Origin of the sequence: Kitasatospora sp. NPDC005751, from assembly GCF_040630835.1 — a bacterium.
Taxonomy (GTDB): domain Bacteria; phylum Actinomycetota; class Actinomycetes; order Streptomycetales; family Streptomycetaceae; genus Kitasatospora.
In genome coordinates this window covers 1-49,971 of record NZ_JBEXYC010000052.1, presented here as the reverse complement: position 1 = coordinate 49,971, position 49,971 = coordinate 1, and the positions used below count along the sequence as shown (strand labels likewise).

Below are 49,971 nucleotides of genomic sequence, written 5' to 3'. Positions count from 1 at the left end.
AGCGCGCCCTGGACGTCACCGCCGCCGGCCTCGGCCTGCTCGCCCTCGCCCCCGTACTCGCCCTGTGCGCGCTCGCCGTCCGCTTCGGCCCCTTCTGCTCGTTCCGGGACCGCCGAGGGGGCGCAATGACCGACCAGGACTTCACGCCCGGGCTCACACCCGGCCACCTCGGTGCGCCGGTGCTCGAACCCGAGGGCCGTCCGCCGGGTGCGCCCCGTCCTCGCCACGATGCGCCGGATCCGCACCGCCGGCGCAACGGGCTCGCCTGCGGGCTGACCGCGCTCGCCCTGGTGGTCGTCTTCGGCGGGGCCGGTCTGACCGGGTACACCTGGCTGCAGGGACAGCAGAAGCCGCCGGCCGCCGCCGACTACCACGGGGCGGGCACCGGCGACGTCCAGGTCTCGGTGCCCGAGGGCGCCGGGCTCACCCAGATCGCCTCCGCGCTGGTGCGCAACGGCGTGGTGGCCAGCTCGCTGGCCTTCACCCGGGCGGCCAAGGGCAGCGCGGCCGCCGCCGGGCGGATCCAGCCCGGCACCTACACGCTGAAGCAGAAGATGTCGGCGGCCGCCGCGCTGGCCATCCTGGTCGACCCCGCCAACGCCAACGGCCTGACCATCCCCGAGGGCTGGCGCGGCAACCAGATCTACACGGCGATCGACAAGAAGCTGGACCTGCCCGAGGGCACCACGCAGCGGGCCGCCCAGGAGCAGGGCGCCGAGCTGGGGCTGCCGGAGTTCGCCAAGGGCAGCCCGGAGGGGTACCTCTTCCCCGCGACGTACAGCGTGACCGACGGGACCACCGCGGTGGACCTGCTGAAGCAGATGGTGGAGCGGGCCGGCAAGGAGTTCGCCCGGGACGACGCGGAGGTCGTCGCGCAGAACCTCGGGCAGAGCCTGTACGGGCTGGTGACCATCGCCAGCATGGTGCAGGGCGAGGCGGACAACACCGAGGACATGGCCAAGGTGGCCCGGGTGATCTACAACCGGCTGGCCAAGAACATGCCGCTGCAACTGGACTCCACGATCAACTACGCGCTCGGGCGCTCGACCCTGAACACCACCGTCACGGAGACCAAGCTGGACTCCCCGTACAACACGTATCTGCACACCGGACTGCCGCCGACGCCGATCGGCAACCCCGGGCGGCAGGCGATCATGGCGGCGGTGGACCCGGCGCAGGGGGACTGGCTCTACTTCGTCACCGTGAAGCCGGGGGACACCCGGTTCACCGACAGTTTCGACGTGCAGCAGCGCAACGTGGCCGAGTTCAACGCCGCCCGGGCCGCGCAGCCGAGCCCGTCGGCGAGCGGTTCGGGCGGTGCCTCCGCGGGGGCGAGCGGCAGTCAGCCGACGGGTGCGCCGACCGCTCCGGGCGGGCAGTGAGGGCACATCGCCCCTGCCGGAGGCCAGGCTGCGGTACGGTAACGTCTCCCTCCAGGCGCTGCAGTAGCACGCCGGTTCGAGAATCAGCCGGGACGCCGTCCCGGACGGCCGGTCCGATCCTCCGGCCGTCTCCGTCGGTGTAAGGGGATCAATGACCGATCTGGGTCGGGGCTACGGCCCCCAGGGCTCCGAGCCGTGGCACCCCGGTGACCCCGGGTACGGCGGCCAGCAGCCGGTCCCCGGGCCGACGGACGACCAGTGGCAGCAGCCCCAGCAGTACGGCGGTCAGGCTTTCGTCGACCAGCAGGGGTACCCGCAGCAGATGCAGCAGGCGGCGCAGCAGCAGGGTTACCCCCAGCAGGGCTACCCGCAGCAGGCGTACCCGGGCGGCCAGCCCCAGCAGCCCCAGCAGTACGGGGGACAGCAGTTCGCGCAGGGGCAGCAGCAGGCCCAGCAGTACGGCGGTCAGGCCTTCGGCGACCAGCAGGGGTACCCGCAGCAGGGGCACGGCGGGGGCCAGGGCTTCCCGGGTGGGCAGGGGTACCAGGACCAGCAGCAGGGCTACCCGCAGCAGGGGTTCCCCGGGCAGCAGCAGAGCGCCCCCGGGTACCAGGGGCAGCAGCAGGGGTACTCGCAGCAGGGCATGCCGCAGCAGGGGATGCCGCAGTCGGGTATGCCGCAGTCGGGTATGAACCAGCAGGGCGCGCCCCAGTCCGAGATGCCGCAGCAGGGCGCGTCCCAGCCCGGGATGCCGCAGCAGCCCGGTCAGCAGCGGGTGCCGGGCGAGCAGGCTCCGGGCGGGCAGGTGCCGGGCGGGCGGGCCTCGCGCCGCCGGCGGCCCGAGCCCGAGCGGCCCGCCGGTCCCGGCCCGGACGGCATCGACTGGGAGGCGGAGGCCGCCGCGCTGGAGGCCGGCGGCCGGCCGGCGGAGGCCGAGCCCGAGCAGGCCGAGGCCGAGTGGGACGAGCACCAGGACGACTACGCCGAGGACGGCGGGGACGACCAGAACGGTTTCCTCGGCGAGGAGGACAACTCCCGCGAGGGCAAGAAGAAGCGCAAGGAGAAGGGCAAGAAGTCCGGCCGCCGCAACGGTGGCGCCTGCCTGCTGGTCGCGCTGGTGATGGTCGGCGGCGTGGCCGGCGCGGGCTGGTGGGGGTACGGCTTCTACCAGGACCACTTCGGGCCGCCCCCGGACTTCACCGGCCAGGGCAGCGGCTCGGTCATGGTGGAGATCAAGAAGGGTGCCGTCGGGGCCGAGATGGGCAAGACGCTCAAGGAGGCCGGCGTGGTCAAGAGTATCGAGGCCTTCACCCAGGCGTGCGGGAAGAACCCGAAGTGCACCACCATCCAGTACGGCACCTACACCATGCCCAAGGAGATGTCGGCCGAGGCCGCCGTCACCAACCTGGTGGAGGCGAACGGCGGTGAGAAGCTGATCGTCCAGGAGGGGCTGACGGCCGCCGCCACCTACGCCAAGATCGACGACAAGCTGCAGCTGGCCAAGGGCACCACGGCCGAGGTGGCCAAGGCGCAGCTGGGCAGCCTCGGTCTGCCCGCGTACGCCAACGGCAACATCGAGGGCTTCCTCTGGCCGGCCCGCTACTCGATCGCCTCGGGGATGAAGCCCGAGGACCTGCTCAAGCAGATGGTGAAGAACGCCGTCGACCGCTACGCGGGGCTGGACGCGGAGGCCGCCAAGATCGGCCTCAAGACCGGCTACGAGGTGGTCATCGAGGCGAGCATCCTCCAGGCCGAGGGCAACAACCCCGACGACTTCGCCAAGATGGCCCGGACGATCCAGAACCGGCTGGCCGACACGGGCAAGATCGACGGCAAGCTCGGCATGGACACCACGCTGCAGTACTCGCTGGGCCGCAAGGTGCTGGACAAGAAGGACATCAACGACGCCTCCAACAAGTACAACACCTACATCAACGCGGGCCTGCCGCCCGGGCCGATCTCCAACCCGGGTGACGCGGCGCTCAAGGCGGTGCTGAACCCGGCGGACGGCAAGTGGCTGTACTTCATCGCGATGGACCCGAAGAACACCCGCTTCTCGGAGACGGACAAGCAGTTCGCGGCCGATGTCGAGGAGTACTGCAAGGCGGCCGGCCAGGGCTTCGACAAGGTGGCCGTCCACTGCACCACCAAGTAGCCCTGACGGGCCAGTAGTTCACGGAGTAACAGCGTTGACCAGCAAGCACCGGGCCGCCGTCCTCGGCTCGCCGATCGCCCACTCGCTCTCGCCGCACCTGCACCGCGCCGCCTTCGCGGCGCTCGGGCTGGACGGCTGGCGCTACGACGCCTTCGAGGTGGACGAGGCCGGGCTGCCCGGCTTCCTCGCCGGACTGGACGCGGAGCGGTGGGCGGGCCTGTCGCTCACCATGCCGCTGAAGCGGGCGGTCATCCCGCTGCTCGACGAGGTGAGCGCGACCGCGCGCTCGGTCGACGCGGTGAACACGGTGGTCTTCACCGCCGACGGGCGGCGCACCGGTGACAACACCGACATCCCGGGCCTCGTCAACGCCCTGCGCGAGCGCGGCATCACCGAGGTGGCGGGGGCGGCGGTGCTGGGTGCCGGGGCCACCGCCTCGTCGGCGCTGGCGGCGCTGGCCCAGATCTGCACCGGCGAGGTGACGGTCTACGTCCGCAGCGCCGAGCGGGCCCGGGAGATGGCCGAGCTGGGTGAGCGCCTGGGGGTGACCGTGCGGACCGCCGACTGGGAGCGGGGGGCGGAGGCGCTCGCGCAGCCGCTCACCGTGTCGACCACGCCCGCGGGGGCGACGGACGCGTTCGCCGCCGGGCTGCCCGCCGCGCCCGGTGCGCTGTTCGACGTGCTCTACCACCCGTGGCCGACGGCGCTGGCCGCCGCCTGCGCCGAGCGCGGCGCCGCCGTGCTGGGCGGCCTGGACCTGCTCGTCCACCAGGCGGTCCTGCAGAACGAGCGGTTCACCGGCCGCGCGCCCGGGCCGCTGGCGGCCATCCGGGCCGCGGGTGAGGCGGCGCTCGCCGGCCGCTGACGCGGTACGCGCGGGGCGGCGGGCGGTGCCGCCCGGGCGTGTCGTGCCACTCTGGCGCGTCGTGCCGGCTCGACCTGACATGCCCGTCCAGCGTGTCGTGCCACCCCGGCGTGCCGTGCCGCGGCGAGGGGTCCGGCCGTCCTCCCGGCGGGGCCCGGGTGCTCCGCCGGCCACCGCGTCCGAGGGTCGACCGGTTGCTGTCCGTCACCCGGACTCTGCTCCCGGGCATGCCGACGGCATGAAAGGATCCAGGGACAGAGGAAGCACGCCCGGGCAGGCCATGGCAAGTGCCGTGACCGGTCCGCTGATGAAGGAGCTCCGTTGGGTACGTTGCGCTGGCTGACGGCGGGGGAGTCGCACGGTCCGGCACTGGTCGCGACGCTGGAGGGCCTGCCCGCCGGTGTTCCGGTGACCACCGCGGTGGTGGCCGAGGCGCTGGCGCGCCGACGGCTGGGCTACGGCCGTGGCGCCCGGATGAAGTTCGAGCAGGACGAGGTGACCTTCCTCGGCGGCGTGCGGCACGGCGAGACCATGGGCAGCCCGGTGGCCGTGATGGTCGGCAACACCGAGTGGCCGAAGTGGGAGCAGGTCATGTCGGCCGATCCGGTCGACCCGGAGGTGCTGGCGGGGCTGGCCCGCAACGAGGCGCTGACCCGCCCCCGGCCGGGCCACGCGGACCTGGCGGGCATGCAGAAGTACTCGATCGAGGAGGCCCGGCCGATCCTGGAGCGCGCGAGCGCCCGGGAGACGGCGGCCCGGGTCGCGCTGGGCGCGGTCGCGCGCGCCTACCTCAAGGAGACCTGCGGGATCGAGATCGTCAGCCATGTGGTGGAGCTGGCGGGCGCCAAGGCCCCCGCCGGGGTGCTGCCGCTGCCCTCCGACGAGGCGCGCCTCGACGAGGACCCGGTGCGCTGCCTGGACGCCGACGCGTCGAAGGCGATGGTCGCGGAGATCGACCAGGCCCACAAGGACGGCGACACCCTGGGCGGGGTCGTCGAGGTGCTGGCCTACGGCGTGCCGGTCGGCCTCGGCTCGCACGTGCACTGGGACCGCCGGCTGGACGCGCGGCTGGCCGCCGCGCTGATGGGGATCCAGGCGATCAAGGGCGTCGAGGTCGGCGACGGCTTCGAGCTGGCCCGGGTGCCGGGTTCGCAGGCGCACGACGAGATCGTGCCGACCCCGGAGGGCGTCAAGCGGACGTCGGGCCGGTCGGGCGGTACCGAGGGCGGCCTGTCGACGGGTGAGCTGCTCCGGGTGCGGGCGGCGATGAAGCCGATCGCGACCGTGCCGCGCGCGCTGCAGACGCTGGACGTGCGGACGGGCGAGCCGGCCAAGGCCCACCACCAGCGCTCCGACGTGTGCGCGGTGCCCGCGGCGGGGATCGTCGCCGAGGCGATGGTCGCGCTGGTGCTGGCGGACGCGGTGAACGAGAAGTTCGGTGGCGACCACGTCAGCGAGACCCGCCGCAACGTCCAGGGGTACCTGGACAACCTGATCGTCCGATGAGCGCGCCCCTGGTGGTGCTGGTCGGCCCGCCCGGCAGTGGCAAGTCCACCGTCGGACGGGACCTCGCCGAGCGCCTGGGCGTCGCCTTCCGGGACACCGACGCCGATGTCGAACGGTCGGCCGGCAAGCCGATCCCGGAGATCTTCATCGACGAGGGCGAGCCGCACTTCCGCGAGCTGGAGGCGGCCGCGGTGCGCAGCGCCGCCCGGGACCACGACGGCGTGCTGGCGCTGGGGGGCGGTGCGGTGATGGCCGAGGCCACCAGGGCGCTGCTGCGCGAGCTGCCGGTGGTGTTCCTGGAGGTCCCGCCGGCGGACGCCGTCCGGAGGGTGGGGCTGGACGCGCCGCGGCCGCTGCTCGCGGTCAACCCGCGGGCGCGTTGGCGTGAGTTGATGGAGGCGCGTCGGCCCCTGTACCTGGAGGTGGCCACCGCCGTCGTCGACACCGCGGGCCGCACCCCCGGGCAGGTCGCGGACGCCGTAATGGAAGCACTGGAGCTGAAGACCCCCCATGAGTGACATCGTCAGGATTCACGTCGGCGGCAGCGCGGGCCACGACCCGTACGACGTGCTGATCGGACACCAGCTGCTCGGCGAGTTGGGGCAGCTGATCGGGACCCGCGCCAAGCGGGTCGCGCTGATCCACCCCGAAGGACTGGCCGCCACGGCCGACGCCATCCGCGAGGACCTGCTGGGCGAGGGCTACGAGGCGATCGTCCTCCAGGTGCCCAACGCCGAGGACGCCAAGAGCGCCGAGGTCGCCGCGTACTGCTGGTCGGTGCTCGGCCAGACCGGCTTCACCCGCAGCGACGTGATCGTCGGCCTCGGCGGCGGCACCACCACCGACCTGGCCGGCTTCGTCGCGGCCACCTGGCTGCGTGGGGTGCGCTGGGTCTCCATGCCCACCACGCTGCTCGGCATGGTGGACGCGGCGGTGGGCGGCAAGACCGGCATCAACATCGCCGAGGGCAAGAACATGGTCGGCGCCTTCCACCCGCCGGTGGGCGTGCTGGCGGACCTCGACACCCTGGAGACGGTGCCCCGGCACGACTACGTCTCCGGTCTCGCCGAGGTCATCAAGTGCGGTTTCATCGCCGACCCGGTCATCCTGGACCTCATCGAGGCGGACCCGGAGGGCGCCAGGAGCCCCGCCGGGCCGCACACCGTCGAGCTGATCCGGCGGGCCGTCCAGGTCAAGGCCGACGTGGTCTCCGGGGACCTCAAGGAGTCCGGCCAGCGCGAGATCCTCAACTACGGCCACACCCTCGGCCACGCCATCGAGCGCAACGAGCGCTACAAGTGGCGGCACGGCGCGGCGATCTCGATCGGCATGGTCTTCGCCGCCGAACTCGGCCGCCTGGCCGGCCGGCTGGACGACGAGACGGCCGACCGGCACCGCACCGTGCTGGCCTCGGTCGGCCTGCCGCTGAGCTACCGCGCGGACGCCTGGCCGAAGCTGCTGGACGCCATGAAGATCGACAAGAAGTCGCGCGGCGACCTGCTGCGCTTCATCGTCCTGGACGGCCTCGGCCGGACCTCCATGCTGGAGGGCCCCGACCCGTCCCTGCTGGTCGCCGCCTACGCGGAGGTCTCCTCGTGACCCGGGTGATGGTGCTCAACGGCCCCAACCTCGGCCGGCTGGGTAGCCGCGAGCCGGACGTCTACGGCGCCACCTCCTACGCCGGGCTGGTCGAGCGCTGCACCGTGCTCGGCGAGGAGCTCGGCTTCGAGGTCGAGGTGCACGAGACCAACTCCGAGCAGCAGATGGTGGAGTGGCTGCACGAGGCGGCCGACGGCGGGGTGCCCGTGGTGATCAACCCGGGGGCCTTCACCCACTACTCGTACGCGATGCGCGACGCCGCCGCCCAGCGGACCGCGCCGCTGATCGAGGTGCACATCTCCAACCCGTACGCCCGGGAGACCTTCCGGCACACCTCGGTGATCGCCGCGGTCGCCTCCGGCACCATCGCCGGATTCGGCCTGGGCTCGTACGAGCTGGCACTGCGGGCGCTCGCCGGGCAGCTCACCGCACGCTGACACCCGGGGCCGGGGTACCGGATCGGCGCGGCCCCGGCCGGCCCGATCCGGTACCCCGGCCCTCGTCAGCGGCCCGGCGGCGGACTGTGCCCGCTGCGGGACCGCCGTGTAGTGTCCCCGCTGAAAGAAGTCGGGAGGTGACCGTGACGCAGTACGCCGGGGGTGGACAAGTCCCCCCACGTCCCGTCGCTCCGCCGGCCCCGCCGTACTCCGGCAGTGCCACCGTCGCACCGCCCGCCGGTGGCGCGCCGGGCGCGTCCCGGGGAGTGCCGCGGGCGGCGGCCCACGCCGAATCCGTCCGCCACGGCGCGGACCGGTCCGCGCGCGAGCCCGCCGGTCGGCCCCCGTACGCCGGTCGCCCGGTCGTGCCGCCGGCCGGCACCCCGGCGGCCCCCGTCGCACCGCCCGCGCCGGCGCGGCCCGTGCCGCCGTCGGCTCCCACCGCCGCGGCGCCCGCGCCGGTTCCGGCCGGCGCCACCGGGCACTTCCTGCTGCCGTCCGGCGCGCCCGTCCAGCTCCCGGTCCACCCCGCGCAGCCGCACCTGCCGTCCGGGCCACTCGCCGTGCTGCTGATCGGACCGGCCGGCGCGGGCAAGACCACCGTCGCCCGGCACTGGGCCGAGCGGCGGCCCACGCCCACCGCCCACATCAGCCTCGACGACGTCCGCGAGTGGGTGCAGTCCGGCTTCGCCAACCCGCAGTCCGGCTGGAACAACGCCTCCGAGGCGCAGTACCGGCTGGCCCGCCGCACCTGCGGCTTCGCCTGCCGCAACTACCTGGCCAACGGCATCTCCTGCATCATCGACGACGCGGTCTTCCCGGACCGCCCGGCGATCGGCCTCGGCGGCTGGAAGCGGCACATCGGCCCGGGGATGATCCCGGTCGTGCTGCTGCCCAGTCTGGACTCCGTGCTGAGCCGCAACGCCCGGCGCAGTGGCAACCGGCGGCTGAGCGACGAGGAGGTGGCCCGGATCCACGGCCGGATGGCCGGCTGGTACAACTCCGGGCTGCCGATCATCGACAACTCCCAGCTGGACGTCGCGGCCACCGCCGCCGAGCTGGACCGGGTGATCCTGGCCCGGCTGATGGGCATCCCGGTCCGCTGAGGCCCGCGCCGCCCGGGGCTGTTCCGGGCGGCTCCGGCGCTGCCCCGGCGCGGATTCGGTACCGCCTTCCGGGAGCCCGCGACGGCCGGCGGGCCGGCCGGGCCTGTCGGTGCGGGCTGCGATGATGGGGGCATCCTGTCGCACACCCGGGGGAGCTGACGCCCGTGCCGGAAGGCCACATCATCCACCGCCTCGCCGCCGAGAACGCCAGGGCCTTCGGCGGCCGCCCGGTCCGTGCGAGCAGCCCGCAGGGCCGGTTCGCGGACGGCGCGAAGCTGGTCGACGGACAGGTGCTGACCGGGGCGGAGGCCATCGGCAAGCACCTCTTCCTCGGCTTCGAGGACGACGCCTGGGTGCACGTCCACCTCGGCCTCTACGGTGGGTTCGCCTTCGGCGAGGGCCCCGCGCCGGAGCCGGTCGGCCTGGTCCGGCTGCGCCTGGCGAACGACGACGCCTACGCCGATCTGCGCGGTCCCAACACCTGTGCGCTGATCACCGACGTCGAGAAGGCCGCCGTCGCGGCGCGCCTCGGCCCCGACCCGCTGCGGGCCGACGCCGACCCGGAGCCGGCCTGGCGGCGGATATCCGGCAGCCGGACGACGATCGCGGCACTGCTGATGGACCAGAAGGTGCTGGCCGGTGTGGGCAACGTCTACCGCGCCGAGGTGCTGTTCCGGCACGGCATCGACCCGCACCGGGCCGGGCGCGACCTCGGCCGGGCCGAGTGGGACGCCGTCTGGACCGACCTGGTCGCGCTGATGCGCGAGGGCGTCGGCGCGGGGCGGATCGACACCGTCCGACCCGAGCACACCCCCGAGGCGATGGGCCGTCCGCCGCGGGTGGACGACCACGGCGGCGAGGTCTACGTCTACCGCCGGGCCGGCATGCCCTGCCTGGTCTGCGGCACCGAGGTCCGGACCGAGGCGCACGCCGCGCGCAACCTCTTCTGGTGCCCCACCTGCCAGCGGGCCTGAGGCGGCGCCGGCTGCCCGGTGCCCCGCGGGCGGTCGCGGGGCTGCCGGGGGAGGGGCGCGGTCAGCCGTCCGCCCCGGTACGGGCGACCGCCAGGGCGGCGGCCGCGGCGGCCAGGCAGAGCGGGGTGTAGAAGGCCAGGTTGAGCCGGTAGAAGGCCGAGCCGGTGTCGACGCCGACCCCGGTGGCCCAGAGCAGCCCGGCCAGCCCGCGGGCGAGCAGTCCGGCGGCCACCGCGCGCGGCCCCCAGCGCAGCGCCACCGTCGGCAGCCGGCGGGCCGCGCCGTCCAACAGGCCGCCGCGGGCGAGCACCAGGGCCGAGCCGGAGAACAGCAGCGCCGCGAGCGGCAGGGCGACCGGCGGGGTGAACGGCACCTCGGCGTTGAGCACCGCCCGGGAGAGTGACGCCGGGTCGGCGGCCGGCCAGGTGCGGCCGGTGGCCCAGTAGACGTGCAGCAGGGCGTCGGCGGCGAGCAGGCCGGCGACGGCGAGGGCGGCGGTACGGTGACGGTTCACGGTGGTCCTCCGGGGGTTCCGACGGTGGGTCACCCCGCAGGAGCGGCGCGCCCGGCCGGAGGTTCCCGTGACGAGCGTCACAGCGGGAAGTCGGGGGAGGGAGGGAACGTCCGGCCGGTCCGGCGCCTCTGATGCGGGTGTGGATGGTCCCGACACCCGAACCGCCGACCGGCTCGCCGGCCTGGTCCGTGCCGCCCAGCGCGGCGACCAACTGGCCGTCAGCGAGCTGCTGGAGCTGGTCGCGCCCTACGTCCGCCGGCTCTGCGGTCCGATCGCGCTGGACGACGGCCCCGACGCGACGCAGGAGGCGCTGATCGCCGTCTTCCGCAAGCTGGGCCAGCTCCAGGACCCGGCCGCGCTGTTCGGCTGGGTCCGCTCGATCGCCGTGCGGGAGGCCGTCCGGCACGTCCGGCGGGTCGCCCGCTGCGTCCCGGCCGACCTCTCCGAGCTGCCCCGCCCCGGCGACCCGCAGCTGGCCACCGACATCCAGGACGTCCTCGCCCGGCTGACGCCGGAGCACCGCGCCGTGCTGGTGCTGCGCGACCTGGAGGGGCTCGACGAGCGGTCCACCGCAGAACTGCTGGGCGTGGCACCCGGCACCGTGAAGTCCCGGCTCTCCCGGGCCCGGCTCGGCTTTCGAAGGGCGTGGCAGCAGTGAGCGCACCGACCCCCTGGCCGACGGCGGCCTTCGACCCGGTCCGCCGGCTGCATGTGATCGCCGCCGTCACCCCCGGCGCCGCCGTCCGGGAGGCGCTGATCGACGCGCCGTTCGAGCGGGTCTGGGCGGCCGCGGCCGACCTGGAGGAGGGGCTCCCGCGCTGGCTGCCGGACATCCGGTCGGTCCGCGTGGCCGGGAGACCGGCGGACGGTCGCACCGAGGCGCTGGTGACCGGCCACACCCGGCTGCGGGCCCGTTTCGACGTCGAGCTGACGCCCGGGTGGTGCCTGATGCGCAGCCGCTTCCTGCTGGGCGGGATGGCGGCTCGCGCCGAGGCCGGAGGCACCCGCTTCGCCTTCCTCGGCGCGTTCCGGCTCCCCGGCGCGGGTCTGCTCGACCGGGCCCTGCGGCCCGCGACGGACCCGCTGGCCCGGCGCTCGCTGGAGCGCTTCGAACGGCTGGTGCGAGAGGGGTGAGGCGGGCCCCGGGCGCGACGGCCCGGGGCGCCGGGTCGGTGTTCCGCGGGCGCAGCCGGTCAGCCGGCCGCGGCGGCCCGGGGTGCGGAGGGCTCGCCGCCGGTGGCGTCGCTCCCGGTGGCGGGCTCGCCGTGCTCGTGGTGGTCCGCGGCGGCGCACTCGTCGAGGAGGGGGCGCAGGGCCTCGTCCACGAGCCGGTAGCGCACCACGCGGCCGTCCTTGTCGCCGGTGACCACACCCGCGGTGCGCAGCAGCCGCAGCGCCTGCGAGACGGCCGGGTCGCGCATGCCGGTGGCGACCGCCAGGTCGGTGACGGCGAGCGGCCCGGCCCGGTGCAGGGCGAGCAGCAGGGCGAGCCGCCCCGGGTCGGCGAGCAGCGAGAACCGCTCGGCCCAGGACCGGACGTGCCCGGGGTCGCCGATCGCGGCGATGGCCTCGCAGACCCGGTGCCCGTCGATGGTGCGGTGGCCCGCGCGGTCGGCCGGTACGAGATGCATGCGGACATTGTTGCAGCCCGTGGCTGTGATCCTGGACACCTGCGCAGGTGCGCAGCCTTGCAAGGGTGAGGTGCGGCCCCCTACGGTGTTGCCCGCCGTGGTGTTCGGGAAGACCGGTGACGGACCCTCAGGGTCCGGAGTCCGGAGCGGCCCTCGCCACTGTGATCGGGGGAGTCGTCCGTATCCACGACGCCACTGGGCGCCTCGCGCGCCTGGGAAGGCGGATCCGGAAGCCCCGTCAGCCAGGAGACCGGCCACGGCATCTCACGAACGTCTTTCCACGAGGTGCTGGAGCGTGATCCGAAGATGACCCTGCCCGAAACCGCCGCTGTTCCCGCGGCGTCCTCCGCCCTGCCGAGCTTCCGCTGGCGGCGCGAGGACACCCTCCGCACGGCCGGGTTGATGGGGGTGATCCTGGCCATGCACGTGGTGGCCTTCGGGACGCTGATCTTCCTGGTCGCCCCCGAGAAGTACGAGGTCGGTACCCAGGTCTTCGGGGTGGGCCTGGGCATCACCGCCTACACCCTCGGCATGCGGCACGCCTTCGACGCCGACCACATCGCGGTGATCGACAACACCACCCGCAAGCTCATGGCGGACGGCAAGCGGCCCGTCTCGGTGGGCTTCTGGTTCGCGCTCGGCCACTCCTCGATGGTGGTCCTGATGGCCGCCCTGGTGGCGGGCGGCGCCCAGCTGGCCAGCACGCTGATGGACGACGAGTCCACCACGCACCAGTGGCTCGGTGTGGTCGGCACTTCCGCGTCCGGTGTCTTCCTCTACCTGATCGGCGCGCTCAACCTGGCGGCGCTGTTCGGCATCCTCAAGGTGTTCCGGTCGATGAGGGCCGGTCGGTTCGACGAGGCGGAGCTGGAGGAGCACCTCAACTCGCGCGGTCTGATGGCCCGGGTGCTGAACCGGGCGACCCGCTCGATCACGCGGCCCGGCCAGATGTTCCCGGTCGGCATGGTGCTCGGCCTCGGCTTCGACACCGCGACCGAGGTGACCCTGATGGTGATGGCCGGCTCCGGCGCGGCCGCCGGGCTGCCCTGGTACGCGATCGTCTGCCTGCCGCTGCTGTTCGCGTCCGGGATGAGCCTGTTCGACACGCTGGACGGGACGTTCATGAACTTCGCGTACCAGTGGGCGTTCTCCAACCCGGTGCGCAAGGTGTACTACAACCTGACCATCACCGGGCTGTCGATCGCGGTGGCGTTCATCATCGGCACCATCGAGCTGGTCGCCGTGCTGCACGAGAAGCTGGACCTCACCGACCCGGTCAGCGGCTGGATCGCGGACATCTCGCTGGACAACGTCGGCTACGCGATCGTCGGGCTGTTCGTGGTGGTCTGGGGGGCGGCGATCGCCTACTGGCGCCTCGCCGGCGTGGAACAGCGCTGGAGCCCGAAGCCGGTGGTACCGGCCGGCGGGGTGCCCGCCCAGGGGGCGGCGGCCGACGAGGCCGCCGGGGTCACCAAGTAGTCGGCCCCGACGGCCCGCGGCACCGCGGTGTCACGAGGCGGCGCCCACCCGGTCCGTTCGGGTGGGCGCCGCCTCGCCGTGGTCCGCGGGCCCGGCCGGGCCCACGGGGGAGGTCAGCGCTCCTCGCGGAAGTCGACGTGCCGGCGCGCGACCGGGTCGTACTTGCGCAGCACCAGCCGGTCGGCGTCGGTGCGGCGGTTCTTGCGGGTCACATAGGTGAAGCCGGTCTCGGCCGTGGACCTGAGCTTGACGACGGGGCGCAGTTCGCTGCGGGCCATGGTTCTCCTCCTCCGAGGGGTGGGCGGTCGGGAAACGGCTTCCGCCGAAATGGAAGTCGTTTTCAAGGGGTCCAACACGGCCTCCGCCCCGCCCATTCCCCGGCGGGCGGTGGAGGCGCTGGTCGGCCGTGCGACCGCGTACGCGCCGGGGCTCGTCGGGCGGCGCGCGCTCCCGCCGGCGGCTCCGGTCGTCCGGTCCGCCGCCCGCGCCGTCCGTTCGGGTGCGCGGCCGGTCGACCGGCCTCGGGGCCCGGGCGCCGGTGCGGCGCCGGGGCCCGACGCCGCACCGGCGGACCGGCCGGGTGTCCGACCAGGGCCGTCCTGGTCCGGTCGGATCCGCTCGGCGGGCGGATCGGGGTGGGGCTCCGTAGGCTCGACGCATGTCTGATGCGTACGCGGTCCGGCGGGAGCGTCTGAGGGAGCACGGCAGTGCGGCCGGGGCCGATGCGGCGCTGATCACCCGGGCGGCGAACGTGCGGTACCTGACCGGTTGCCCGCCGTGCGGCGCGACGCTGCTGCTCACCCGGGAGCGGGCGCTGCTGGCGCTGCCGGACGACCTGCCGCCGGACGACACCGGTGAGCACCTGATCGTCGAGGACGTCACCCGGGTGCCGGTGGCGGCGGGCGCCGACACCGCGCTGGCGGCCGCCGCGGCCGCGGCCCGGCTGGGGGTGGCCGACCTGGCGGTGGAGGAGCACGACCTGACCGTCGCCCGGCACCGCGCCGTGGCGGTTCTGGCGGAGGGCGTCCGGCTGGCCGACCTCGGCCGGGCGGTCGAACAGCTGCGGGTGATCAAGGACGAGCACGAGATCGCGGACCTGCGGATCGCCGCCGAGATCGCCGACCAGGCGCTCGGCGAACTGCTGGAGTCGATCCTGGTCGGCCGGACCGAGCGGCACCTGGCGATGGAGCTGGAACGCCGGATGATCGACCACGGTGCGGACCGGGCGGCCTTCCCGGTCTCGGTCGGCACCGGCAGCCACTCCGGCCAGCAGTCCCACCAGCCCACCGACCGGCGGGTGGAGGAGGGTGACTTCCTCACCGTCGTCCTGGGTGCCCAGTACCGCGGGTACGGCGTCTCGACCGCCCGGACCTTCGTGATCGGCGCCGCCCCCGCGCCCTGGCAGGTCGAACTGCACCGCCTGGTGTTCCGGGCCCAGCGGGCCGGGCGGGAGGCGCTCGGTCCGGGCGTCGAACAGTACGTGCCCGACCAGGCCGCCCGGGAGATCCTCCACGCGGCCGGGCACACCGAGAGCTCGCCGCACCCCGTCGGTCACGGCATCGGGCTGGAGATCCGGGAGGCCCCGCGCCTCGGGCCGTCGGACATGGGTAAACTGGACAGCCGCGTGCCGGTCACCGTCGGTCCAGGGGTTCACCTCCCGGGCCGGGGCGGTGTCCGGATCGAGGACACGCTCGTGGTGCGCCCCCTCGAAGAGGGCGGGCCCGAGCTGCTCACCATCACCACCAAGGAGCTCCTCGCCCTGTGACCCGCGACCGCCCGAGGCGGCCGGGGGCGGCAGGACGCACCCCTTGGTTCCTTGACAGCTATATCCAGGAGTAAGTGCGCCCGTGGCTTCCACGAACGATCTCAAGAACGGCATGGTTCTCAAGCTGGAGGGCGGCAAGCTCTGGTCCGTCGTCGAGTTCCAGCACGTCAAGCCCGGTAAGGGCCCGGCCTTCGTGCGCACCAAGCTCAAGGAGGTCCTGACGGGCAAGGTCGTCGACAAGACCTTCAACGCCGGCACCAAGGTCGAGACCGCCAACGTCGACAAGCGTGGCATGCAGTTCTCGTACAAGGACGGCGAGAACTTCGTGTTCATGGACACGGACACCTACGACCAGACCACGATCGAGCCCGCCGTCGTCGGCGACGCCGCGAAGTACCTGCTGGAGGGCTTCGAGGCCCTGGTCGCCATGTACGAGGGTGCTCCCCTGTACATCGAGCTCCCGGCCTCGGTCGAGCTGACCATCTCCCACACCGAGCCGGGCGTCCAGGGCGACCGCTCCACCGGTGGCTCCAAGCCGGCCACCCTGGAGACCGGCGCGGAGATCGCCGTGCCGCTGTTCATCGTCACCGGTGAGAAGATCAAGGTCGACACCCGCGACGGCAGCTACCTCGGCCGGGTGAAGTAAGTCCGTGTCGGCCGCACGCAGCAAGGCCCGTACGCGAGCCTTCCAGATCCTCTTCGAGGCCGACCACCGCGGGGTCGACCCGCAGCGGGTCCTCGCCGACTGGGTGGCCCGTGCCCGGGAGCCCAAGCCGGACGAGGGCACCCCGCAGGTCGGTGAGTACACCATGGAGCTGATCGAGGGGTACGTCCAGCACGCCCGCCGGATCGACGACCTCATCTCCGAGTACGCGGTGGGCTGGACGCTCGACCGGATGCCGATCGTGGACCGCAACGTCCTGCGGCTCGGTGCGTACGAGCTGATCTGGGAGGACGGCGTCCCGGACGCGGTCGTCCTGGACGAGGCCGTCGAGATCGCCAAGGAGTTCTCCACGGACGACTCCCCGGCCTTCGTCAACGGCCTGCTCGCCCGCTTCCTGGAGCTCAAGCCGAGCATCCGCCGGTAGGCGGCACTCCGACGCACGGCCGCCGGACCCGACAGGGTCCGGCGGCCGTCGTGCGTTCGGGCCGGGTGGCGTATGTTGGGACCCTACTCGCCAGTAACCTGGTGCTCCGGTGACCCACGCGCACCGGTGACCCCGCAGCGAAGGGCAGGCCACCCCCCATGACCACGGCGATCCGCAGCGAGTTCGACCAGGGCATCGCCCTCACCAGGCACCCGGCCGAGCCGGGCCGCTACGACGGCGAACTGGGCGCCGGCTGGCAGATCGGCGGCGGCGTCAACGGCGGGCTGCTGCTCGCGATGGCGGGCCACGCCCTCTCGCTGGAGCACGGCGACCACGCCGACCCGGTCTCGATCAGCGGCTACTACCTCTCCGCCTCCCACCCCGGCCCGGCCACCGTCCGTACCGAGGTGCTCCGCACCGGCCGCTCGCTCTCCACCGGCACCGCCTCGCTCAGCCAGGACGGCGTGGAGCGGCTGCGCGTGGTGGCCACCCACGGCGACCTCGCCGACGCCGGCGGCGACGTGCGGACCACCGCCCAGCCGCCGCAGCTGCCGCCGCCGGACCAGTGCGTCGGCGTGGAGCACGCCCCCAAGCAGCTGATCGAGCAGGCCGCCCTCCTGGAGCGGTTCGACCTGCGGCTCGACCCGGCGACCATCGGCTGGGCGCTCGGGCAGCCCTCCGGCAACGGCCGGATCCAGGGCTGGTTCCGGCTCGCCGACGGCCGGGAGCCCGACCCGCTGCTGCTCCTGCTGGTCGCCGACGCGCTGCCGCCGGTCACCTTCGACCTCGGGATGCCCGGCTGGGCCCCCACCATCGAGCTGACCGTCCACCTGCGGGCGAAGCCGGCGCCCGGCTGGCTGCGCGTCACCCACGCCACCCGCAACGTGGCCGGCGGCTACTTCGAGGAGGACGCCGAGGTCTGGGACGAGTCCGGCCGCCTGGTCGCCCAGTCGCGTCAGCTCGCCCGGGTGCCGCGGCAGGCCTGACCGCCGCCGTCCCGCGACCCGCCGCGCCCGGCCGCCCGCCGGGTGCGGCGCGGTCCGGCGGGTTGCGCCGACCGGGTGACGTGCCCCGCCTCACGGTCGGTTACATTCCTGTGACACGCCGTACGTGTGCGACACCCGGGGCTGGGGAGGACAACGGTCGGCGGCACCCCTGCCGCCGCCGACCGCCACCGCCCCAGGAGCCTCCGATGAGCCGCAACGGCCGCGCCCGCCGCACCCCCGACTGCTCCGCCGCCGGCCCCCGCCCCCGCGCGCGGCTGCGGCACGAGCGGCGCCGGGCGGACGGCGCGGGGCAGGCCTTCGTCATCGGGGTGCTGACCAGCGCCGCCGACTTCGAGCGCGCCGCCGCCTGGCGCCTCTGCGACGCCCCGGACTACGAGACCTACCTGCGGGACACCGCCGACCTGCTCGCCGAGGCCCGGCGCGGCTTCGACACCGTCCGGGCCCGGATGTTCCACCCGCAGGACTTCGAGGAGTTCTGCCTCCTGCACGGCCTCGACCCGGCCGAGCCGGGCGCCCGCGACCGCTACCTGGTCAATCCGCCGCTGCAGACCCAGCTCCTCGCCTACCAGGGCGAGGACCTCGCCGGGGACTTCCTGCCCCGGCTGGTCCGGGCCCGCGAGAACGGGCTGACGCTGCGCCACGCGGACCTGCTGCTGGACGGCGGGCTCTACGAGGAGCACGGCCGGGCCGTCCGGGAGGCCTACCAGCGTGGCGCCGAGGTGTTCCGGCGGATGCTGGTCGGCGCGGGCAGCGGGGTCTACGAGCTGCGCCTCGCGGTGGACGCCCCCGGTGGCCGGCTGACGGCCGCGGCCCGGGTGCTCCAGTGGGAGGACGGCGTGGTGCGGATCAACGACGAGGACCTGGAGCTGGTCTGCGCGGTGCTCTGCGCGGGGCTGGCCCGGGAGCTGCCGGGGCTGGCGGTGCTGCACGGCACGCAGGGCTCGGCGGCGGCCTGCGGAGCCGGTGACGGAACCGCCGACCCCGCCGGCGACGGAACCGCCGACCGGGCCTTCCGCGGGGCGGCCTGGGCCTGGGCCAGCGCTGGGCAGGGCTGGGCGCCGACCGCGGCCTCGGTGCGGCTGGAGGGCGTGGCGGCCGAGCCCGGCTACAGCCTGGGCACGGTCCGCTGAGGCCGCCGGAGCGGCCCCGGGCCGGCTTCGGTCCGGGGCCGGACGCGCGACGGCGCGGCCCCCGTTCCGGGGCACCGCGCCGTGACGTTTCTGCTTGGCCCTGCCCGTTCCTGCTGGTGGGAGGCGGTGGGAGCCGGTGGGGGCGAGCCTCAGCTCGCCTCCTCCTCGCGCACCGCACGGCGCGCGTCGGGGTTCAGCACGCCCCAGGAGATCAGCTGCTCGGTCAGGATCGACGGCGACTGGTCGTAGATCACGGCCAGCGTGCGCAGGTCGTCCTGGCGGATCGAGAGCACCTTGCCGTTGTAGTCACCGCGCTGGCTCTGGATGGTCGCCGCGTAGCGCTGCAGCGGACCGGCCTTCTCGGACGGGACCTGGGTCAGTCTCTCCAGGTCCAGCACGAGGCGCGGCGGCGGCTCGGCCGCACCACCGGGCGTACCGCCGGGCAGCAGCTCCTGGACCGGAACGCCGTAGAACTCCGCCAGCTCGGCCAGCCGCTGCACGGTGACCGCACGGTCACCGCGCTCGTACGAGCCGACGACGACTGCCTTCCAGCGCCCCTGGGACTTCTCCTCGACACCGTGCAGGGAGAGCCCCTGCTGAGTGCGGATCGCTCGGAGTTTTCCTCCGAGTTGCTTCGCGTAGTCGCTGGACATTGGTCTCCCCGGACGAGATTGCTTCGCGTTCAGTGGTGGGTCACGGGCGATTGTCGACGTCGTTACCGGTGGGTTCGACGCCAGTCTCGTAACTCACTGTGAGGTTACGTAGAGTGAGGTAGCTGCGTCAAGCCGAATGGGGCAGTCGTGCGAATGGCCCGCGTCCACGGTGCGTCGCGGACGTTAACCCGGTGAAGCGGAATGATGGACGCCGGTTTGCCGTCGGGTGCGCTGGTACGATGGCGGGAGCCCGCGCCGCGTCGGCGGGGGCGTTCCAGACATCCTTTAAGGCCCGTCCAGTGAGGCGGGGAAGGAGGTCCGCTTCGGCATGACCACACATCACGAACCGACGCCGCGCCCGCCGCACCAGGTGCTGGACGGCACGGACATCGCCCGGGTGATCACCCGGATAGCGCACGAGATCGTCGAGCGCGCCAAGGGCGCGGAGGACGTCGTGCTGCTCGGCATCCACACCAGGGGCGTGCACCTCGCCCGCCGGCTGCGCGACCGGCTGACCCAGATCACCGGCCGGGAGATCCCGTTCGGGACGCTGGACATCACCATGTACCGGGACGACCTGCGGCTGAAGCCCGCCCGGGCCCTGGAGCACACCGAGATCCCGGCCGGCGGCATCGACGGCAGGCTCGTCGTCCTGGTCGACGACGTGCTCTTCTCGGGCCGCACCATCCGCGCCGCGCTCGACGCGCTCAGCGACATCGGCCGCCCGCGCGCCGTCCAGCTCGCCGTCCTGGTCGACCGCGGCCACCGCGAGCTGCCGATCCGCGCCGACTACGTGGGCAAGAACCTCCCCACCTCGCTGCGCGAAGCCGTGCAGGTCCGCCTCGCGGACAGCGACGGCGTGGACGCCGTGCTGGTCGGCGACCGCGACCACGCGGACGCGTCGCGTCCCCCGCGCAGTGAGCGCAGCTCGCAGGCCCTGGCCGCCCGGCCGTCCGAACCGCACCTCCCGGAGTAACCCGCGTGAAGCGCCACCTCGTCTCCGCCGCCGACCTCACCCGCGACGACGCGCTGCTGATCCTGGACACCGCCGAGGAGCTGGCCCAGCTCTCCGGACGGGCCGTCAAGAAGCTGCCTACGCTCCGTGGTCGAACGGTCGTCAACCTCTTCTTCGAAGACTCCACCCGCACCAAGACCTCCTTCGAGGTCGCCGAGAAGCGGCTCTCCGCCGACGTCATCAACTTCTCCGCCAAGGGCTCCTCGGTCTCCAAGGGCGAGAGCCTCAAGGACACCGCGCTGACCCTCCAGGCGATGGGCGCCGACGCGGTCGTCATCCGGCACCACGCCTCCGGCGCGCCGGCCCGGCTGGCCCAGTCCGACTGGCTGCACGGCAGCGTCATCAACGCCGGCGACGGCACCCACGAGCACCCCACCCAGGCGCTGCTCGACGCCTTCACCATGCGCCGCCACCTCAACGCCGGCCTCGGCCGCGACCTCGCCGGCCGGCGGGTGACCATCGTCGGTGACATCCTGCACAGCCGGGTGGCCCGCTCCAACGTCCACCTGCTCACCACCCTCGGCGCCCAGGTCACCTTCGTGGCCCCGCCGACGCTGCTGCCGATCGGCATCGAGAACTGGCCCTGCGAGGTCAGCTACGACCTGGAGAGCGTGCTCCCCAAGACGGACGCGCTGATGATGCTGCGGGTCCAGCGCGAGCGGATGAACGCCGCCTTCTTCCCGACCGAGCGCGAGTACAGCCGCCGCTACGGCCTGGACGGCAGCCGGATGGCGCAGCTGCCCGAGCACGCCATCGTGATGCACCCCGGCCCGATGGTCCGCGGCATGGAGATCACCGCCGAGGTCGCCGACTCGCCGCGCTGCACCGTGGTCGAGCAGGTCGCCAACGGCGTCTCCGTCCGGATGGCCGTCCTGTACCTGCTGCTCGGCGGCGCCACGCTCGCCGACGCCGCCCCCCGCACCGACTCCGTGGAGACCGCTCAGTGACCACCTACCTGATCCGCAACGCCCAGATCCTCGGCGGCGCCCCGCAGGACCTCCACCTCGCCGACGGCGTGGTCAAGGAGATCGGCACCGGCCTGGCGGTCGAGGCGGACATCGAGATCGACGCTTCCGGCCTGATCGTCCTGCCGGGCCTGGTCGACCTGCACACCCACCTGCGCGAGCCCGGCCGCGAGGACGCCGAGACGGTGCTCACCGGCACCCGGGCCGCCGCGATGGGCGGCTTCACCGCCGTGCACGCGATGGCCAACACCTTCCCGGTGGCCGACACCGCCGGCGTGGTCGAGCAGGTCTGGCGGCTCGGCCAGGAGTCCGGCTTCTGCGACGTGCGCCCGGTCGGCGCCGTCACCGTCGGCCTGGAGGGCAAGAAGCTCGCCGAGCTGGGCGCGATGCACGACTCGGCCGCCGAGGTGCGGGTCTTCTCCGACGACGGCAAGTGCGTCGACGACGCGGTGATCATGCGCCGGGCGCTGGAGTACGTGAAGGCCTTCGACGGGGTCGTCGCCCAGCACGCCCAGGAGCCCCGGCTCACCGAGGGCGCCCAGATGAACGAGGGCCAGGTCTCCGGCGAGCTCGGGCTGGGTGGCTGGCCGGCCGTCGCCGAGGAGGCGATCATCGCCCGCGACGTGCTGCTCGCCGCGCACGTCGGCTCGCGCCTGCACGTCTGCCACGTCTCGACGGCCGGCTCGGTGGAGATCATCCGCTGGGCCAAGGCCAAGGGCTGGAACGTCACCGCCGAGGTCACCCCGCACCACCTGCTGCTCACCGACGAGCTGGTCCGCTCCTACGACCCGGTGTACAAGGTGAACCCGCCGCTGCGCACCGCGGCCGACGTCCAGGCGCTGCGCAAGGCGCTCGCGGACGGCACCATCGACGCCGTCGCGACGGACCACGCGCCGCACCCGTCCGAGGACAAGGACTGCGAGTGGGCCGTGGCCGCGATGGGCATGGTCGGTCTGGAGACGGCGCTCTCGGTGGTGCAGCAGACCATGGTCGACACGGGCCTGCTGAACTGGGAGGGCGTCGCGGACCGGATGTCGCACCGACCGGCCCGGATCGGTCGCCTCACCGGCCACGGACGACCCGTCTCGGTCGGTGAGCCCGCCAACCTGGTGCTGTTCGATCCCGCGTACCGTGGTGCCGTGAACCCCGACAGCTTCGCCACCCGCAGTCGCAACACCCCCTACCGTGGCCTCGACCTGCCCGGCCGGGTGCACGCCACCTTCCTGCGCGGCACCGCCACGGTGCTCGCCGGCGAGCTGGTCGAGCAGGGCGGGCTCGCGTGAGCGCCTTCACCGGGCTCGCCCAGGAGCAGGCCAGGGTCACCGACTGGCCCGGGTACATCGGCTGGGCCATCGGCCTGCTGCTGGTGATCGGGCTGGTCTACTGGCTGATGCGCCAGGGCTGGAACTGGCGGCGCACCCTGCAGTCCGGCATCCCGCCGCTGCCCGCCGTGCCGGCCCGGGCCGGCCGGACCATCCTGGAGACCAGCGGCCGGTACCACGGCACCACCACCGCCGGGAACTGGCTGGACCGGGTCGTCGCGCACGGCCTGGGCACCCGCAGCCGGGCCGACCTGACCCTCGGCGCGGACGGCCTGCTGGTGCAGCGCCCCGGCGACGTCGACTTCTGGATCCCGGCCGAGCAGCTGACCGGCGCCCGGACGGACTCCGGGATCGCCGGCAAGGTCGTGCCGTCCGGACTGCTCGTCGTCACCTGGACGCACGAGGGCACCGCGCTGGACTCCGGGTTCCGGGCCGACCACCCCGGCGAGCACGCCGCCTGGGTCGAGGCGATCGCCCACCTCGCAACACGTACGCAGACGAAGACGGAAGAGGCCGCTCAATGACCGCACCTGCCCCCACCACGCAGCGCCAACGGCGGGACCGCGTCCCCGCCGTGCTCGTCCTGGAGGACGGCCGGATCTTCCGTGGCCAGGCCTACGGCGCGATCGGCGAGACCTTCGGCGAGGCCGTCTTCAACACCGGCATGTCCGGCTACCAGGAGACCCTGACCGACCCGTCGTACCACCGCCAGGTGGTCGCGATGACCGCCCCGCAGATCGGCAACACCGGCTGGAACGACGAGGACGACGAGTCCCGCCGGATCTGGGTCGCCGGCTACATCGTGCGCGACCCCGCCCGGGTGACGTCCAACTGGCGCTCGCGCCGCCCGCTCGACGAGGAGCTCGTCAACCAGGGCGTCGTCGGCATCAGCGGCATCGACACCCGCGCCCTCACCCGCCACCTGCGCGAGCGCGGCGCGATGCGCTGCGGCATCTTCTCCGGCCCGGCGCTGGCGGACGACGCCGCGCTGCTGGCCCGGGTGCAGCAGTCGCCCGAGATGAAGGGCGCCGACCTCTGCCCCGAGGTCGCCACCACCGAGCCGTACGTGGTGCCCGCCGTCGGCGAGAAGAAGTTCACCGTCGCCGCGCTGGACCTCGGCATCAAGGCGATGACCCCGCAGCGGATGGCCGAGCGCGGCATCGAGGTGCACGTGCTGCCGGCGAACTCCACGCTGGAGGACATCTACGCCGTCGACCCGGACGGCGTCTTCTTCTCCAACGGCCCGGGCGACCCGGCCACCGCCGACCACCAGGTCGCCGTGGCGCAGGGCGTGCTGGAGCGCCGGACCCCGTTCTTCGGGATCTGCTTCGGCAACCAGATCCTCGGCCGGGCGCTGGGCTTCGGCACCTACAAGCTCAAGTACGGCCACCGCGGCATCAACCAGCCGGTGCAGGACCGCACCACCGGCAAGGTCGAGGTGACCGCGCACAACCACGGCTTCGCCGTGAACGCGCCGCTGGACAAGGTGAGCGACACGCCGTTCGGCCGGGTCGAGGTCTCCCACGTCTGCCTCAACGACGATGTGGTCGAGGGCCTCCAGGCACTGGACGTGCCCGCCTTCAGCGTGCAGTACCACCCGGAAGCGGCGGCCGGCCCGCACGACGCGGCGTACCTCTTCGACCGGTTCGTCGAGCTCATGCGAGGCGACGACAACGACAGTGTTGAGCTCATGGAGGGCCAGCGTGCCTAAGCGCACCGACATCAAGTCCGTCCTGGTCATCGGCTCCGGCCCGATCGTCATCGGCCAGGCCGCGGAGTTCGACTACTCGGGCACGCAGGCCTGCCGGGTGCTCAAGGCCGAGGGCCTGCGGGTCATCCTGGTCAACTCCAACCCGGCCACGATCATGACCGACCCGGAGATCGCCGACGCCACCTACGTCGAGCCGATCACCCCGGAGTTCGTCGAGAAGATCATCGCCAAGGAGCGCCCGGACGCCCTGCTGCCGACCCTGGGCGGGCAGACCGCGCTCAACACGGCGATCGCGCTGGACGCCAACGGCGTGCTGGCCAAGTACAACGTGGAGCTGATCGGCGCCAAGGTCGACTCGATCCACAAGGGCGAGGACCGCGAGCTCTTCAAGGGCGTCGTCGAGGCCGTCAACGCCAAGATCGGCCACGGCGAGTCCGCCCGCTCGGTGATCTGCCACACCATGGACGACGTGCTGGCCGGCGTCGACACGCTCGGCGGCTACCCGGTCGTGGTCCGCCCCTCCTTCACCATGGGCGGCGCCGGCTCGGGCTTCGCGCACAACGAGGAGGACCTGCGCCGCATCGCCGGCCAGGGCCTGACCCTCTCGCCGACCACCGAGGTGCTCCTGGAGGAGTCCATCCTCGGCTGGAAGGAGTACGAGCTGGAGCTGATGCGCGACAAGAACGACAACGTCGTGGTCGTCTGCTCGATCGAGAACTTCGACCCGATGGGCGTGCACACGGGTGACTCGATCACCGTCGCCCCGGCGATGACGCTGACCGACCGCGAGTACCAGATCCTGCGCGACATCGGCATCGCGGTCATCCGCGAGGTCGGCGTCGACACCGGCGGCTGCAACATCCAGTTCGCGGTCGACCCCGCGGACGGCCGGGTCATCGTCATCGAGATGAACCCGCGCGTCTCGCGCTCCTCGGCGCTGGCCTCGAAGGCGACCGGCTTCCCGATCGCCAAGATCGCGGCGAAGCTCGCCGTCGGCTACACCCTGGACGAGATCCCCAACGACATCACCGAGCAGACGCCGGCGTCGTTCGAGCCGACCCTCGACTACGTCGTGGTGAAGGTCCCGCGGTTCGCGTTCGAGAAGTTCCCGAGCGCCGACGCCACGCTGACCACCACCATGAAGTCGGTCGGCGAGGCCATGGCCATGGGCCGCAACTTCCCCGAGGCGCTCAACAAGGCGCTCCGCTCGCTGGAGAAGAAGGGCTCCCAGTTCACCTGGGCCGGCCCGGTCGGCGACAAGACCGCGCTGCTGGAGAAGGCCGTGGTCCCCACCGACGGCCGGATCAACACCGTCATGGAGGCCATCCGGGCCGGCGCCACCGCGGAGGAGGTGTTCGAGTACACCAAGATCGACCCGTGGTTCGTCGACCAGCTCTTCCTGCTGGACGAGATCGCCGACGAGCTGGCCGAGGCCGCCGAGCTCACCCCCGAGCTGCTGCGCCACGCCAAGCGGCACGGCTTCTCCGACCTGCAGATCGGTGAGATCCGCGGCCTGCGGACCGACGTGGTCCGCGAGGTCCGGCACGCGCTCGGCATCCGCCCGGTGTTCAAGACCGTCGACACCTGCGCCGCCGAGTTCGCCGCCAAGACCCCGTACTTCTACTCGTCCTACGACGAGGAGAACGAGGTCGCCCCGCGCACCAAGCCCGCGGTGATCATCCTCGGCTCGGGCCCGAACCGCATCGGCCAGGGCATCGAGTTCGACTACTCGTGCGTCCACGCCTCCTTCGCGCTGGCCGACGCCGGGTACGAGACCGTGATGGTCAACTGCAACCCGGAGACCGTCTCCACCGACTACGACACCTCCGACCGGCTCTACTTCGAGCCGCTCACCCTGGAGGACGTGCTGGAGATCGTCCACGCCGAGCAGCAGGCCGGACCGCTCGCGGGCGTGATCGTCCAGCTCGGCGGCCAGACCCCGCTCGGCCTGGCCCAGGCGCTCAAGGACAACGGCGTGCCGATCGTCGGCACCCAGCCCGAGGCGATCGACCTCGCCGAGGAGCGCGGCGCCTTCGGCCGCGTGCTGCGCGACGCCGGCCTGCCCGCCCCCAAGCACGGCACCGCCTTCTCCTTCGAGGAGGCCAAGGCGATCGCCGACGAGATCGGCTACCCCGTGCTGGCCCGCCCGTCCTACGTGCTCGGCGGCCGCGGCATGGAGATCGTCTACGACGAGGCCTCGCTCGCCTCCTACCTGGAGCGGCACGCCGGTCTGATCTCCGAGCACCCGGTGCTGATCGACCGCTTCCTCGACGACGCGGTGGAGATCGACGTCGACGCGCTCTACGACGGCACCGAGCTCTACCTCGGCGGCGTCATGGAGCACATCGAGGAGGCCGGCATCCACTCCGGCGACTCGGCCTGCGCGCTGCCCCCGATCACCCTCGGCGGCTACGACATCAAGCGGCTGCGCACCTCCACCGAGGCGATCGCCCGCGGCGTCGGCGTCCGCGGCCTGATCAACATCCAGTTCGCCCTCTCCGGCGACATCCTGTACGTGCTGGAGGCCAACCCCCGCGCCTCCCGCACCGTGCCGTTCACCTCCAAGGCCACGGCGGTGCCGCTGGCCAAGGCCGCCGCCCGGATCTCGCTCGGCGCCACCGTCGCCGAGCTGCGCGCCGAGGGCCTGCTCCCGGCCGAGGGCGACGGCGGCACCCTGCCCGCCGACTGCCCGATCTCCGTCAAGGAGGCCGTGATGCCGTGGAGCCGCTTCCGCGACATCTACGGCCGCGGCGTGGACACCGTGCTCGGCCCGGAGATGCGCTCCACCGGCGAGGTCATGGGCATCGACAAGGTCTTCGGCACGGCGTACGCCAAGTCGCAGGCCGGTGCCTACGGCGCGCTGCCGACCAAGGGCAAGGTCTTCGTCTCCGTCGCCAACCGGGACAAGCGCAACCTGGTCTTCCCGGCCCGCGCGCTGGTCGGCCTCGGGTTCGAGCTGCTCGCCACCGCCGGCACCGCCGAGGTGCTGCAGCGCGGCGGCATCCCCGCCACCGTGGTGCGCAAGCACAGCGAGGGCGAGGGCCCGAACGGCGAGCGGACCATCGTCCAGCTGATCCACGACGGTGAGGTCGACCTCATCATCAACACGCCGTACGGCACCGGCGGCCGTCTCGACGGCTACGAGATCCGCACCGCCGCCGTCGCCCGTTCGGTGCCCTGCCTGACCACCGTCCAGGCGATGGGCGCCGCCGTCCAGGGCATCGACGCGCTGCTGCGCGACGAGGTCGGGGTGATGTCGCTCCAGGAGCACGCCCAGCTGATCAACGCCGGTCGCGCGAAGTAGTACCACCGCAGTGGGGGGCACCGACCGCCGGGTGCCCCCCACTGCCATGCCCACCCGTCGCCCGCCGCCGCCCCTCGACCGACGGGCCGCGCCCGATCCTCTGTTGGGACCCGCCGTGTACAAGCTCCTGTTCGACCTCGTCTTCAAGAAGATGGACCCCGAGAAGGCCCACCACCTGGCCTTCTTCTGGGTCCGGCTGGCCTCCTCGGTGCCCGGCCTGCGCACCCTCGTCCGGCTGGTGCTCGCCCCGCGCGACCGGGCGCTGCGCACCACCGCCCTCGGCCTCGACCTGCCCGGCCCGTTCGGCCTGGCGGCCGGCTTCGACAAGAACGGCGTCGGCATCGACGGCCTGTCGATGCTCGGCTTCGACTACGTCGAGATCGGCACCGTCACCGGTGAGCCGCAGCCGGGCAACCCGGCGCCCCGGCTGTTCCGCCTGGTCGAGGACCGCGCGCTGATCAACCGGATGGGCTTCAACAACCAGGGCTCGGCCCGGGTCGCCGCCCGGCTGGCCGCACGCCCGCACACCAGCTCCACACCGGTCGTCGGCGTCAACATCGGCAAGACCAAGGTGGTCGAGGAGGCCGACGCGATCGCCGACTACGTGAAGTCCACCGAGCGGCTCGCCCAGTACGCCGACTACCTGGTGGTCAACGTCAGCTCGCCGAACACCCCGGGCCTGCGCAACCTCCAGGCCGTCTCGCACCTCGGCCCGCTGCTGGCCGCCGTCCGCGAGGCCGCCGACCGCTCCACCGCGCACCACGTGCCGCTGCTGGTCAAGATCGCCCCCGACCTGGCCGACGAGGACGTCGACGCGGTCGCCGACCTCGCCCTGGAGCTGGGCCTGGACGGCATCATCGCCACCAACACCACGATCGGCCGCGAGGGCCTGCGCGCGAGCGCCGCCCGGATCGAGGAGATCGGCATGGGCGGCCTCTCCGGCGCCCCGCTCAAGGCCCGCGCGCTGGAGGTGCTGCAGCGCCTGCGCGCCCGGACCGAGGGCCGGCTGACCCTGGTCTCGGTCGGCGGCATCGAGACCGCCGAGGACGCCTGGCAGCGCATCGTGCACGGCGCCGACCTGGTCCAGGGCTACAGCGCCTTCATCTACCAGGGCCCGTTCTGGTGCCGGCGCATCCACAAGGGCCTCTCCGCCCGCGTCCGGGCCGGCGGCTTCCGCGACCTGGCGGCCGCCGTCGGCAGCGCCAAGGCCTCCTGACCCCCGCCGGACCCCCTCACCCCCGTGCTACGCCCTGGAAGGACGTCATGACCCTCGCCCCCTTCGGTGCCCGCCTGCGGCACGCCCTCGACACCCGCGGCCAGCTCTGCGTGGGCATCGACCCGCACGCCTCCCTGCTCGCCGCCTGGGGGCTGGAGGACTCCGTGGCGGGCCTGGAGACCTTCAGCCGCACCGTGGTCGAGGCCCTGGCCGACCGGGTGGCCGTGCTCAAGCCCCAGGCCGCCTTCTTCGAGCGGTTCGGCTCCCGGGGCGTCGCGGTGCTGGAGCGGTCCGTCGAGGAGGCCCGGGCGGCCGGCGCGCTCGTCCTGATGGACGCCAAGCGCGGCGACATCGGCTCCACCATGGCCGCGTACGCGGAGGCCTTCCTGGCGCCCGGCAGCCCGCTCTTCTCGGACGCCGTCACCGTCAGCCCGTACCTGGGCTTCGGCTCGCTGCGGCCGGCGCTCGACCTGGCGGCGGCAGGCGGCACCGGGGTGTTCGCGCTGGCCCTCACCTCCAACCCGGAGGGCGCCGAGGTGCAGCGCGCGACCGGCGCGGACGGCGAGCCGGTGGCGGCCGCGGTGCTGCGGCAGCTGGCCGCCGAGAACGCCGGCGCGGAGCCGCTCGGCTCGTTCGGCGCGGTGGTCGGCGCGACGCTGGCCGACGCGGGCGTCGACCTGGCGATCAACGGCCCGCTGCTGGCCCCGGGGATCGGCGCCCAGGGCGCCACGATGGCGGACCTGCCGCGGGTGTTCGGCGCCTCGGTGCGCAACGTGGTGCCGAGCGTCAGCCGCGACGTCCTGCGGCGCGGCCCGTCGCCGGCGGCCCTGCGGGAGGCGGCGGACCGCTTCGTCCAGGAGTACGCGGACGCGGTGAAGTAGCGGGCGCCGCAGCGCTTTCGGTGGCACCCGAAGCGTCGCCGCGGAGGTGGCGTGATGTGCCGCGATGGCGTGACGGGGTGGCGCGGGGCCTCACGACTTGACGTGAGCGCCGTCACATCGGTGGTGCCAAAGGTCCGCAATCGCGGTCATTTTGCCCGGGAAAGTCCTGGTCGGCCTTGGCTGACCAGGACTTTTCGTGTTCTTTTCCTGACGTGGCGCCGCAATCCGGGTAGTGTCCGGCGATAGGTCATCGAAGAGCGGCGATTCCCGTTGCTCTCGCAGGTCAGAGCCGTGAGGTTCCCCTGCGGCCGGTGTCCTGGGAACCAAACCAGTCATAGCTCAATCCCTTCCTTCCACACCCTGAGGTGAACGGCGTGGCTCTTCCGCCCCTTACCCCTGAACAGCGCACCGCCGCGCTCGCCAAGGCCGCCGAGGCTCGCCGGGAGCGCGCCGAGGTCAAGAATCGGCTCAAGCACTCCGGCGCCTCCCTGCACGAGGTGATCAAGGCCGGCAAGGCCGACAACGACGTGATCGGCAAGATGAAGGTCTCCGCGCTCCTGGAGTCCCTCCCCGGCGTGGGCAAGGTCCGCGCCAAGCAGATCATGGAGCGCCTCGGCATCAGCGAGAGCCGTCGTGTCCGTGGCCTCGGCACGAACCAGATCGCCTCCCTGGAGCGGGAGTTCGGCGGCGGTGCCGCCTGACCGTGCCCCCGTGGTCCCGGGAGCGTCCGCGATCCGGGATAATCGGTGCATGAGTGAGCGTCCGCGGCTGACCGTGCTCTCCGGCCCCTCGGGGGTCGGCAAGAGCACGGTCGTCGCTCATATGAGGAAGCAGCACCCCGAAGTCTGGCTCTCGGTGTCGGCGACGACCCGCCACCCGAGGCCCGGCGAGCAGCACGGGGTCCAGTACCACTTCGTCGACAACGACGAGTTCGACAAGCTGATCGCCAACGGTGAGCTGCTGGAGTGGGCCGTGTTCGCGGGCAACCGCTACGGCACCCCGCGCCAGGCCGTACTGGAGAAGCTGGAAGCCGGCGTGCCGGTCCTGCTGGAGATCGACCTGCAGGGCGCCCGCCAGGTGCGCGAGTCGATGCCCGAGGCGCAGCTGGTCTTCCTGGCTCCGCCGAGCTGGGAGGAGCTGGTCCGCCGGCTCACCGGCCGGGGCACCGAGCCGCAGGACGTCATCGAGAAGCGGCTGGAGGCGGCCAAGGTCGAGCTGGCCGCCGAGACGGAGTTCGACACGAGCCTTGTCAACACCTCGGTCGAGCAGGTAGCGGCCGAACTGCTAGCCTTGCTCGGTGTAGTCTGACCTGTCTGTCTTTTCCACCTTTCGGAAGGTTTTCGCGTGTCCTCTTCCATGACCGCGCCCGAGGGCATCATCAACCCGCCGATCGACGAGCTGCTTGAGGCCACCGACTCCAAGTACAGCCTCGTGATCTACGCCGCCAAGCGCGCGCGTCAGATCAACGCGTACTACTCGCAGCTCGGTGAGGGCCTGCTGGAGTACGTCGGCCCGCTGGTGGACACCCACGTGCACGAGAAGCCGCTGTCGATCGCGCTGCGCGAGATCAACGCCGGCATGCTCACCGCCGAGGCGGTCGAGGCGGCCTGAGCCGGTCTCCCTGTCTGTTCTGTCGAAGGGCCCGTCGGATCCGTTCCGGCGGGCCCTTCGGCGTGCCCGGGGGCGGTGCGGGGTGCACCGTGCCGCCGGCCGGCGGGGGGTCGTAGGGTGAGCACGTCCCGAGCGAGGAGAGAGTGGGAAGCATGAGCGCGAGCACGGACCGGTCGGACGCACCGCGCGTCGTCCTCGGCGTCAGCGGCGGCATCGCCGCCTACAAGGCGTGCGAGGTGCTGCGGCGGTTCACCGAATCCGGCCACCAGGTGACCGTGGTGCCCACCGAGGCCGCGCTGCACTTCGTCGGCGAGGCCACCTGGGCCGCGCTCTCCGGCCGTCCCGCCGCCACCGAGACCTGGGAGCGGGTCCACGAGGTGCCGCACGTGCGGATCGGGCAGAGCGCCGACCTCGTTGTGGTCGCCCCCGCGACCGCCGACCTGATGGCCAAGGCGGCCCACGGGCTCGCCGACGACCTGCTCACCAACACCCTGCTGACCGCGCGCTGCCCGGTCGTCCTGGCGCCGGCGATGCACACCGAGATGTGGGAGCACCCGGCGACCCGGGAGAACGTGGCCACGCTGCGCCGCCGGGGCGTCGTGGTGCTGGAGCCCGCCGTCGGGCGGCTGACCGGCAAGGACACCGGCAAGGGGCGGCTGCCCGAGCCGTCCGCGATCTTCGACGCCTGCCGGGCGCTGCTGCGCCGGGGCGCGGCCGCGGCCGACCTGGCCGGCCGGCACGTGGTGGTGTCGGCCGGCGGTACCCGCGAGCCGCTGGACCCGGTGCGCTACCTCGGCAACCGGTCCTCCGGCAAGCAGGGCTACGCGCTGGCCGCGACCGCCGCGGCGCGGGGCGCCCGGGTGACGTTGCTCTCGGCCAACGCGGAGCTGCCCGACCCGGCCGGGGTCGACGTGGTGCACGTCTCGACCGCGCTGGAGCTGCGGGAGGCCGCGACGAAGGCGGCGGCGGACGCCGACGTGGTGGTGATGGCCGCCGCGGTGGCCGACTTCCGCCCGGCCGAGTACGCCAGCGGCAAGATCAAGAAGATCGAGGGGGTCGAGCCGGCCCCGGTCGCGCTGGTCCGCAACCCGGACATCCTGGCCGAGCTCTCCGCCCACCGGCCCCGTTCGGGCCAACTGGTGGTGGGTTTCGCGGCGGAGACCGACGACGTGCTGGCGAACGGTCGCGCGAAACTCGCCCGCAAGGGCTGCGACCTGCTGGTGGTGAACGAGGTCGGCAACGGCAAGGCCTTCGGCACGGACGTCAACGAGGCCGTGATTCTGGGCTCGGACGGCACTGAGACGGGGGTGCCGGTGGGGCCGAAGGAGGCGCTCGCCGACGTGGTCTGGGACCTGGTCGCGAAGCGGTGGCAACCGGTCGCCGAGTGATCTCAAGAGGTGAGCAACCGGTCTCCTTTTCCGGAATCGAGTCCCGATAGCCGGTAGCTGACCGTTACACTCCAGGAATCAAGTCTTTCCGGATGTCCCCGGTCCGCCGGGGGCCTTCAGTCAGCAGCCGCTGCAACCCCAGGGAGCGCTGTGTCTCGCCGCCTGTTCACCTCGGAATCCGTGACCGAGGGACACCCCGACAAGATCGCTGACCAGATCAGCGACACCATCCTTGACGCTCTCCTGCGAGAGGACCCGACGTCCCGGGTCGCCGTGGAGACGCTCATCACCACCGGCCAGGTGCACGTGGCCGGCGAGGTGACCACCAAGGCTTACGCGCCGATCGCGCAGCTCGTCCGGGACAAGATCCTGGAGATCGGCTACGACAGCTCCAAGAAGGGCTTCGACGGCGCCTCCTGCGGCGTCTCGGTGTCCATCGGTGCCCAGTCGCCCGACATCGCACAGGGTGTCGACACGGCGTACGAGGCCCGGGTGGAGGGTGACGAGGACGACCTGGACAAGCAGGGCGCCGGTGACCAGGGCCTGATGTTCGGCTACGCGTCCGACGAGACGCCCGAGCTCATGCCGCTGCCGATCACCCTGGCGCACCGCCTCTCGCGTCGCCTCTCCGAGGTCCGCAAGAACGGGACGATCCCGTACCTGCGCCCCGACGGCAAGACCCAGGTCACCATCGAGTACGACGGCGACAAGGCCGTCCGCCTCGACACCGTGGTCGTCTCCTCGCAGCACGCGAGCGACATCGACCTCGACTCGCTGCTCACCCCGGACATCCGCGAGTTCGTCGTGGAGCCGGAGCTCAAGGCGCTCGCCGAGCAGGGCATCAAGCTCGTGACCGAGGGCTACCGCCTGCTGGTCAACCCGACCGGGCGCTTCGAGATCGGCGGCCCGATGGGCGACGCCGGCCTCACCGGCCGCAAGATCATCATCGACACCTACGGCGGCTTCGCCCGGCACGGCGGCGGCGCCTTCTCCGGCAAGGACCCGTCCAAGGTGGACCGCTCGGCCGCCTACGCGATGCGCTGGGTGGCGAAGAACATCGTCGCCGCCGGCCTCGCCAGCCGCGCCGAGGTGCAGGTCGCGTACGCGATCGGCAAGGCCGAGCCGGTCGGCCTCTTCGTGGAGACCTTCGGCACCGAGACCGTGCCGGTGCTCACCATCCAGAAGGCCGTCACCGACGTGTTCGACCTTCGCCCGGCCGCGATCATCCGCGACCTGGACCTGCTCCGCCCGATCTACTCGCAGACCGCCGCGTACGGCCACTTCGGCCGTGAGCTGCCGGACTTCACCTGGGAGCGGACCGACCGGGTCGAGCAGCTGAAGAAGGCCGTACAGGACTGACCCGCGGTCGGCCCGACCGATCGGACCGCAGGCGGCGGCCGCCCCGACACGGGGGCGGGCGCCGCCTGCGGCGTTCCCCGGTCGGGGGCCGGTGCGGGCGTGATGTCGGTGTGACCTGGTAGTACTGGGAGCGATGAGCAGCACGCAGGGGAGTGACGAGGCCGGGGCGGCGCCGGAGCAGCTTGCCTTCATCCGGGAGACGGTCCGCCGGGCCAAGCCCCGGACGTGGCACGGCGCCAAGCGGGCCGAGCACCTGCCGGTGGCCCGGGTGGTGGTCGACAAGGGCGTCCTGACCATCGACAAGTTCTTCGACTACGAGGTGCCCGCCGCGATGGCGGACGACGCCCGGCCCGGCGTCCGGGTGCGGGTGCGTTTCGGGGCGCGGGTGGTGAAGGGCCAGCGCGAGGGCGGGGAGCTGCACGACGGGTTCATCGTCGAACGGCTGGAGAAGAGCGACTTCCCCGGTCCGCTGGCGCCGCTCGCCCAGGTGCTCTCGCCCGAACCGGTCCTCACCCCGCAGCTGCTCCGGCTCTGCCGCACCGTCGCCGACCGGTACGCCGGCACCCTGGCGGACGTCCTCCAGCTGGCCGTACCGCCCCGGCACGCCAAGGCCGAGGCCGAGCCCTCGCCGCCGCCCGGCCCGCTGCCCGGGGCACCACAGCCCGGCGGCTGGTCCCGCTACCCCGCCGGGCCCGACTTCCTCGCCGCGCTGGCCGCCGGCGGCCAGCCGCGCGCGGTCTGGACGGCGCTGCCCGGCCCCGGCTGGCCCTACGAGATCGCCCGGGCGGTCGCCGCCACGCTGGCGAGCGGGCGGGGCGCACTGGTCGTGCTGCCGGAGGGCCGGTCGGTGGCGCGGGTCGACCAGGCGCTGACCGAGCTGCTGGGGGAGGGCATGCACGCGACCCTGGCGGCCGACCTCGGCCCCCGCGAGCGCTACCGGCGCTGGCTCACGGTGAGCCGCGGCTCGGTGCGCGCCGCCATCGGCACCCGCGCCGCCATGTTCGCGCCGGTGCACGACCTCGGGCTGGTGGTCGTCTGGTCGGACGGCGACAGCAGCCACAGCGATCCGCGCAGCCCGCACCCGCACGTGCGGGAGGTCGCGCTGCTGCGCGCGGCGGAGGAGGGCGCTGGCGTCCTGCTCGGCGGGCACGCCGTCACGGTCGAGGGCGCGCAGCTGGTCAGCACCGGCTGGGCCCGGCCGCTGGTGGCCGACCGGGAGACCGTCCGGCAGGTGGCGCCGAGGGTCCGTACCGTCACCGACCAGGACCAGCACCGGGACGCCGCCGCCCAGGCCGCCCGGCTGCCCTCGGTGGCCTGGGAGGTGGCCCGGGAGGCCCTGGCGAGCGGCGGCCCCGTGCTCATCCAGGTGCCGCGCCGCGGCTACGTGCCCCGGCTGTCCTGCGGGAACTGCCGCACGCCGGCGCGCTGCCGCCGCTGCGAGGGCCCGCTGGAGGCCTCGGCCGCCGACGCGCCGCTGCAGTGCGGGTGGTGCGGGGAGGGCGCGGCCGACTGGCACTGCCAGGAGTGCGGCTCGTTCCGGCTGCGGGCCCAGGTGATCGGCGCCCGGCGCACGGCGGAGGAGCTGGGCAAGGCGTTCCCGCGCATCCCGGTCCGGACCTCCGGGCGGGACGCGGTGCTGGCGACCGTCCCCGCCGAGCCCGCCCTGGTGATCTCCACCCCGGGCGCCGAGCCGGTGGTGGAGGGCGGCAGCGGCTACGCGGCCGCCCTGCTGCTGGACGGCTGGGCACTGCTCGGCCGCCCGGACCTGCGGGCCGGCGAGGAGACGCTGCGGCTCTGGCTGACCGCCGCCGCGCTGGTGAAGCCGTCGACGGAGGGCGGCGCGGTGGTCGTGGTGGCCGAGCCGACCGCCCGGCCGGTGCAGGCGCTGGTCCGCTGGGACCCGCTCGGCCACGCCGGGATGGAGCTGGAGGAGCGGGCGCAGCTGCACTTCCCCCCGGTGTCGCGGATGGCCTCGGTCAGCGGCAGCCCGGCGGCGGTGGCGGATCTGCTCGGGCTGATCCGGCTGCCCTCCGAGGCGGATGTGCTGGGGCCGGTGCCGGCGCCCGCGCTGCGGGGGGAGGAGCAGGAGCGGGCGCTGTTGCGGGTGCCGCCCGGGCAGGGCGCGGCGCTGGCGACGGCGCTGAAGGCGGCGCAGATCGCGCGGATCGCGCTGCGGACGCCGGAGGCGGTGAAGGTGCGGATCGATCCGACGGACATCGGGTGAGGTCCGGGGGCGGTCGGGTGGTCCGGAGGGTGTGGGCCGGGGTCTCGGGTGGCGTCGGCGGGTGTGGGCCGGTGGTTCGGGTGGCTTCGGCCGGGCGGGGCCCGTGCGGTTCGGCGTGATCGGCCGGACCGCACGGGCTGCCGTCGGGCTCAGCCGCGCAGGGGGATGCCGGGGCGGTCCAGGGCGCCCCGGTCGTGGGTAGGGCGGTCGTGCGCCGCCGCGCGCTCCAGTACGGCCCGGTCCAGGGCGCTGCGGTCCAGGCCGCCCTGGCGGGCCGCCGGGACGGTCGCGGCCAGTCCGGTCGGGGCGGGAGCGGCGGCCGGCAGCTCCTCGGAGCGGTCCGGCCGGGTCGGACCGGGCACCCCCGGGACGCCGCCGGCCGGCACCCCGCCGGCCGCCAGCAGCTCGCTGGTCGGCCGGCGCATCCCGTAGCGCCGGTGCACCGCCTGCTTGGTGACCCCGAGGGCCGAGCCCACCGAGTCCCAGGAGAAACCCAGCGCGCGGTCGAACTCGACCGCCGCCGCGACCAGCGTCTCCACGCTCTCGCGCAGCTCCTGCGCCAGCCGCACCGTCGGCGCGGGCGCCCGCCCGTACACCACGAACCCGGCCGAAGTACTGGGGCGGCGCGGACGGTAGACGTTGCCCAGCTGGGCGGTGAGCGTCCGCAGCGCGTCGACCTGCCGCCGGACCCGCTCGATGTCCCGCACCAGCAGGTGCAGGCTCGCCCGCGCCCGGGCGTCGTGATTGATCTGCTCGGCCATGGCCTACGTGCCACCTTCCGTACGGTTCAGCTCGGCCGGAACGTGATGTCCCGCGCGTTCCGGCCCCGGTCAATCTCACTTGACCAACGCCGGACCGCCCGCCGGGGTCACGCAGCCGGGCCGACTCGGGATATGCCAGAACACGGTGCCGGGAGCCGAAGGCCTGCGCGGGAGCGGTGCGGAGGGGCGGGCGGTGCCGCGATCCGATTGCATAGACTTGGCCGGTGGTCGGCCCGTCGGGCGGTCGTGGGCGGGTCGGTGACCGGTCGGTGACCGGTCCGTGGCCCGAACTCCCGGGGCCCGCCCGTGGCACGCCGAACGCCCGACACCCGAACGCCGAAGTCCCGCACCTCCCGCACTCCTCAACTCCCCGACGGACAGGAGCCCGTACGCCGTGGCGATCCAGCCGATCCGCATTTTCGGAGACCCCGTCCTGCGGGCCACCGCCCAGCCGGTGACCACCTTCGACAAGGAACTGCGCAACCTGGTCCGGGATCTCACCGAGACCATGCTCGACGCCCCCGGCGCCGGTCTGGCGGCTCCCCAACTCGGCGTCTCCCTGCGGGTGTTCACCTATCACGTGGACGGCGTCACCGGGCACCTGATCAACCCCGACCTGTCGCTGACCGAGGAGGAGCAGGACGGCCCCGAGGGCTGCCTCTCGCTGCCCGGCCTGCGCTACGACACCAGGCGCGCGTACGGCGTGGTCGCCAAGGGCTTCACCATGTACGGCGATCCGGTCACGGTCGAGGGCACCGAGCTGCTCGCCCGCTGCATCCAGCACGAGACCGACCACCTCGACGGCATCATCTTCATCGACCGCCTCGACCGTGAGCGGCGCAAGGAAGCGCTGAAGGCGATCCGCGAAGCGGACTGGGGCGAGGGCCCCGCGCCCGTCGTCCGGGTCTCCCCGCACAGCACCTTCGGCTCCGCGCGCTGACCACCCCGGTCGCCGCTCCTACGGAATTCCCGCTACCAGAAAGGCCCTTGATGCGCCTCGTGTTCGCCGGCACCCCCGAGGTCGCCGTTCCCGCCCTGGACGCCCTGCTCGCCTCCGACCGGCACGAGGTCGTCGCGGTGGTCACCCGCCCCGACGCCCCCGCCGGCCGCGGGCGCAAGCTGGTCGCCAGCCCCGTCGCCCAGCGCGCCGAGGAGGCCGGGATCGAGGTCCTCAAGCCGGTGAAGCCCAGCGACCCGGAGTTCATCGCCCGCCTCACCGAACTCGCCCCCGACTGCTGCCCGGTGGTCGCGTACGGCGCGCTGCTGCGCCCCGGCGCGCTGGAGATCCCCACGCACGGCTGGGTCAACCTGCACTTCTCGCTGCTCCCGGCCTGGCGCGGCGCCGCCCCCGTGCAGCACGCGGTGCTGGCCGGCGACGAGGTCACCGGCGCGTCCACCTTCCTGATCGAGCAGGGCCTGGACTCCGGTCCGGTCTACGGCGTCATCACCGAGGAGATCCGCCCGGCCGACACCAGCGGCGAGCTGCTCGACCGGCTCGCGCACTCCGGCGCCCGGCTGCTCGCCGCCACCATGGACGGGATCGCCGACGGCTCGCTGCACGCCGTCCCGCAGCCCGCCGAGGGCATCACGCTCGCGCCGAAGCTCACCGTCGAGGACGCGCGGATCGACTGGGCCCACCCCGCCCTGCGGATCGACCGCGTGGTCCGCGGCTGCGCCCCCGCCCCCGGCGCCTGGACGCTGTTCCGCGGTGAGCGGCTCAAGGTCTCCGGCCCGGTGAAGCTGCTGGCGGACGCCTCCGCGCTCGCCCCCGGGGAGCTGGCCGTCGGCAAGGACAGCATCCGGGTCGGCACCGGCAGCCACGAGATCGAGCTGGGCGAGGTGCAGCCGCAGGGCAAGAAGCCGATGCGCGCGGCCGACTGGGCCCGGGGGGCGCGGATCGAGTCCGGCGAGCGCTTCGAGGACGCCGCGCGCCCGTAGGACGGCGCTTCCGCCGGGACAGCGCTTCCGTGCCGGATGCCGTGCCGCCGAATGCCGTGCCGCCGGTCCCGCCTCGCCCGGGCGGGGCCGCCGGGCCCGGCGCGGGAGCGGTACGGCGCGGGTCCGGGGTCCGGCACGGGCCGGGGCCGGGGTGTACCTTCGGACGAGTCTCCCCGGGCGACGAGTCTCCCCGGACCATGGGGAATACTGTTCGTTCGATAACCACCGCAGCACTTTGAGGCACCTTTTGAGCACTCCCAGCGCCGGCCGCGCGCCCCGTCCGCACCGTCGTCCCAAGAAGGACCCGGCGCGCATCGTCGCGTTCCGCGCCCTGCGGGCCGTCGACGAGCGCGACGCCTACGCCAACCTGATCCTGCCGTCCCTCCTGCGCGAAGCCGAGCAGAAGGGCATGGACCGGCGCGACGCCGCCCTCGCCACCGAGCTGGTCTACGGCACGCTGCGCCTCCAGGGCACCTACGACGCCGTCATCGCCGCCTGCATCGACCGGCCGCTCAGCAAGGTCGACCCGCCGGTCCTGGACGTCCTGTCGCTCGGCGCCCACCAGCTGCTCACCACCCGCATCCCCAGCCACGCCGCCGTCTCGGCGACCGTCGAGCTGGCCCGGGTGGTCCTCGGCGACGGCAAGGCCAAGTTCGTCAACGCCGTCCTGCGCCGGATCAGCGCCCACGACCTGGACGCCTGGATCGCCAAGGTCGCCCCGCCGTACGAGAAGGACGCCGAGGACCACCTCGCCGTCGTCCACTCGCACCCCCGCTGGGTGGTCGCCGCCCTCTGGGACTCGCTCGGCCGCTGGCAGCCCGACGCCTCCGACCGCACCGCGATCGAGGAGCTGCTGCGCGCCGACAACGAGCGCCCCGAGGTCACCCTGGTCGCCCGCCCCGGCCGGATCGCCGTCGCCGACCTCGCCGAGACGCTGCCCGAGGCCGAGCCCGGCCGCTGGTCCCCGTTCGCGCTCCGGCTCGCCGAGGGCGGCGACCCGGGCGCGCTCCCGGCCGTCCGGGAGAACCGCGCCGGCGTCCAGGACGAGGGCAGCCAGCTGGTCGCGCTCGCCCTGGCCGCCGCGCCGCTCGACGGCCCGGACCGGGTATGGCTGGACGGCTGCGCCGGCCCCGGCGGCAAGGCCGCGATGCTCGCCGCCCTGGCCGCCCAGCGCGGCGCCGCCCTGGTGGCCAGTGAGAAGCAGCCGCACCGGGCCCGGCTGGTGGCCCGCACGCTGGAGGGCAACCCCGGCCCGTACACCGTGATCGCCGCCGACGGCACCCGCCCCGCGTGGCGCGCCGACAGCTTCGACCGGGTGCTCGTGGACGTCCCCTGCTCCGGCCTCGGCGCGCTGCGCCGCCGCCCCGAGGCGCGCTGGCGCCGCCGGCCGGCGGACGTCGCCGCCTTCGGCCCGCTCCAGCGCGACCTGCTGCGCGGCGCCATCGACGCCACCCGGATCGGCGGCGTCGTCGGCTACGCGACCTGCTCGCCGCACCTCGCCGAGACCAGGGCCGTGGTGGACGACGTGCTGCGGGAGCAGGGTGGCCGGGTCGAGTGGATCGACGCCCGCCCGCTGCTGCCCGGCGTGCCGTCGCTGGGCGAGGGCCCGGACGTCCAGCTCTGGCCGCATCTGCACGGCACCGACGCGATGTACCTGGCGCTGCTGCGCCGGACGGCGTAGCCGGGAGGCGGGGCAAGGAGGGCCGGTCGCGGGTGCGGCCGGCCCTCCGGCGTCTGCCGGGGGCCGGTTCGCCAGGGCGTCGCGAGTGCGGCGAGGAGTGCGGCGGCCTGGTGGCGGAGCCGGTCGAGCGGGAGGTCGTCGCAGTACAGGTCCGCACCGGGGATGCTGAAGGAGCCGAACCGGTGCACCGCTTGGTAGGCGAGGTACGGGCGGTGGCCGGCGCGGAGGTCCAGGCCGCACGCGAGGGTGGCGAAGTGGCCCTGGTCGCCCTCGCTGTCGGGGGCGGCGAGGTACCACTCGGCCTCGAACGGCTCGGGGCCGGACGGCAGCTCCACGAGGGCACGGGCCAGCGCGCGGACGTCGTCGGCCGTGTCGAACGGCAGCGACTCGGACACGTACGGGGAGGCCGCGAGCAACTCCCACCCGGCAGGGGTGCGGTGGACGGCGAGCGTGGAGGTGCCCTCGGCGGACGTCCAGTGGCAGAGCAGCGGCGGGTCGGTCAGGTCCATCCGGTCCGTCCGGTCTACTCGGTCCATCGGGGGCCTCCGGGGCGGGGCGTTCGGTCGCGTCGCCACGTTGCCGGAGGCGCTGGAGCAGTCGGCGGCCGGTGTTGGCGGTGGCGTCGGCCGCCGCCTGCTCGGCGCGGGTGAGGAGGGCGGTGCCGTGGGCGCCGAGTGCGCCGGTCAGGAAGGGGCCCGCCTGGGTCAGCAGGTCCGCGATCCCGGTGCCCGACAGATGGGACGACCCGGTCATGATCCGCTCAGGCGGACGGCGGTGGGTCGGTGGTCAGGGGGCGGTCGGTGAGGCCGGTGCCGCCGAGGCGGGTGGTCAGGCCGGCGAACAGGGTGACGTCCTCCGGGCTCCAGGAGGGCGCGGCGAACAGCTCGTCGGCGACGCGTTCGGCGGTGGCGCGGATGTCCCGGAGCAGGGTGCGGCCGGTGTCGGTGAGCGCCGCGTAGGCGACCCGGGCGTCCCGGGCGTCCGGCTCGCGGGTCACCAGGCCGATGCGTTCCAGCGGGGCGAGCCCCCGGGTGACGCCGGAGGCGGTGAGGCCGAGCGCCTCGGCGAGGTCCACCCGGCGCATCCGGCCCCCGGGCGCCTGGCCCAGCCGGAGCAGCAGGGTGAAATCGGCCAGGCTGACCCCGTGCAGGCCGCTCAGGGTCGCGTCGAACCGCCGTACCAGGGCCGCCTGCGCCCGGACCAGGCGCAGGGCCGCGTCCAGTGTGGAACTCATTGCCACCTCCTTGACTGCTCAAGTATAGCTGCGGACTGAGCCGTCGAGGAGGTGGCGGAGCGGGGGGTGCGGGATCGTGCGGGGTGGGATCAGGCGGTGCGGGCGGCTCGGCGTTGGCGCTTGCCGACGGCGGCCTGGGAGAGGTCCTCGGCCTGCGACCGGAGGTTCTTGTAGCCGTAGCCGTGTTCGTCGAGCCAGGCCTTCGCCGCCCCCTCGGCCCGGTCGGCGGCCTCCAGGATGTCCTCCTCGGCCTCGCCCGAGTCCAGGAAGCGGAAGGTGAAGGCGGGGCGCGAGGCGAGGTCGTAGCTGAGGTGCCCCTCGGGCGTGAACGACGCGTACAGCACGTCGTGTTCGGCCGCGCGGGCGAGGAGTTCGGCGTGCTGGTCGGCGTCGAGGCCGTCGAAGGAGCCGCGGACGGTGACGCGGAAGGTGCGAGTGGTCATCCCTCGACCCTAGCCATCGGGGCCGGTCCGGTTCCACCGCGTTTCACCGGTGGGCGGCCCCGGGGTAGCCGGTGGTCGGGCCCGGGGCACCGGGTGGGATCCCACCCGGTGCCCCGGCGGGCTCAGGCCTCGCGCAGGGCGGCCTCGGGCGGCGCGAGGCCGTCGGGGCCGGCGGAGGCCGGCGCGGCGGGCTCCGCGTCGTCCGCGTCGTCCGCGCCGCCCAGCGCGGGCCAGCGGATCTGCGTCGCGCAGAGTGAGACGACGGCGGCGGACGCGGCCACCGCGGCCATGCCCCACACCAGGCTGCTGCCGTTGGCGATGAAGCCGATCACCGCCGGCCCCGCGAGCAGGCCCGTCGTCCCGGTGGCGGCGACCAGCGCCAGCGCGTCCGAGCCCTGCCGGGCGGCGGCCACGTAGATGCACGGGGTCACGGCCGCGACGCCCAGCCCCACGCAGGCGAACCCGAGCAGTGTCGGCACCACCCCGCCGGCCAGCAGCGCGAGCGCCAGGCCGCCGCCCGCCAGCAGGCTGCCGACGCGGACGATCCGCCCGTCGCCGAAGCGGGTGCGCCAGCCGTCGGCGAAGATCCGGGCCGCCACCATCATGACCGAGACGACGGCGATGCCCAGCGGGGCCAGTTGGGGCGCCGCGTTGACGACATCCTTCAGGTAGAGGGCCGACCAGTCGTTCATGGCGCCCTCGGTGATGGTGCCGAACACCATCGCCAGGCCCATCCAGATCGTCACCCGCGAGGGCAGCGTCAGCCCGCGTCGCTTCTTCGGCGCCTGCGGCTCGGCGGCCTCCGGCGCTTCCGCGGCCGCCTTCTGGTCATCCGTCAGCATGCCCGTCTGGGCGAGCCCGAGGAGCAGCAGGAGGACGACGGCGGCGAGGCCGAAGTGCACGGACAGGGTGGTGGTGAAGGCGTTGACGCCGGAGGCGAGCAGGGCGGCGAGCAGCGAGCCGGCGCTGAAGGTGGCATGCAGCCTGGACATCGCCGTCCGCCGGTACTTGACCTCCAGGGCGGCGCCCTGCGCGTTCATCGCGACGTTCAGGCAGCCGACCGCGATGCCGTCGAAGCAGGCCACCACCAGGGTCACCGGGTAGTTGGGCGCCACGGTGAGTCCGAGCAGCACCAGGCCCAGGGCGAGCGCCGACAGGGTGGCGAGCAGCCGTGAACCGAGCCGCTTCATCAGCGCCGCGACCAGCGGGAAGGACACCGCCGCGCCCACCCCGCAGACCATCAGCAGCAGGCCGAGTTCGGCCTCGCTCAGGTCCAGCCGGCTCTTCAGCGCGGGCAGGCGGGAGACCCACGTCGCGTACTGGAAGCCGAGGAAGCAGAACAGGGCCGCGATGGCCAGTTGGGCTCGGCGGTAGTCGTCGCGCAGGCGGAGCATGTTCATCGAACCACTTCGTCTTTCAGGGGCGACCCGGGGAACGGGCCGTGGGGGTGCGGCGGCGCCCCGGAGCCGGCTGCGGCGAGCAGGGCCGTGGGGGTGGGAGCCGCCGGGAGGGGAGGCGCGGCGGGGGGAGCCGTGCGCAGGGACATCGACATGTAGACCGCCTGGGAGCCGTAGCTCGCCGGGAGTTCGACCTCCGGCTCGGCGCGGTAGCCCAGCGGGGCCCAGAGGACCTCGCTGCCCCGGACGGCCACCAGCGAGATGGTCTCGAACCGCCGCAGCCGGGCCGTTCGCGCGAGGTGGCCGAGCACCAGGGGCGCGAGCCCCCGGCCGCGCAGCTCCTCGGCGATCACCAGGTCGTGCGCGTGCATGTTGGTGGACCGGACGCCGGCGGCCTCCGGCCGGCTCAGGTCCGGGCACGCGTGGAGCGGGTAGGGCAGGGCGAGCAGGTAGCCGCCGAGGCGCCCCCGGTGCTCCACCGCGAAGCAGGTGGTGGGCGAGGCCCGGCCCCGGGACTCCAGCGCCGCCCGCCCCTCGGACAGACCGCTCGCGCTGTAGGCGCGGGCCTCCAGTGCCACGACCTCGTCCCAGTCGTCGGCGGCCAGCAGTCGGACGCGGACGCCCTCGGCGATCTCGTCGGCCATCATGCGGGACCTCCCTCGGAGACGGGAACGGGGGTGCGGGTAGGCGCAGGGGCGGGGCGGCCGGTGCTGTCGGTCCGGCGGACGCAGGTGTACGGGAGCGGCTCGAACCCGTTGAAGCCCTGGGTCGTGTACGCCGTGGCGTAGGCACCGCAGGAGAAGATCCAGACCGGATCCCCGGAGGCGGCGGCCGCCGGCACCGCGACGAGGCCGTCGTCGTCGGTGTACGCGTCGTCGCTGTCGCAGGTCGGGCCCGCGACGACGGCCGGAATGTAGCCGCCCTCGGTGGCGGAGTCCCGCGGGTGGGCGGGGAACTCCATCCGGTACTGCAGTTCGTCCATCTCGTACAGGCCGTTGAACTTGCCGCAGCCCAGGTAGAGCCAGTGCTGCCGCTCGCCGTCGAGCTGCTGCCGGGAGGTCAGCCGGGCGACCTGGGTCCGGATGGCGCCGTGGTCCGCGACCAGGTGGCGCCCCGGCTCCAGGAGGAAGTCCAGCGGCGCCGCCGACACCTCCCGGAGTCGCTGCATGCCCTCCCGGAGTACGGCGAACATCTTGTCCACCGGCGGGTCGAGCGGCCGGCCCCGCTTGTCGAGGACGCCGAGGGCGGGCAGGCCGCCGCCGAGGTTGACGTGGTCCAGCAGGATGCCCCGCCGGTCCAGCTCCTCGACCACGGCGGTGAGCGAGTCCAGCGCGCTCTGCCAGGCGTCGGAGGTCATCTGCTGCGACCCGACGTGGACGGAGAGCCCCGACGGGGTCAGCCCCGCCGCGCGCGCCTCCTCCAGGACCAGGACGGCGTCCGCCGGTGAGCAGCCGAACTTCCGGCTCAGGCCCCAGAGCGCGCCGTCCCCGGTGGTGGCGACCCGGCAGAACACCCGGGCACCCGGGGCGTGGACGGCGAGCGCCGCGACGTCCTCCAGGCTGTCCGTCGCGAAGTCCCGGACGCCGAGCCGGTACGCCTCGGCGATGTTGCGATCGGACTTGATGGTGTTGCCGTAGTGGATCCGCTCGACCGGGACGCCGGTGCGCAGGGCCTGGGCGATCTCCTGCGGGCCGGCCGCGTCGAAGCCGGCGCCCAGCTCCGCCAGGTGGGCGAGGACCTCGTCCACCGGGCACGCCTTCATGGCGAAGCGGACGGCGATGCCCGGCAGTTCGCGCAGCAGCGCCGTGTACTGGCCCTCGATCCCGTCCAGGTCGTAGTAGATCCGGTCGTCGGTCGCGGCCGCCAGGGCGGCGCGCAGAAGTGTGTTCTCAGACATCGTCGATAGCTCCAGGCCCGGTCAGCGGGCCAGCTGCTCGGGGCCGGTGGCCTTGCACGCCCGCACCAGCGGACCCCACGCCCCGATCAGCAGTGCGAAGTCCTCGGTGTCCGCCTGCGCCTCGTCGAGCAGGCGGTCCCGCAGGGTGAGCAGATGGTCGGCGAACTCGGCGTACTTGCCGCCGAGTCGGCGGTAGGCGCCGTCCAGGACGGACAGCCGGCGGACGTTCTCCGTCCGGTCCGTCCCGATGCTGCGCCGGACGGAGTCGGCGATCACGGCGACCCGTACGCGGTGCTCGTCGTCGAGCAGCGCACCGCCCGCCGCCTCCATGTCGAAGTACACCGGGTAGAGGTAGAGCATCGACAGCAGGAACTTGGTGAACCGCAGCTGGTAGGCGGTGAATCCGGCGCCCGTGCGGCGCTCGGGGGTGTAGTAGTTCACGATGTGCCGGTTGTGCACCACGCCGGGCAGGGTGGCGTCGCGCACCACGTGCAGGAGGAAGTAGTCGCTGCCGATGGTGTCGGTCGCGGACGGCAGCGGCAGGCGCTCGTACACCGCGTGGTCGAAGCCGATGTTGCACATGTCGACCCGCCAGATGTCCGGGAGGTCCAGGACGGCGCGGTCCTCGGTGAACGGGTCGGTGCCACCGCCGACGAAGGAGTCGTCGACCAGCTCCCGCTTCTCCTCCTCCGACGCCCCGGCCGGCGCCCAGAGCGCGACGACCTCGTCGTAGACGGCCGGGTCCAGCTCGCGGATCTCGCCGATGTCGACGGAGAGTTCACCGACGAAGGAGCCGCCGACCATCGCCACCGGCTTCTCGGCGTGCGCCGGGTCGAGGGCGTTCTCGGTGACGCCGGCCGCCGCGTCGGCCGCCCGCTTCCCGAGGGACAGCAGCTCGTGGTGGATCGGGAAGACCGGCTTCCCGTCCAGGACCTGGTAGTGGCTGTCGGAGTCCCGGCGGTGGACCGAGCGGCAGCCGAGGGCGGCGGCGATCAGGAACGCCCGGTTGGTGCAGGCGCCGTAGGAGACGGCGTCCGGCAGCATCAGGTCGAGCACCCGGGCCGGTTCGGCGACCGCGGCGGCGTCGATCACCCGCCGCAGGAACGTCCGCTGCCGGGCTTCGTCGAGGTGGTGCACGACCACGCCCGCCGCCCCGGGCAGCGCGTCCACGGCCTTGGCGTGGACGGCGAACGTCGGCTCGTCGGAGGAGTCCAGCACCAGCAGGTGCACCTCGACGCCGAACTGCGCGGCGGCGTAGGCGGCTTCCTCGCCGATCGACGCGATGGTGTCGGCGCAGGCCCGGTTGGTGGGCAGGGTCAGGCAGATCCTGTCCACGCCGGCGGCCCGGTTCACGCGTCGCCGTCCGGGGTGCTGTGTCGGACGGTGTGCTGTGCGGTGTGCTGTGCGGTGTTCGGTTCGGTCTCCGGTCCGGTGCGCTGCTCGGCGTGCCAGGACTCCAGGCCCAGCAGTTTGGCGCCGAGGTCGCTCAGCCCGGCCTTGCCGTAGCGCAGCGACTCGTGCTTCCGCGGGTCGCCCACCAGCGTCTTGTTCCACGTCGGGGTGGAGAGGTCGCGCCAGGAGGCGATCCGCGAGGCCTTGAGCTCCTCGTGCTCCTCCAGCGCCGGCATCATCGAGAGGTACTGGACCGCCCGGACGCCCTGCTCCGAGGTGTTGCGGGCCACGCCGTGGGCGAGCAGGCCGTTCCAGATCAGCAGGTCGCCGGCCTTCAACTCGGGCCGCACGACCGGGAACTCCGCACGGTCGACGGCGGGCCGGATCGGGTCGCGGTCGGCCGGCTGAGCGGCCTGCCACTGGTTGAACCGCCGGAACAGCTCGGGGTTGCACTGGAAGCCGCCGTGGTCCGGCCGGGTGTCGTTGAGCGCGATGATCCCCTGGACGCGCTGCGGCAGGATGCCGAGCGTGGTGTCGACGTCCCAGTGCAGCTCGATGTCGAAGCCCTTGTCCGTCGCCTCGATCAGCGCGCGGTCACGGTTGCCGACGTTCGGCGGGTTGAGGTTGAGCCGGTCCAGCGTCACCCAGAGCTCTTCGCAGTCCCAGACGTCGACGAACGCGTCGTAGACCCGCTGCGCCTGGCGGCTGTCCCAGATCAGCTGGTGCTGGTAGGCCTCGACGAAGCCGTAGATGTGCAGGTGCTGGGCCAGTTCGTCGGCGAACTCCCGCTCCTCGTACCAGGTCTCCGGCCGCTCCGGGTCCAGGCCCTGGAAGTCCCAGGCGAAGTCCAGCAGCCGCTTCGCCGCCTCGGCCGGGATCGCCTCCCGGACGACGACGTAGCCGTACGTCTGCCAGAACGAGTAGTCCTCCTCGGAGAGCACGCGCAGCGGCCGCGCCTTCTCGATGTCCTTCAGCGGTGTCCTGGCGAGATAGGTCTCGCCGTCGTTGCTGAAGTACGGGGTGTCGGAGGCGGCCCGATACAGGTATCCGTCAGGCTTCGGCATGCAATCACTCCAGAGGTCGGGAAACTACTGCGGCCGGGACGCGGCGCCGGTTCACGGGGCGGCTCCTGCGCCCGTACGCACCGCCGTTCCCGTTCCGCCGCGCGCACGGCGGCATCGCCGCAGGGCGGCGTCGGAGGACGGCCGACCGGCGGCAACGCGTGCTCGGGCGCGGACGGTTCGGGGCGCGGTGGCCACGAACGGCCGGCGGCGGACGGCTCCTGGGAGAGCGCGGCCGAAGGCGCCGGTCGGGTGAAGGGTGAAGGTGAAGGGGGAGAGGGCGGAGGGTGGTTGATCGGGGTGTCGGGCGACGGGGCTTCGGACAGCGGGGAGGTTGCGGGTCTCGCGGTTCCCGGCGGCGCTCAGCGCGCGTGCGGTTCCTGCGGGGGTGGCGGGCCCGGTCGGGCCCTCGGGGCTGTCGCATCCAGGGACGGACCGCCCGTTTCCCGCGGGGACGGGGCCGGGATTCCTTCCTCCTTCTTGTGTTCGAAGCCCCCGACGCGTCGTTGACGCCCTCGGTGGACATGCGGCGGCGTCGGCCAACTCGCGTGTCCGGCACGGGGCATCGCCGGGACTTCCCACCTCGTCAAACTTGCTTCCCCTACGGTGGACTAGACCAACTTGTGGTGTCAACCCTTCTCCGGAGGAGGCTCGCGGCCGCCGTCGCGATCCGTGGGAACGGGCGGTGACCAGGCCGGAGTTGCGGCGGAGGAACGGCCTGCGCGGCCGGTGGCGACCCCTGCCCGAAGGCGCCGGGCGGTTGCCCTTTCGGGCAATCGGGGCATGAGCGGCCGCCGGGTCGGCGTTGGTGACGGGGATGGCGACGGCGCTGGAGCCAGTGGCGGGCCGGGGTGGGGGCGGGCCGGGAGCCGGCCTGTCCGGTGCCTAGCGGGCGTGGTCCTCGCGCCGGGCGTGGTCGTCCGACGGGCGGCCCTGGGCGGTGCCGGTCGGTGGGGCCGGGTGGTCGGCCGGGGTCTGCTGCGCCGTCCAGGCCAGCAGCAGTCGCAGGGCGTCCTCGGACGGACTGCCGGGCTCGGGCGCGTAGGTGATCAGCGCCTGGGCCGGGTCGTCGGCCGCCCGCAGGGTCTCGTAGGCCAATTCGAGCGTGCCGACCACCGGGTGGTGGAAGCGCTTGACCCCGGACGTCTTGTCCCGCACCGGGCGTTCGGCCCACCAGGTACGGAACTCCCGGCTCTTCATCGCGAGTTCACCGATCAGCTCGCGCAGTCGCGGGTCGTCGGGCCGGCGGCCCGCCTCCATGCCCAGATGGGCCACGTTCCCCCGCGCGCACTCGTCCCAGTCCGCGTACAGGGAACGGGACTCGGGGTGCAGGAAGGTGATCCTGGCGATGTTGCGCGTGGCGGGTTCCAGGGCCGCGAAGTCGCCGAACAGCGCGCTCGCCGCCCGGTTCCAGGCCAGCACGTCCATCCGCTGCCCCATCACCAGCGCGGGCAGCTCCGGGAGGGACCGCAGGAGGGTCCGCAGCATCGGCCGGACGCGCTGCGGCTCCTCCGCCGCCGGCGCGGCCCGCCGCGTGGCGGCGGCCGGGCGGGCGATCCGGTGCAGGTGCCGGGTCTCCTGCTCCTCCAGGCGCAGCGCCCGGGCCAGCGCGTCGAGCACCGCCGGCGAGGCGTTGCGGACCCGGCCCTGTTCCATCCGGGTGTAGTAGTCGACGCTGACCCCGGCGAGTTCGGCGATCTCCTCGCGGCGCAGGCCGGCGACCCGCCGCCGGGCGCCCGCGCCGGGCAGGCCGACCTCCTGGGGCAGCAGCCGGGCGTGGCGGGAACGCAGGAAGACGCCGAGGGCGGTCGGGGAACTCATGTGCCGATTCTGGCCGACGCGCCGCCGTCGTGCCTGGGGAGAGCACGGTGAGCACACCC

At 73.6% G+C, this 49,971-nt stretch carries 46 protein-coding genes, 1 pseudogene and 1 riboswitch; of the genes and pseudogenes, 34 read left to right on the top strand and 13 right to left on the bottom strand.

Annotated features, from left to right (window positions below; translation table 11 throughout):
- The 9 genes from mltG (ABZ497_RS29935) to ABZ497_RS29895 all read left to right on the top strand — a co-directional run.
- Positions 1 to 1,382: endolytic transglycosylase MltG (gene mltG, locus ABZ497_RS29935; RefSeq protein WP_359809670.1), on the top strand; the 1,382-nt coding region annotated here is incomplete at its 5' end.
- A 151-nt stretch (positions 1,383 to 1,533) separates the two neighbouring features.
- Complete coding sequence (gene mltG / locus ABZ497_RS29930) at positions 1,534 to 3,537, top strand: endolytic transglycosylase MltG (protein WP_359809668.1); 2,004 nt, start codon at positions 1,534 to 1,536, stop codon at positions 3,535 to 3,537.
- Between the two features lie 34 nt (positions 3,538 to 3,571).
- The gene (locus ABZ497_RS29925) at positions 3,572 to 4,402 is read left to right on the top strand and encodes a shikimate dehydrogenase (RefSeq protein ID WP_352293306.1); all 831 of its coding nucleotides are present in this window, start codon (positions 3,572 to 3,574) and stop codon (positions 4,400 to 4,402) included.
- A gap of 321 nt (positions 4,403 to 4,723) precedes the next feature.
- Positions 4,724 to 5,908: a chorismate synthase gene (gene aroC / locus ABZ497_RS29920; RefSeq protein WP_329486794.1), complete on the top strand. Its 1,185-nt coding sequence runs from the start codon at positions 4,724 to 4,726 to the stop codon at positions 5,906 to 5,908.
- On the top strand, positions 5,905 to 6,426 hold the full coding sequence (locus ABZ497_RS29915) for a shikimate kinase (protein WP_352293308.1): 522 nt from the start codon (positions 5,905 to 5,907) through the stop codon (positions 6,424 to 6,426). Before aroC ends, ABZ497_RS29915 begins: the two co-directional genes overlap by 4 nt.
- Positions 6,419 to 7,507 (top strand): 3-dehydroquinate synthase, encoded by a 1,089-nt coding sequence (gene aroB, locus ABZ497_RS29910; RefSeq protein ID WP_329486792.1) that lies wholly within the window; start codon positions 6,419 to 6,421, stop codon positions 7,505 to 7,507. Before ABZ497_RS29915 ends, aroB begins: the two co-directional genes overlap by 8 nt.
- 8 nt (positions 7,508 to 7,515) lie before the next feature.
- Complete coding sequence (gene aroQ / locus ABZ497_RS29905) at positions 7,516 to 7,944, top strand: type II 3-dehydroquinate dehydratase (RefSeq protein WP_359809675.1); 429 nt, start codon at positions 7,516 to 7,518, stop codon at positions 7,942 to 7,944.
- 143 nt (positions 7,945 to 8,087) lie between these two features.
- Positions 8,088 to 9,050 (top strand): AAA family ATPase, encoded by a 963-nt coding sequence (locus ABZ497_RS29900; RefSeq protein ID WP_352293319.1) that lies wholly within the window; start codon positions 8,088 to 8,090, stop codon positions 9,048 to 9,050.
- Between the two features lie 164 nt (positions 9,051 to 9,214).
- Positions 9,215 to 10,024, top strand: coding sequence for a DNA-formamidopyrimidine glycosylase family protein (locus ABZ497_RS29895; protein ID WP_359809665.1), 810 nt, complete (start codon positions 9,215 to 9,217; stop codon positions 10,022 to 10,024).
- A 61-nt stretch (positions 10,025 to 10,085) separates the two neighbouring features.
- Here the strand turns inward: ABZ497_RS29895 and ABZ497_RS29890 are convergent, their stop codons facing one another.
- Positions 10,086 to 10,538: a DUF3995 domain-containing protein gene (locus ABZ497_RS29890; protein ID WP_359809663.1), complete on the bottom strand. Its 453-nt coding sequence runs from the start codon at positions 10,536 to 10,538 to the stop codon at positions 10,086 to 10,088.
- Positions 10,539 to 10,677: 139 nt separating this feature from the next.
- Here ABZ497_RS29890 and ABZ497_RS29885 point away from each other — a divergent pair, with 139 nt between their 5' ends.
- Together ABZ497_RS29885 and ABZ497_RS29880 are read left to right on the top strand one after the other, a co-directional pair.
- Entirely contained in the window at positions 10,678 to 11,196 is a 519-nt protein-coding gene (locus ABZ497_RS29885) for an RNA polymerase sigma factor (protein ID WP_329486788.1), read from the top strand.
- Positions 11,193 to 11,672 carry an SRPBCC family protein gene (locus ABZ497_RS29880; RefSeq protein WP_359809661.1) on the top strand — a complete coding sequence of 160 codons (480 nt, stop codon included), beginning with the start codon at positions 11,193 to 11,195 and terminating at the stop codon, positions 11,670 to 11,672. The genes ABZ497_RS29885 and ABZ497_RS29880 overlap by 4 nt, the downstream gene beginning before the upstream one ends.
- A gap of 158 nt (positions 11,673 to 11,830) precedes the next feature.
- Here the strand turns inward: ABZ497_RS29880 and ABZ497_RS29875 are convergent.
- Positions 11,831 to 12,169, bottom strand: a pseudogene (locus ABZ497_RS29875) (metalloregulator ArsR/SmtB family transcription factor); the annotation flags it as partial.
- Positions 12,170 to 12,250: 81 nt separating this feature from the next.
- Positions 12,251 to 12,443: riboswitch (cobalamin riboswitch) on the top strand.
- 32 nt (positions 12,444 to 12,475) lie between these two features.
- On the opposite strand from ABZ497_RS29875, the gene ABZ497_RS29870 reads away from it, so the two are divergent.
- The gene (locus ABZ497_RS29870; protein WP_359809659.1) at positions 12,476 to 13,648 is read left to right on the top strand and encodes a HoxN/HupN/NixA family nickel/cobalt transporter; all 1,173 of its coding nucleotides are present in this window, start codon (positions 12,476 to 12,478) and stop codon (positions 13,646 to 13,648) included.
- A 113-nt stretch (positions 13,649 to 13,761) separates the two neighbouring features.
- Here the strand turns inward: ABZ497_RS29870 and rpmG are convergent, their stop codons facing one another.
- Positions 13,762 to 13,926 (bottom strand): 50S ribosomal protein L33, encoded by a 165-nt coding sequence (rpmG, locus tag ABZ497_RS29865; protein WP_329486785.1) that lies wholly within the window; start codon positions 13,924 to 13,926, stop codon positions 13,762 to 13,764.
- A 380-nt stretch (positions 13,927 to 14,306) separates the two neighbouring features.
- Here rpmG and ABZ497_RS29860 point away from each other — a divergent pair, with 380 nt between their 5' ends.
- From ABZ497_RS29860 to ABZ497_RS29840, 5 genes are all read left to right on the top strand, one after another.
- A complete protein-coding gene (locus tag ABZ497_RS29860; RefSeq protein WP_359809657.1) occupies positions 14,307 to 15,413 on the top strand; it encodes a M24 family metallopeptidase in 1,107 nt (368 codons plus the stop codon).
- Positions 15,414 to 15,495: 82 nt separating this feature from the next.
- Entirely contained in the window at positions 15,496 to 16,059 is a 564-nt protein-coding gene (gene efp / locus ABZ497_RS29855; protein WP_329486783.1) for an elongation factor P, read from the top strand.
- Between the two features lie 4 nt (positions 16,060 to 16,063).
- Complete coding sequence (nusB, locus tag ABZ497_RS29850; protein WP_329486782.1) at positions 16,064 to 16,501, top strand: transcription antitermination factor NusB; 438 nt, start codon at positions 16,064 to 16,066, stop codon at positions 16,499 to 16,501.
- A gap of 158 nt (positions 16,502 to 16,659) precedes the next feature.
- Positions 16,660 to 17,487 carry a thioesterase family protein gene (locus tag ABZ497_RS29845; RefSeq protein WP_359809655.1) on the top strand — a complete coding sequence of 276 codons (828 nt, stop codon included), beginning with the start codon at positions 16,660 to 16,662 and terminating at the stop codon, positions 17,485 to 17,487.
- 206 nt (positions 17,488 to 17,693) lie between these two features.
- Entirely contained in the window at positions 17,694 to 18,638 is a 945-nt protein-coding gene (locus tag ABZ497_RS29840) for a hypothetical protein (protein ID WP_359809654.1), read from the top strand.
- Positions 18,639 to 18,787: 149 nt separating this feature from the next.
- On the opposite strand, the gene ABZ497_RS29835 is transcribed toward ABZ497_RS29840, so the two are convergent.
- Positions 18,788 to 19,291, bottom strand: coding sequence for a transcriptional regulator (locus ABZ497_RS29835; RefSeq protein WP_031072501.1), 504 nt, complete (start codon positions 19,289 to 19,291; stop codon positions 18,788 to 18,790).
- 328 nt (positions 19,292 to 19,619) lie between these two features.
- Here ABZ497_RS29835 and pyrR point away from each other — a divergent pair, with 328 nt between their 5' ends.
- The 14 genes from pyrR (at position 19,620) to ABZ497_RS29765 (ending at position 36,287) form a co-directional block, all read left to right on the top strand.
- The gene (pyrR, locus tag ABZ497_RS29830) at positions 19,620 to 20,267 is read left to right on the top strand and encodes a bifunctional pyr operon transcriptional regulator/uracil phosphoribosyltransferase PyrR (RefSeq protein WP_329486779.1); all 648 of its coding nucleotides are present in this window, start codon (positions 19,620 to 19,622) and stop codon (positions 20,265 to 20,267) included.
- Between the two features lie 5 nt (positions 20,268 to 20,272).
- Positions 20,273 to 21,253, top strand: a complete 981-nt coding sequence (locus ABZ497_RS29825) for an aspartate carbamoyltransferase catalytic subunit (protein WP_329486778.1) — start codon at positions 20,273 to 20,275, stop codon at positions 21,251 to 21,253.
- Positions 21,250 to 22,554, top strand: coding sequence for a dihydroorotase (locus ABZ497_RS29820; RefSeq protein ID WP_329486777.1), 1,305 nt, complete (start codon positions 21,250 to 21,252; stop codon positions 22,552 to 22,554). The genes ABZ497_RS29825 and ABZ497_RS29820 overlap by 4 nt, the downstream gene beginning before the upstream one ends.
- Positions 22,551 to 23,117 carry a hypothetical protein gene (locus ABZ497_RS29815; RefSeq protein WP_329486776.1) on the top strand — a complete coding sequence of 189 codons (567 nt, stop codon included), beginning with the start codon at positions 22,551 to 22,553 and terminating at the stop codon, positions 23,115 to 23,117. Before ABZ497_RS29820 ends, ABZ497_RS29815 begins: the two co-directional genes overlap by 4 nt.
- Positions 23,114 to 24,304 carry a glutamine-hydrolyzing carbamoyl-phosphate synthase small subunit gene (gene carA / locus ABZ497_RS29810; RefSeq protein ID WP_329486775.1) on the top strand — a complete coding sequence of 397 codons (1,191 nt, stop codon included), beginning with the start codon at positions 23,114 to 23,116 and terminating at the stop codon, positions 24,302 to 24,304. Before ABZ497_RS29815 ends, carA begins: the two co-directional genes overlap by 4 nt.
- Positions 24,297 to 27,608, top strand: a complete 3,312-nt coding sequence (gene carB, locus ABZ497_RS29805) for a carbamoyl-phosphate synthase large subunit (protein ID WP_329486774.1) — start codon at positions 24,297 to 24,299, stop codon at positions 27,606 to 27,608. The genes carA and carB overlap by 8 nt, the downstream gene beginning before the upstream one ends.
- Before the next feature lie 115 nt (positions 27,609 to 27,723).
- The gene (locus ABZ497_RS29800; RefSeq protein WP_329486773.1) at positions 27,724 to 28,824 is read left to right on the top strand and encodes a quinone-dependent dihydroorotate dehydrogenase; all 1,101 of its coding nucleotides are present in this window, start codon (positions 27,724 to 27,726) and stop codon (positions 28,822 to 28,824) included.
- Positions 28,825 to 28,871: 47 nt separating this feature from the next.
- Complete coding sequence (gene pyrF, locus ABZ497_RS29795; RefSeq protein ID WP_329486771.1) at positions 28,872 to 29,705, top strand: orotidine-5'-phosphate decarboxylase; 834 nt, start codon at positions 28,872 to 28,874, stop codon at positions 29,703 to 29,705.
- A 374-nt stretch (positions 29,706 to 30,079) separates the two neighbouring features.
- On the top strand, positions 30,080 to 30,406 hold the full coding sequence (gene mihF, locus ABZ497_RS29790; RefSeq protein WP_030056187.1) for an integration host factor, actinobacterial type: 327 nt from the start codon (positions 30,080 to 30,082) through the stop codon (positions 30,404 to 30,406).
- Between the two features lie 49 nt (positions 30,407 to 30,455).
- Positions 30,456 to 31,013: a guanylate kinase gene (gene gmk / locus ABZ497_RS29785; protein WP_352290776.1), complete on the top strand. Its 558-nt coding sequence runs from the start codon at positions 30,456 to 30,458 to the stop codon at positions 31,011 to 31,013.
- A gap of 36 nt (positions 31,014 to 31,049) precedes the next feature.
- Positions 31,050 to 31,316 carry a DNA-directed RNA polymerase subunit omega gene (rpoZ, locus tag ABZ497_RS29780; RefSeq protein WP_030056185.1) on the top strand — a complete coding sequence of 89 codons (267 nt, stop codon included), beginning with the start codon at positions 31,050 to 31,052 and terminating at the stop codon, positions 31,314 to 31,316.
- Between the two features lie 152 nt (positions 31,317 to 31,468).
- On the top strand, positions 31,469 to 32,704 hold the full coding sequence (gene coaBC, locus ABZ497_RS29775; RefSeq protein ID WP_359809648.1) for a bifunctional phosphopantothenoylcysteine decarboxylase/phosphopantothenate--cysteine ligase CoaBC: 1,236 nt from the start codon (positions 31,469 to 31,471) through the stop codon (positions 32,702 to 32,704).
- Between the two features lie 150 nt (positions 32,705 to 32,854).
- Positions 32,855 to 34,063 carry a methionine adenosyltransferase gene (metK, locus tag ABZ497_RS29770; protein ID WP_329486768.1) on the top strand — a complete coding sequence of 403 codons (1,209 nt, stop codon included), beginning with the start codon at positions 32,855 to 32,857 and terminating at the stop codon, positions 34,061 to 34,063.
- Between the two features lie 133 nt (positions 34,064 to 34,196).
- Complete coding sequence (locus ABZ497_RS29765) at positions 34,197 to 36,287, top strand: primosomal protein N' (protein WP_359809646.1); 2,091 nt, start codon at positions 34,197 to 34,199, stop codon at positions 36,285 to 36,287.
- 149 nt (positions 36,288 to 36,436) lie between these two features.
- Here the strand turns inward: ABZ497_RS29765 and ABZ497_RS29760 are convergent, their stop codons facing one another.
- On the bottom strand, positions 36,437 to 37,048 hold the full coding sequence (locus ABZ497_RS29760; protein WP_329486766.1) for a hypothetical protein: 612 nt from the start codon (positions 37,046 to 37,048) through the stop codon (positions 36,437 to 36,439).
- A gap of 394 nt (positions 37,049 to 37,442) precedes the next feature.
- Between ABZ497_RS29760 and def the strand changes: the two genes are divergently transcribed.
- The 3 genes from def (at position 37,443) to ABZ497_RS29745 (ending at position 40,667) form a co-directional block, all read left to right on the top strand.
- Complete coding sequence (def, locus tag ABZ497_RS29755; protein ID WP_352290778.1) at positions 37,443 to 37,988, top strand: peptide deformylase; 546 nt, start codon at positions 37,443 to 37,445, stop codon at positions 37,986 to 37,988.
- 50 nt (positions 37,989 to 38,038) lie between these two features.
- Positions 38,039 to 38,986, top strand: a complete 948-nt coding sequence (fmt, locus tag ABZ497_RS29750; protein ID WP_359809643.1) for a methionyl-tRNA formyltransferase — start codon at positions 38,039 to 38,041, stop codon at positions 38,984 to 38,986.
- Positions 38,987 to 39,233: 247 nt separating this feature from the next.
- Positions 39,234 to 40,667, top strand: a complete 1,434-nt coding sequence (locus ABZ497_RS29745) for a transcription antitermination factor NusB (protein WP_359809642.1) — start codon at positions 39,234 to 39,236, stop codon at positions 40,665 to 40,667.
- 760 nt (positions 40,668 to 41,427) lie between these two features.
- On the opposite strand, the gene ABZ497_RS29740 is transcribed toward ABZ497_RS29745, so the two are convergent.
- The 8 genes from ABZ497_RS29740 to ABZ497_RS29705 all read right to left on the bottom strand — a co-directional run bounded on the left by ABZ497_RS29740 (position 41,428) and on the right by ABZ497_RS29705 (position 49,912).
- Positions 41,428 to 41,901, bottom strand: a complete 474-nt coding sequence (locus tag ABZ497_RS29740; protein WP_359809640.1) for a MarR family transcriptional regulator — start codon at positions 41,899 to 41,901, stop codon at positions 41,428 to 41,430.
- Positions 41,902 to 41,990: 89 nt separating this feature from the next.
- Entirely contained in the window at positions 41,991 to 42,344 is a 354-nt protein-coding gene (locus tag ABZ497_RS29735) for a DUF6204 family protein (RefSeq protein WP_359809638.1), read from the bottom strand.
- 122 nt (positions 42,345 to 42,466) lie between these two features.
- Positions 42,467 to 43,738: an MFS transporter gene (locus ABZ497_RS29730; protein WP_359809673.1), complete on the bottom strand. Its 1,272-nt coding sequence runs from the start codon at positions 43,736 to 43,738 to the stop codon at positions 42,467 to 42,469.
- A gap of 2 nt (positions 43,739 to 43,740) precedes the next feature.
- Positions 43,741 to 44,388 carry a GNAT family N-acetyltransferase gene (locus tag ABZ497_RS29725; protein ID WP_359809636.1) on the bottom strand — a complete coding sequence of 216 codons (648 nt, stop codon included), beginning with the start codon at positions 44,386 to 44,388 and terminating at the stop codon, positions 43,741 to 43,743.
- Entirely contained in the window at positions 44,385 to 45,638 is a 1,254-nt protein-coding gene (locus ABZ497_RS29720) for a type III PLP-dependent enzyme (protein ID WP_359809634.1), read from the bottom strand. The genes ABZ497_RS29725 and ABZ497_RS29720 overlap by 4 nt, the downstream gene beginning before the upstream one ends.
- 21 nt (positions 45,639 to 45,659) lie before the next feature.
- A complete protein-coding gene (locus ABZ497_RS29715; RefSeq protein WP_359809672.1) occupies positions 45,660 to 46,973 on the bottom strand; it encodes a DUF6271 family protein in 1,314 nt (437 codons plus the stop codon).
- 14 nt (positions 46,974 to 46,987) lie between these two features.
- Positions 46,988 to 48,094 (bottom strand): phytanoyl-CoA dioxygenase family protein, encoded by a 1,107-nt coding sequence (locus ABZ497_RS29710; protein WP_359809633.1) that lies wholly within the window; start codon positions 48,092 to 48,094, stop codon positions 46,988 to 46,990.
- Between the two features lie 882 nt (positions 48,095 to 48,976).
- Positions 48,977 to 49,912 (bottom strand): helix-turn-helix transcriptional regulator, encoded by a 936-nt coding sequence (locus ABZ497_RS29705; RefSeq protein ID WP_359809632.1) that lies wholly within the window; start codon positions 49,910 to 49,912, stop codon positions 48,977 to 48,979.
- Positions 49,913 to 49,971: the final 59 nt, after the last annotated feature.

Coding starts and splice junctions, on each gene's coding strand:
- mltG (WP_359809668.1), top strand. CDS start 1,534: ATGACCGATCTGGGTCGGGGCTACGGCCCCCAGGGCTCCGAGCCGTGG.
- ABZ497_RS29915 (WP_352293308.1), top strand. CDS start 5,905: ATGAGCGCGCCCCTGGTGGTGCTGGTCGGCCCGCCCGGCAGTGGCAAG.
- aroB (WP_329486792.1), top strand. CDS start 6,419: ATGAGTGACATCGTCAGGATTCACGTCGGCGGCAGCGCGGGCCACGAC.
- aroQ (WP_359809675.1), top strand. CDS start 7,516: ATGGTGCTCAACGGCCCCAACCTCGGCCGGCTGGGTAGCCGCGAGCCG.
- ABZ497_RS29870 (WP_359809659.1), top strand. CDS start 12,476: ATGACCCTGCCCGAAACCGCCGCTGTTCCCGCGGCGTCCTCCGCCCTG.
- rpmG (WP_329486785.1), bottom strand. CDS start 13,926: ATGGCCCGCAGCGAACTGCGCCCCGTCGTCAAGCTCAGGTCCACGGCC.
- ABZ497_RS29860 (WP_359809657.1), top strand. CDS start 14,307: ATGTCTGATGCGTACGCGGTCCGGCGGGAGCGTCTGAGGGAGCACGGC.
- ABZ497_RS29845 (WP_359809655.1), top strand. CDS start 16,660: ATGACCACGGCGATCCGCAGCGAGTTCGACCAGGGCATCGCCCTCACC.
- ABZ497_RS29840 (WP_359809654.1), top strand. CDS start 17,694: ATGAGCCGCAACGGCCGCGCCCGCCGCACCCCCGACTGCTCCGCCGCC.
- ABZ497_RS29835 (WP_031072501.1), bottom strand. CDS start 19,291: ATGTCCAGCGACTACGCGAAGCAACTCGGAGGAAAACTCCGAGCGATC.
- pyrR (WP_329486779.1), top strand. CDS start 19,620: ATGACCACACATCACGAACCGACGCCGCGCCCGCCGCACCAGGTGCTG.
- carA (WP_329486775.1), top strand. CDS start 23,114: ATGACCGCACCTGCCCCCACCACGCAGCGCCAACGGCGGGACCGCGTC.
- pyrF (WP_329486771.1), top strand. CDS start 28,872: ATGACCCTCGCCCCCTTCGGTGCCCGCCTGCGGCACGCCCTCGACACC.
- gmk (WP_352290776.1), top strand. CDS start 30,456: ATGAGTGAGCGTCCGCGGCTGACCGTGCTCTCCGGCCCCTCGGGGGTC.
- coaBC (WP_359809648.1), top strand. CDS start 31,469: ATGAGCGCGAGCACGGACCGGTCGGACGCACCGCGCGTCGTCCTCGGC.
- ABZ497_RS29765 (WP_359809646.1), top strand. CDS start 34,197: ATGAGCAGCACGCAGGGGAGTGACGAGGCCGGGGCGGCGCCGGAGCAG.
- ABZ497_RS29760 (WP_329486766.1), bottom strand. CDS start 37,048: ATGGCCGAGCAGATCAATCACGACGCCCGGGCGCGGGCGAGCCTGCAC.
- fmt (WP_359809643.1), top strand. CDS start 38,039: ATGCGCCTCGTGTTCGCCGGCACCCCCGAGGTCGCCGTTCCCGCCCTG.
- ABZ497_RS29740 (WP_359809640.1), bottom strand. CDS start 41,901: ATGAGTTCCACACTGGACGCGGCCCTGCGCCTGGTCCGGGCGCAGGCG.
- ABZ497_RS29735 (WP_359809638.1), bottom strand. CDS start 42,344: ATGACCACTCGCACCTTCCGCGTCACCGTCCGCGGCTCCTTCGACGGC.
- ABZ497_RS29730 (WP_359809673.1), bottom strand. CDS start 43,738: ATGCTCCGCCTGCGCGACGACTACCGCCGAGCCCAACTGGCCATCGCG.
- ABZ497_RS29725 (WP_359809636.1), bottom strand. CDS start 44,388: ATGATGGCCGACGAGATCGCCGAGGGCGTCCGCGTCCGACTGCTGGCC.
- ABZ497_RS29720 (WP_359809634.1), bottom strand. CDS start 45,638: ATGTCTGAGAACACACTTCTGCGCGCCGCCCTGGCGGCCGCGACCGAC.
- ABZ497_RS29710 (WP_359809633.1), bottom strand. CDS start 48,094: ATGCCGAAGCCTGACGGATACCTGTATCGGGCCGCCTCCGACACCCCG.
- ABZ497_RS29705 (WP_359809632.1), bottom strand. CDS start 49,912: ATGAGTTCCCCGACCGCCCTCGGCGTCTTCCTGCGTTCCCGCCACGCC.